Below are 55,883 nucleotides of genomic sequence, written 5' to 3'. Positions count from 1 at the left end.
GGCCGCTGCACCGAACTCGTGCTGTACGACACGGATCCCGAGCGACTGCGGGTCGTCGCCTCGGTGCTGGCCGCACAGGCCGAGGGCGTGCCCGGCGCGCCCGCCGTGCGGATCGCCGACGGGCTGGACGACGCGCTGCGCGGCGCGGACTTCGTCTTCTCCGCGATCCGGGTGGGCGGTACGGCGGGCCGCGTCCGGGACGAGCGGATCCCGCTCGGCGAGGGCCTGCTGGGGCAGGAGACGGTGGGCGCCGGAGGCGTGCTGTACGCGCTGCGGACGGTGCCCGTCGCGCTGCACATCGCCGAGCGGGTACGCGCGGTCGCGCCCGAGGCGTGGGTCATCAACTTCACCAATCCCGCGGGCATCGTCACCGAGGCCATGGCCCGGGTGCTGGGGGAGCGGGTCATCGGGATCTGCGACTCGCCCGTCGGGCTGGTGCGGCGGGCCGCGCGGGCCGCGGGCGCCGACCCGGACACCGTCCGCTTCGACTACACCGGGCTCAACCACCTGGGCTGGCTCAGCTCGTTGCGCGGGCCCGGCGGGGAGGAACTGCTGCCCGGGCTGCTGGCCGACACCGAGGCGCTCACCTCCTTCGAGGAGGGCAAGCTCTTCGGCGCCACCTGGCTGCGCGCGCTCGGTGTGCTGCCCAACGAGTATCTGCACTACTACTACTTCCGGCGCGAGACGCTCGCCGCCGTGCGGCAGGCCGACGAGACCCGGGGCGAGTTCCTCGACCGGCAGCAGGGCGGCTTCTTCGGCGCGGCGGCCGGCCGGGACGCGGGCGAGGCGTACGCGCTGTGGGAGCGCACGCGCCGCGAGCGCGAGGAGACGTACATGGCCGAGAGCCGCGAGGCGACCGGTGGTTGGCAGCGGGAGAGCTGCGACCTCGACGGCGGCGGCTACGACCAGGTGGCGCTCGCGCTGATGCGGGCCATCGCACGCGGTGAGCGCACCCGGCTGGTGCTCAACGTCCCGGGCCGGGGCACCGTCGCGGCGCTGCCCGGCGACGCGATCGTCGAGACGGTCTGCGAGGTGGACGGCTCGGGCCCGCGTCCGCTGCCCGTCGCCCAGCCGGGCCCGGCCGAACTCGGGCTGATGCTCCAGCTGAAGGCCGTCGAACAGGCGGCCGTGGACGCCGCCGTGAGCGGCTCGCGCCGGGCCGCCCTGCGGGCCCTGGGCCTGCACCCGCTCGTGGACTCCCCGGCGGTCGCCGAACGCGTCCTGGAGCGGGCCGGGGCCTGAGCGGCCGGTCGGCGCCGGCGCCGTGCGCCCCCGTGGTGCGCGCGGTGCCCGGCGCCGGGCGTGCACCCGGGCGGCCTCGCGCGCCCGGAACGCCCGGACGAGGCCCGCGCGCGGCGCCTTGTGCACGCCGTGCCTTCCGCACGCGCCACCCGGCGGGCGCGGCGGCGCCTCACCACCGCGGCACGCGCGGCGGCGTCCAGGACGGGTCCGCGGCCCGCATGCCCGCCGCGTCGTCCCGGTCGCGCAGGGCCGGATCCGCGGTGCGCCAGCGCTCGTGCAGGGCGCGCAGCCGCTCCCGGTCCAGCTCGACGCCGAGCCCGGGCCCGTCGGGGACGCGGACCCGCCCCTCGTGGAACGGGATCCGGGCGGTGAGCACGTCCTCGCTCTGCCAGGGGTAGTGGGTGTCGCAGGCGTGGTGCAGATCCGGGACGGTGGCCGCGACGTGTGTCATGGCGGCCAGGCTGATGCCCAGGTGGGTGTTGGAGTGCATGGACAGGCCGATGCCGAACGTCCGGCACAGCGTGGCGAGTTCACGGGTGGCGCGCAGCCCGCCCCAGTAGTGGTGGTCGCTCAGCAGCACCTGTACGGCGTCGAGCCGGACGGCCTCGGGCAGTTCGGCGCAGGTCGTCACGCACATGTTGGTCGCCAGCGGGAGACCGGCAGCGGCGGCGACCTCGGCCATGCCGGCGGTGCCGCTCGTCGGGTCCTCCAAGTACTCCAGGACGTCGCCCACCTCGCGCGCGACCTCCAGCGAAGTCGCCACCGTCCAGGCGCCGTTGGGGTCCAGCCGCAGCGGCCGGCCGGGGAAGGCGTCGGCGAGGGCGCGGACCGCGGCGACCTCGCGGTCCGGCGGCTGCACACCGCCCTTGAGCTTGAACGAGGAGAACCCGTGGTCGGCGGCGAACCGGCGTGCCTGCGCGACGATGCCGGGCGGGTCGAGCGCCTCGCCCCAGTCGTCGGCCTCTCCGGCGCCGTCCGGGTGCCCGGCCCAGCGGTAGAACAAGTAGGCGCTGTACTCGACCCGGTCGCGTATCCGGCCGCCGAGCAGGGCGTGCACGGGCAGCCCGGCCAAGCGGCCGAGCGCGTCCAGCGAGGCGACCTCGAAGCCGGACAGCACCGACAGCCGCAGCTTCTCGGCGTTCTGGGTGCCGCGCAGCCCGCCCGCGTCGACCCCGTCCGCCACCCGCTCAGCCGCCACGGGCAGTTGGCGGGCGCGGGCGTCCAGCGCGTTCAGATCGCTGACCCGGTGCCCGGGCAGCGCCTCGGCCAGCGGCCGGGCCAGCTCCAGATAGCGGGTGTCGCCGTAGGTCTCGCCGACGCCGGTGGCGCCGCCCGCCGTCTCGATCTCGATGATCAGCCGTGGCGTGTACGGCTGGTGCACGCCCTGCGTGTTGAGCAGCGGGGGATCCGCCACGAGGACGGGAGTGAGGCGGACGTCGGTGATGGTCAGATCCTTCGCGGACGTGCTCATGCTGCGGCTCCCGCCCTGGTCCGGCCCGGCGACTGCTCCGGCGATGTCCAGCAGATTTATGTATACGTACGGAGGTTAGGTAGGTGAATTCGAGGGGGTCAAGGGTCGTGCAGGGCGGTCCCGTCCGGGGTGTGCTCGGGGTCGGCGGGGCGTGCCCGGTGCCCGTCCGGGCGGTCCGGGAGGGGTCGGGGACCTGGGGGGAGGGGGAGGGCTGTCAGGCTCACTCGCACGTTTTACGAACTGTTGGGTCTCCGCGCGTAGATGGCCGTCCTCGCCGACTGCTACGTTCCGGCCGATCGCATCTTCCTGCCCCCGCGTGCGGCGCCGGCGTCCGGCCTGCCCGCCACCGATCAGCGAGGAGACGTATGCCCCGCCGTGCCGTGAAGTCCCTGCTCGCCCGAGCCTCCAGCCGCCGCAGCCGGCTCGCCGCCGTCACCGTCACCGCCGCGCTCGCCGGTACCGCGCTGTTCGGCGCCGGGCAGGCGACGGCCGAACGCTCCGTTCCCGGCAGCGACCGGGAGATCCCCAACCTCGACCAGGTCAAGGAGCGGATCGAGGCGTACTACGGGGACATCGAGACCGCCGACGGCGAGCACTACGCCTCCCCGCGCAGCAACTACGCGAAGCAGGTGCGGTCCATCGCCTCCGACGCACAGGACGCTCTCGCCCGCGATCTGAAGCGGCACGGCAAGGGCGGGCACAAGAACAAGAAGAAGCCCGCCATCGTCCTCGACGTGGACGACACGACGCTGCTCACCTACAACTTCGAGCTGCGCATCGGCTACGACTTCGACCAGAAGGCACAGGACGAGTACCTGCGCACCACCGACATGGACCCGGTCTTCGGTATGACCCGGCTCGTCAACTGGGCGCACAAGAAGGGCGTCACCGTCTTCTTCGTCACCGGGCGCAAGGAGTACCAGCGGGACTGGAGCGTGCGGAACCTCAAGAAGGCGGGGTACCGGGTGCCGGTCGACAAGGCGCACTTCTACCTCAAGGACGAGAAGAACCCGCCGCCCTATCTGGAGTGCGGGAACGACTGCAACACCGTCGAGTTCAAGTCCGGGACGCGGAAGCACATCGAGGAGCAGGGGTATCGGATCCTGGCCAACTTCGGGGATCAGTACAGCGATCTGAAGGGCGGGTATGCCGGGCGGAGGGTGAAGCTGCCCAATCCCATGTATTACCTGCCCTGAGGGGCCTGGCACGGGGGTGCGGCCTCGCCGGGGGCGGTCCTGCCGGGTGGGCGGTGCGGGTGCGTGGCCGCCTCGCCCCGGCGGGGGGCTGCGCTTGCCCTCCCCCGAGCTCTTCGAGCAGGGGGCGCCCCCGGCGCAGACTGCCCAAGCTTGGGTGGCGAGGGGCCGGGTGGAAATGTGGGGTTTCGCATAGTGATACGGGGGGTGGTGGGGGCGGGGGGCTCGGTTATGCTGCGGGCATCATGCGTTTCGGGCTGCTTCTTCTTAGCTGCCGCGGCGAGGGCCTGTAGCCGTAAGGCCGACCCCCTCCCCGCGGAGTTCGGTGCTGTTCCCGGTCGGTCACCAAGCCCTTTCGCCTTCCGCTCGCCCGGACGTCGCCCGTGAGCCTCATCACCTCACCGCCTCCGTGCGAGCCGTGCGATCCGTCACAGGAGCTCTGCGCGACATGACGTCCTCCGCTTCTTCCGCCGCGACCGACCCCGCCCGGCTGGGCCGGTCCACCCCGATCACCGCCGCCACCGTCCGGCAGCGTCCCTCCGGTATGCCGGTGCACAAGTACCGCGGCTACGAGGCCGTGGATCTGCCGGACCGCACCTGGCCGGGCAACCGGATCACCAAGGCGCCGCGCTGGCTGTCCACCGATCTGCGCGACGGCAACCAGGCGCTGATCGACCCGATGTCCCCCGCCCGCAAGCGGGAGATGTTCGACCTGCTCGTACGCATGGGCTACAAGGAGATCGAGGTCGGGTTCCCCTCCTCGGGGCAGACGGACTTCGGCTTCGTGCGCTCCATCATCGAGGAGGACGCGATCCCCGAGGACGTGACGATCTCCGTCCTCACCCAGGCCCGCGAGGAACTGATCGAGCGGACCGTCGAGTCCCTCAAGGGCGCGCGCCGCGCCACCGTGCACCTGTACAACGCCACCGCTCCGGTCTTCCGCGAGGTGGTCTTCCGCGGTACCCGTGACCAGGTCAAGCAGATCGCGGTGGACGGCACCCGCATGGTGCTGGAGTACGCCGAGAAGCTGCTGGACGACCGGACGCAGTTCGGCTACCAGTACAGCCCGGAGATCTTCACCGACACCGAGCTGGACTTCGCGCTGGAGGTCTGCGAGGGCGTCATGGACGTCTGGCAGCCCGAGGAGGGCCGCGAGATCATCCTCAATCTGCCCGCCACGGTGGAGCGTTCGACGCCGAGCACGCACGCCGACCGGTTCGAGTGGATGGGCCGCCATCTGTCCCGCCGCGAGCACGTGTGCCTGTCCGTACACCCGCACAACGACCGCGGTACCGCGGTCGCCGCCGCCGAGCTGGCGGTGATGGCCGGCGCCGACCGCGTCGAGGGCTGCCTGTTCGGCCAGGGCGAGCGCACCGGCAACGTCGACCTGGTCACGCTGGGCATGAATCTGTTCAGCCAGGGCGTGGACCCGATGATCGACTTCTCGCAGATCGACGAGGTCCGCCGCACCTACGAGTACTGCAACCAGATGGAGGTGCACCCGCGCCACCCCTACGCGGGCGACCTCGTCTACACCGCCTTCTCCGGCTCCCACCAGGACGCCATCAAGAAGGGCTTCGAGGCCATGGAGGTCCGGGCGGCCGAGCAGGGCAGCACGGTGGACCGGATGGAGTGGACGGTCCCGTACCTGCCGATCGACCCGAAGGACGTCGGCCGCTCCTACGAGGCGGTCATCCGCGTCAACTCGCAGTCCGGCAAGGGCGGTATCGCCTATGTGCTCAAGGGCGAGCACAGCCTGGACCTGCCGCGCCGGATGCAGGTGGAGTTCTCCCGGATCATCCAGGAGAAGACCGACGCCGAGGGCGGCGAGGTCACGCCCGCCGACATCTGGTCCGTCTTCCAGGACGAGTACCTGCCGGTCGAGGGCGCCCACTGGGGCCGGGTGGCGCTGCGCGGCGCCCAGACGTCCACGACCAGCGACGGCGCCGACGAACTGACCGTCGAGGCCGTCGTCGACGGCGAGCCCACGGTGCTCAAGGGCACCGCGAACGGCCCGCTGGCCGCGTTCGTCGACGCGCTGCGCGGCATCGGCACCGACGTGCGGGTGCTGGACTACGTGGAGCACACGATGAGCGAGGGCGAGGGCGCCCAGGCCGCCGCCTACGTCGAGTGCGCGATCGACGACAAGGTGCTGTGGGGCGTCGGCGTCGACGCCAACATCGTGCGGGCCTCGATGAAGGCCGTCGTCTCGGCCGTCAACCGCGCCGCGCGCTGAGCACCACCCGCCGCCCGGGCCCGGCCCGGGCGGCGGACCCGCGGCCGCTCAGCCCTTCGCGGCCGTGCCCGTTCCGCTCCCGCCGCCGGCGAACTCCGGCCACTCCGTGGCCCGGTCCAGGGAGAGCCCGGATTCGACGGAGCAGCCCATCGCGCCCACGGCGGCGAGCAGTTCGGTACGCACCCGCTCCTCCTCGGCGGGCGGATAGGTGATCCGTATCTGATGGCCGTAGGCCGTCTCGTAGGTGATCTCCCACAGCGAGGGCGTGGCGGCGAAGTGGTCCTGGCGGGCGCCGTCCGGGTTCGCCCAGCCGCCGCGCAGCTGCACCGGGGCCAGCCGCTCGCGCAGGAGGCGCAGCCGCTCCGCGTAGGGCAGCGGGCCCTCGGTGAGCCGCAGACAGACGTGCACCCGCTCACGCAGGGGCGTGAACCAGGGGCCGTCGAACTCCTCGCAGTTCTCGGCGGCCTCCGCCACCCGGCGCTCCAGCAGCCGGGCCAGCAGCTCCGGCGCCCCGCAGCCGGCGGGGGTGAACTCCCCGTCGCGCTGCTGCCAGTGGACGGTCTCCCAGTCGTCTGGCTCGCCCTCGGTGATCCAGCACAGGGCGCCCCCGGCGGAGTCGCCGCCCCAGACCACCAGCCCGCCGGGCTCGGGATGCAGCGGATACGGCACCTCCTCGGGCCACTGCTCGCGCATATCGCTCCAGCCGGCCAGCAGCCCCAGGTTGATCTCGGCCATGTGGTGCGGCGAGTACATGTACAGGTCGTCGCAGAAGACGCCGTCGCCGTAGCGCCGTACCGTCCGGGTGAAGTCGGTGGGCAGCGCGAGGCCTAGCTGCCGCTCCGTACGGCTCCAGTCGGCGTCGGCGCCGACGGGGGAGGCGGGCGGGGGCACCAGGGCGAGCAGCCGGTCGAGTCCCGTCATGCGCCGCACCCTACGGCCCCCCACCGACAACGCACGGCCGGGGAACGGCCGTTCGGCGGGGCCGGACGGGCCCGGTCGGGCGCGCACGGGGTGCTGACGGCACGGGGGCACTGTGGTTAACATCACGTCACCTCTTCCCGTACCGATTCCAGTACCGACGAGCAACTCCCGGCGCGCGAGCCGTGACTGCGCGTGTGCCGGGCGAGTCCGACGAGCCCCCCGAACCGGCCCGGTCACCTCCGGCAGCCGTTCGGTGACCCTTTCGGCGATGGAGCCGAATCCCAGGGAGGTGCGAGGTCATGCGCCAACGACCCGTCCGAGTACGCCTCGCAGGGGTCCGCACGAGCTGGCGCACCCTCGACGACGGCGACTTCTTCTGCCCGGACTGCGGCGGCGACCGCCGCTACCGCAGGCGCGCCGGACGACGCCGGTTCGTCCTGCTCGGGCTGCCGCTGCTGCCGCGCGGCGCGGCCGGCCCCATCGTCGAATGCGTCGGCTGCCGTGCGCACTTCGCTGCCGAGGTGCTCGACCAGCCGACGACGACGCGGCTGACGGCCATGCTGCGGGAAGCCGCGCACAGCGTGGTGCTGGCGGTGCTGGCCGCGGGCGGCACCGAGTCGCGCGCGGTGCGGGAGGCCGCCGTCGAGGCGGTGCGCGCCGCCGGGTTCCCGGCCTGCACCCAGGAGGAGCTCGTGACGATGGTGGCCGCGCTCACCTCCGAGGAGCAGGGCCGCATCCCGCTGGAGATCGAGCTGCACGAGGCCCTGGCGCCGCTCGCCCCGCATCTGGCGGTGTCCGGGCGCGAGAGCCTGCTGCTCCAGGGTGCACGGGTGGCGCTGGCGGACGCGGCGTACTGCGCGGCCGAGCGGGAGGTGCTGGCCGCCGTGGGCCGTGCGCTGCGGATCGAGGCGGACGAGGTGGACCGCCTCCTGGCAGAGGCCGGCACCGTCTCCTGAACGAGCGCCCGACCCGGCCTCTCTTGGGCGTGCGCCTGCGCGCCGCCTCCCGAACGCGCGCCGGACACGGCCTCTCCCGAACGCATACCGGGCGCGGCCTCTCGTGAGTGCGCGCCTGCACGGCCTCTCCTGAACGTGTGCCTGCGTGGCCTCTTCCCAACGCGCACCGGGCACGGCATCTCCCGGGCGCGCACCGGGTGCGGCTTTTCCTGGGCGCGCGCCTACGCGGCGCCCCCTGAGCGCGCACCGGGCACGGCGTCTCCCGAATGCACACCGGGCGCGGCGTCTCCCGGGCGTGCACCGGGCCCGCTCTCTGGGGCGCCCCCCTGCACGGCGTCTCCTGAACGAGCGCCGACACGGCCTCCCTTGAGTGTGCGCCTGCCCGGCGCCCCCTGAGCGCGTGCCCCGCACGGCATATCCCGAGCGCGCACCGGGTGCGGCCTCATGCGAACGCGCACCGGCACGGCCTGCCGCATCCGCGCCGGACCGTCGCTCCGCCCGCGCACGGCGGTGCCCTCTCCGGAACGACCGGCCCGCACCGTCTCCCTGGACACACGCCGTCACCGTCTCCCGGCGCACGCGCCTCCCGCCCGGCTCCCCGGCGGCCGGTGACTCCAACTCCACGCCTGTGCACAGGTATTGACACCGTGTTCAACCCGCTGGTGGGCTCCGCCCATGACGAGTCCGACAGCGTTGTCAGCTCTGCCGGGTCTGCCGCGGTTCCCCGCGGACTTCCTCTGGGGCGTCTCGACGTCCGCCTTCCAGATCGAGGGGGCGACCGATGCCGACGGACGCGGCCCCTGCGCCTGGGACGCGTTCACCGCCGAGCCGGGCCGTGTCAAGGACGGCTCCGACGCCGCGGTCGCGGCCGGCCACTACGACCGCTGGCGCGAGGACGTCGAACTGCTGCGCAGGCTGGGCGTCGGCGCCTACCGCTTCTCCGTGTCCTGGCCCCGCGTCCTGCCCACCGGTTCGGGCGCGGTGAACGGGCCCGGGCTCGACTTCTACGACCGGCTCGTGGACGCCCTGTGCGAGGCCGGCGTCGAGCCCGTGCCCACGCTCTTCCACTGGGACACCCCGCTCCCGCTGGAGGAGGCGGGCGGCTGGCTGGTGCGGGACACCGCCGAGCGGTTCGCCGACCACGCCGACGCGGTCGCCGCCCGGCTCGGCGACCGCGTCACCCACTGGATCACCCTCAACGAGCCCGCCGAACTCACCCTCCTCGGCTACGGGATCGGCGAGCACGCCCCCGGCCGGAGCCTGCTGTTCGACGCGCTGCCCGCGGCGCACCACCAGCTGCTCGGGCACGGCCTCGCCGTCCGCGCGCTGCGGGCACACGGCGCACGCTCGATCGGGATCGCCAACTCGCACGGCCCCACCTGGCCGGCCTCCGAGCGGCCGGAGGACGTCGCGGCGGCCGAGCTGTACGACACGCTCACCAACCGGATGTTCGCCGAGCCGCTGCTGCTGGGCCGCTACCCGGACGAGGGACTGGCCGCCGCGCTGCCCGGGCCCGTCGCCGACGATCTGGAGACCATCGCGCAGCCGCTGGACTGGTACGGCGTCAACTACTACCAGCCCACCCTCGTCGGCGCGCCCGGACCGCGGGGTGCGCCCGGGGAGTTCGCCGGTGTCGGGCTGCCGGGCGAACTGCCCTTCGCGCCGCGGGAGATACCCGGCCGGCCGCGCACCGGCTTCGGCTGGGCCGTCGTCCCCGAGGGGCTCTCCGAGACGCTGCGCACGCTCCGCGACCGGTACGGGGACCGGCTGCCGCCCCTCGTCGTCACGGAGAACGGCTGCGCCTACCCGGAGCCCGTCCGCGACGCCGAGCGCATCGCCTTCCACGACGCCCATCTGCGCGAGCTGCACGCCGCGCTCCGTGACGGCGTCGACGTACGCGGCTACTTCGTCTGGTCGCTGCTGGACAACTTCGAGTGGGCCGAGGGGTACCGGCAGCGTTTCGGCCTCGTCCACGTCGACTTCGCGACGCTGCGGCGCACCCCGAAGGACTCCTTCCGGTGGCTGGCCGGGGTCCTGCGGCAGCAGCGCGGCGGCACCCGTTGACCGACCGGGGCACGGGCACGCCCGGCCCCGGCGTGGCCGGCGACCCGTTCGCCGAGCCCGTCGTGCCGGTCGCCCGCCGCTGGACGGCCGCGCTGTCCCTGGCCAACGGCGCGGTGTGGGTGGGCTGGTACGGCCCGCTCCAGGTGCTGCTCGCGCTCCAGGCGGCCGAGCTGGCACCGGACGGCTGGGCCAAGGAGTCGGTGCTGGCGTGGGTGACCGGCATCGGCGCGGCCGTCTCGCTCGTCGCCAACCCGCTGTTCGGCGCCGTCTCGGACCGCACCACCTCCCGGTACGGGCGCCGTGTGCCGTGGGTGGTGGCCGGTGTGCTGGGCGGCGCGGCCGGGCTGCTCGTGCTGGCGCTGGCACGCGGGGTGACGGGCATGATCCTCGGCTGGTGCCTGGTGCAGCTCGCCCTCAACGCCACCTATGCCGCCGTGGTCGCCGCCGTACCCGACCGGGTGCCCAGCGCCCAGCGCGGCACCGTCGGCGGCTGGCTCGGTGTCTCGCAGACGCTCGGCGTCGTCCTGGGCACCGGGCTGGCCATGGCGGCGGGCGGCACCCGCGCCGGATACGCGGCCTGCGCCGTGTTCACCGTGCTCGCCGCCGTCCCCTACGTCCTCCTGCGCCAGGACACCCCGCTGCCCGCCGCGCTCCGTCCGCCGTTCACCTGGCGGGAGTTCACCCGCGGCTTCTGGCTCGACCCGCGTGTGCACCGGGACTTCGGCTGGGCCTGGCTGACCCGCTTCCTGATCAACCTCGGCAACGCGCTCGCCCTGCTGTACCTCCTGTACTACCTGCGGGACGAGCTGCACGTGCCGCGGCCCGCGGACGGGGTGCTCGTGCTGACGGCCCTCAACGCGGCGCTGCTGCTGGCGACCGTGCTCGTCGGCGGCGTCTGGTCCGACCGTGCGGGCCGCCGCAAGCCCTTCGTCGTCGGAGCCGGGGTGATCATGGCCGTGGCCTCGGCGCTGCTGGCCTGCTGGCAGAGCTGGACGGGCGCGCTGGTGGCCGCGGCCCTGCTCGGCGTCGGCTTCGGCGTGTTCACCTCCGTGGACTTCGCACTCATGGCCGACGTCCTGCCGGCGGCGGCCCACCGGGGCAAGGACCTCGGCGTCATCAACATCGCCAACTCCCTTCCCCAGGTGGCCGCTCCGGCGCTGGCGGCCCCGCTGGTCGCCCACCTCGGCGGCTACCCGGTGCTGTATCTGGTCTCCGCCGCCGTGGGGCTGGCCGGGGCGCTGCTGGTGGTGCGGATCCGGGGCGTGGCGTGAGGCGGTCCGGGTCCGCCCCGTGCGGCGGGCCCCCGGGCCGGGCATGAGACCATCGGGCCGACCAGGGGTGCCGTGGGCGTACCCGCGCGGACGGCCGTGTGCCGCGGACGCGCGGCCCGGGCACCCGGCAGCGCAGGCCGAGGACCCCGTGATGGATGTGACACCCCGCTCCGCCGTGCCGGCGCTGCTGTCGCTGAGGGCGACCCGCTGGTTCACCCAGGACCCGGTCACGGAGGACGAGCTGCACCCGGTGCTGGAGGCCGGACGCTGGACGGGCTCGGCCCGCAACCGGCAGCCCTGGCGGTTCGTCGTGGTGCGCGACCGCACCGTGCGCCGGCAGCTCGCGGAACTGGGCTCCTACGCCGGGCACCTCGCCACGGCCCCGCTGGTGATCGCGCTCGGTGTCGACGAGGAAGCAGGCGGTGAGGACGCCCAGTTCGACGCGGGCCGGGCCGCGCAGAACATGATGCTCGCCGCCCATTTCCAGGGGCTGGGCAGCTGCCCCGCGTCGTTCTTCCCCGCCGCGAACGCCGACCGGGCGGGCCGGCTGTGCGCGCTGACGCCTCCGTGGCGGGTGCGCACCGCGCTCTCCCTCGGCCACCCGGCCCCGGCGCCGCCCGGCAGATCCGCGATCCCCACCGGCCGCCTGCCGCTGGCCGAACTCGTCACGGAGATCCCGGACGGCGCCCGCACCGCGCACCCGGCGACGGACCCGGAGCCGGACGGGCCGGACGGGCGGGGCGTGCGCGAGAAGCGGAACGAGGCGGACGGGCTGTCGCGCTGACGGGCGCCCCGGCGGTGCGCGGACCCGGCGGCCCGCATCCCCGGTATCCCCGGCACCCCCGCACCACCCCCGTCCGTCCCGTCCCCGCCGTACGCGACAATCGACGGCATGACCCGCTGCCGACGCCCCCGCCGCGCCGACGGTCCCGCCCCGCGGCCGTCCGTCCCGCGGCTGTTCCCGCCCGGAGGGTGCGCCGTGTGCGCCTGGCCGCGGTGCCCGGCGGTGGTCGTGTGACCCTCTTCCGTGACGACGGCATCGTGCTGCGCACCCAGAAGCTGGGCGAGGCGGACCGGATCGTCAGCCTGCTCACGCGCGGTCACGGGCGGGTGCGTGCGGTGGCGCGCGGGGTGCGGCGGACGAAGTCGAAGTTCGGGGCGCGGCTGGAGCCGTTCAGCCATGTCGACGTGCAATTCTTCGCCCGTGGAAGCGAGTTGGTGGGCCGCGGCCTGCCGCTGTGCACCCAGACGGAGACGATCGCCGCGTACGGCCGCACGATCGTCACCGACTACGACCGGTACACGGCCGGTACGGCGATGCTGGAGACGGCGGAACGGTTCACCGACCACGAGGGCGAGCCGAACGTGCAGCAGTATCTGCTGCTGGTGGGCGGGCTGCGGACCCTCGCCGCGGGGGAGCACGCACCGGGCCTGGTGCTGGACGCCTTTCTGCTGCGGTCCCTGGCGATGGGCGGCTACGCGCCCAGCTTCGCCGACTGCGCCAAGTGCGGGCTGCCGGGCCCCAACCGCTTCTTCTCGGTGGCCTCCGGCGGGGTGGTCTGCGGCGACTGCCGGGTGCCGGGCAGCGTCGTGCCGTCCCCGGAAGCCCTGCGCCTGCTGGGCGCGCTGCTGACGGGGGACTGGCCGACGGCGGACGCCGCCGAGCCCCGGCACTGCCGGGAGGGCTCCGGCCTGGTCTCGGCGTATCTGCACTGGCATCTGGAGCGGGGGCTGCGCTCCCTGCGGTACGTGCGGCAGACGCCGAGCGGTTAGGCTCGGCCGGGTCGTCGAGTCCCTGTACGCCCGTGGAGATGAGAAGCGAATGGCCCGCCGCGGAATGCTGTCCTGGTCGCAGCAGCGCGAGTACGTGACGCCCGAGCCGCACCCCTCGGGGGCCCGGCCGCCGAAGATCCCCGGCGAACTGGTGCCGGACCATGTGGCGGTCGTCATGGACGGCAACGGCCGCTGGGCCAAGCAGCGCGGGCTGCCCCGCACCGAGGGGCACAAGGTCGGCGAGGGCGTCGTCCTGGACGTCCTCAAGGGCTGCCTGGAGATGGGGATCAAGAACCTGTCGCTGTACGCGTTCTCCACCGAGAACTGGAAGCGCTCCCCTGAGGAGGTCCGCTTCCTGATGAACTTCAACCGGGACGTGATCCGGCGCCGCCGTGACGAGATGGACGCGCTCGGTATCCGGATCCGGTGGGTGGGCCGGATGCCGAAGCTGTGGAAGTCGGTCGTCCAGGAGCTCCAGGTCGCCCAGGAGCAGACGAAGAACAACGACGCGATGACGCTGTACTTCTGCGTCAACTACGGGGGCCGGGCCGAGATCGCGGACGCGGCGCGGTCCGTCGCCGAGGCGGTGGCCGCCGGCCGGCTGGACCCGTCGAAGGTGACGGAGAAGACGCTGGCCAAGCACCTCTACTACCCGGACATGCCGGATGTGGACCTGTTCCTGCGCCCGTCCGGCGAGCAGCGCACCTCCAACTACCTGATCTGGCAGAGCGCCTACGCCGAGATGGTCTACCAGGACGTCCTGTGGCCGGACTTCGACCGCCGCGACCTGTGGGCGGCCTGCCTGGAGTACGCCCGCCGCGACCGCCGCTTCGGCGGTGCGCAGGATCCCCAGCAGGCGGACGGGCAGCAGACGGGCGCCCCGTAGGCGGATGCCCGGCGGACGGGCGCCCAGCAGAGGGGTGCCCGGCGGGCGGGGTGGGCCGGACCGGCCGCGGGTGCCGGCCGGTCCGGGGCGCGGCGCCGCCTCAGTCCTGCCACCGCGTGCAGGTCACGGTGCCTTCCAGCGTCGCGTTGCCGAGCTTCGTGTCCGCGAAGGTGATGCCGTCCTTCTCGACGCTCACCCCGGTCGGGGCGGACGACTTGTACGGACGGCCATGGCCGAGCTCGACCATCGCGAACTCGCCGGGAACGACCTTGACGAGGGGCGTCCGGTGGTTCGTCTTGCCGAGGAGATGCCGCAGTTCGCCGGGCTCTCCGGAGCAGTACACATCGGTGGGCGCGATCGCCGTCGAGAGCGGCCGGGGTCTTCGTATCGGCCCGTTTCCCGCACCGAAAGGGCCGAAGTGAACCGCGCGGGCCGTTGAGCACGGCCTTCGTGCTCAACGGCGGTCGGGAATCCGTCTCCCGGGAGAAAAGCGGTGTGGCCGCGCGGTACGCCCGGTGTGCAGGCGTGAGTACGTGTTTCCGGCCCTTCCGTGCCAACGGGTCGCGTGCGCCGAAGTATTGCGCGGCGCGTTTCCCTTTCTCTCCGGGAAATCGGCTCGTGCCCCGGCCGGTGAACCTCGTTTCATCCGGCACGCATCGACGGAGTGCTGTTCTTCCCCTCATTTCCGGGGAGTTGACAGGCCGACAGGTATGCACGCGGCGCAATCGTCGGCGGGAGGCACCGCGCCGCGGATGCCCCTAGCCGATGTTCCACACGACGCTGCCGTCGGCCGTCAGGACCGTCGCCAGGACGACCAGGTCGGCGGCGCCCAGCGCGGTGCCGAGCAGGGCCCTGCCGCGCCGCCCGGTGCGCCTCGCCAGTGCGAGCCCGCCGAGGACCAGTGCGCAGGGCCCGAGTACGAGATTGAAGACGAGCAGCCCCACGAGTCCCAGGACGAACGAGGCGACCGCCATGTCGTCGGCGGTGCGCGTGGCGGGCGCGGCCGTGGCCCGGGGGCCGTCCGCTGTGCGGGGAGCCTCCGCGGCGGTGGGCCCGTCCGCCGAGGCGGAAGCGGATGCGCCGACGGCGGGTCCGGCGGGCCGGGGTGCGGACTCGGGGGCGGTTCCGGCCTCCGGTGCGGGGGCCGTGCGGTCATGGGTGGGTGTCGCGGTACGCACGCTCAACTCCTCTGCCGGTGACGGCGGGTGTACTCGCGGACGGTGAAGATCAGCAGCCAGGCGGCGATGACGGCCCCGGCCGCGGCGGTCGCGGCCGGCGGCAGATGGGCCGCGGGGCCGACGAGGACGCCCAGCAGCAGGAACGCGGCGACAAGGAAGAGCATCGGGTACCCCCCTTTCCTTCTCTCGCTCGACTCAGTGAACAACTGTGGTGACAACTGTTCACTGAGTTCAGCGTACCCCTTGCACGGCTGAGCACACAACTGTTAACTGAGTCCCATGAGTACGACCCCCGCCCCCGGGTCCGGCAGCGCCGCCGCACCCCCGGCCGCCTCCCAGCGCGAGGCGCAGAAGGCCAGGACCCGCCGCGCCCTGCTGGACGCCGCGCTGGACCTGCTGGAACACCAGAGCCTCAGCAGCCTCGGGCTGCGCGAGATCACCCGCGCGGTCGGCGTCTCCCCGGCGGCCTTCTACCGGCACTTCCGGGACGTCGCCGATCTCGGTGTCGCACTGGTCGACGAGGCCCTCGACGGCCTGCGGATCGTGATCCGTGCGGGGCTGGCCGAGCGGTCGACGGACGAGGAGCGGATCGACCACGCGGTCGAGGCCATAGCGGACCACGTCCGCGCACACCCCGGACACGTCCGCTTCCTCGTCCGGGAGCGGCACGGCGGCGTCGCCCCGGTACGCCGCGCGATCGGCGCCCAGCTCGACCGGTTCGCCGAGGAGGTCGCCCATGTCCTCGCGCAGGACGCGGAGTCCGAGGGCTGGAGCCCGGAGGATCTGCGGATGCTCGCGGAGATCTATGTCGACCACATGGTCATGACGGCCTCGTCCTTTCTCCAGGCCGCCCAGGGCGAGGGGCCCGAGGAGGCGGCCGTGGCCCGCACCGCGCGCCGCCAGCTGCGCCTCGTCAGCCTCGGCCGCCGCCACTGGACGACGGCCGGGGAGCGCGACGGCTGACACCCGCGGGCGGGCCGCCCCGGCGCCGGCTCAGGCCACCCGGCGCCGGAAGAGCCAGGCGCACAGCGGCAGCGCCACCGCCAGCACCCCCAGGCACCACAGCAGGGCCGTCCAGGGGGCGTCGCCGTACGGCCGGTCGAGCAGCAGTGCGCGGACGGACTCGATCACCGGGGTGACGGGCTGGTTCCGTGCGAAGCCGTGCAGCCAGTCCGGCATCGTCTCCACGGGGACGAACGCGCTGCTGGGGTAGGGCAGGAAGAGCACGAAGAAGGTGAACCCGCCTGCCGCCTCGGGGGACTTGGCCAGCAGCCCGGCCGCCGCGCCCAGCCAGGAGAGCGCGCACAGATACAGCAGCAGGATGCCGCCGGCGGCGAGCCAGCCGCCCGCTCCGGCGCCGGGCCGGAACCCGATCGCGAGGGCGACGGCCAGCACGATCACGGTGGAGACGAGGTTGCGCACCACGCTGGCCAGCACGTGCCCGGTCAGCACGGCGGTGCCGGGGGTGTTCATCGAGCGGAAGCGGTCGATGATGCCGCCGGTCATGTCGTCGCAGACCGTCGTCGCCGTCATCGAGGCGCCGTAGCCCGCGCACAGGATGAGCACACCCGGCGCGACATAGGTGACATAGGCGTCCGACGTGCCCTGGATCGCCCCGCCGAAGAAGTAGACGAACACGAGCATCAGCAGCACCGGCAGCACCAGCGCCATGAGCAGCGCGTCCGGGCTCCGCCGGGTCAGCCGGATCGCCCGGCCGGTCAGCACCGCGTACTCACCCATGGGTCAGCTCCAGGAAGACGTCGTCGAGGGTGGCTCCGTGCACCGCGAAGCGGGCGATCAGCTCGCCTGCCGGGTCCAGCTCGTCCAGCAGCGCACGGGCATGGCCGGCGCTGCCGTCCGTGGGGATGCCGAGCACCAGCTCAGCGGGCGCCCGGTGCACCGCGCGGGCGCCCAGCAGGACGTCCACCGCCTCGTACGCCGCCCGGGAGGCCAGCGTCAGATCCAGCCGCTCGACGGCGACCTTCCGCTTCAGCTCCGCCGGGCTGCCCTCGGCGATGATCCGGCCCCGGTCCAGCACCGCGACCGTGTCCGCCAGCCGGTCGGCCTCCTCCAGGTACTGGGTGGTGAGGAAGACGGTCGTGCCCGCGCCGGCGAGCGCGCCGACGGTCTCCCACATCGTGCGGCGGCTGCGCGGATCGAGCCCGGTCGTGGGCTCGTCCAGGAAGACCACCTCGGGATCCGTGGTGAGTCCGGCGGCGATGTCCAGCCGGCGCCGCATCCCGCCCGAGTAGGTGCCGACCCGGCGCCCGGCGGCGTCCGTCAGCGCGAACCGCTCCAGCAGCTCGTGTGCCCGCCGCCGTGCGGCCCGCGCGGGCAGCCCGCGCAGCCGGGCCATCATCCGCAGGTTCTCCTCGCCGGTCTGCTCCTCGTCGAGCGCCGCGTACTGCCCGGTGAGGCTGATGGCGCCGCGCACCGCCGCCCTGTCGCGGACCACATCACCGCCGGCGACGCGCGCCCGCCCCCCGTCCGGGCGCGTGAGCGTCGTCAGGATCCGCACGGTCGTCGTCTTGCCCGCCCCGTTCGGGCCGAGCAGGGCGAGGACCGCGCCGCGCCGTACCCGCAGATCGATCCCGCGGAGCACCCGGGTGCCGCCGTACGCCTTGGTCAGCCCGTGTGCCTCGATGGCCCAGCCGGTGGCCCGATCCGCTTGTCCAGGTGGAGACATGACGCGCCCACCCCCCTTTCCGTGTATGCCGTACGCACATCTGTGTATACCGTACACGTTACTGTCTATGCTATACACAGATCCCGTGGCGAAGGGAAGCCGTCCGCTTTCCGGGGGCCGGGGGAGCGGGCCGCCGGGGGCGTGAGACGGTGCGGTGGCGGCCGGGGCGCGGCGCGGGCACGGCGGGGGAAGCGGGAGCGGCCCGCGGCGGGACGGGCCGGGGCCCGGCAGGGCCCGGTGGGACGCGGCAGGCAGCGGTGGCAGCAGAGGAAAGGTGGCCGGATGGCGACGGAGGAACGGCCGGAAACCGGCCTCTCGGTGGGGATCGAGGCCGCCTGGGGCCTGCGGGAGCGGCCCGGCAGGGGGCCCGCACGCGGTCTGGACGTGCACCGGATCGTCGCGGCGGCGGTCGACGTCGCCGACCGGGAGGGGCTGCCCGCCGTCTCCATGAGCCGCGTCGCCTCCGAGGTCGGCGTGACCACCATGGCGCTCTACCGCTACATCTCCGGCAAGGACGACCTGCTGATCCTCATGCAGGACGCCGCCGTGGGCACCCCGCCGCCCGCGCCCGCGGCCGAGGAGCGCCGCGCGGGGCTCGAACGCTGGGCCCGCGCCTACTACGCCGCCCTGTGCGCACACCCCTGGTACGTCCGTATCCCGATCAGCTCCCCGCCGCTGTCACCCAACGACGTGGCCTGGATGGAACAGGGCCTCGCGCTGCTGCGCGACAGCGGCCTGGACGCCCAGGAGAAGCTGGCCGTGCTCGTCACCCTGAGCGGCTATGTGCGCAGCCGGCTCCAGCTCGGCGCGGACATCGAGGAGGCGACACGCGCCGGCGGCACCTGGCAGGACGTGGAGCGGCGCTACTGGCGTCTGCTGCGGTCCCTCACCGCGAACGGCCGGTTCCCCGCGCTGGAGGAACTGCTGGCCTCCGCCGGGCCCGAGCTGTACGCGGAGTCGTCCTCCCCGCCGGGCGAGGACCTCGATTTCGACATCGGCCTCGCGCTCCAACTGGACGGCGTCGAGGCCCTGGTGGCCCGCAAGGCCGCCGCGCGGGGCTGAGCCCACCCGTGCGAAAGCCCCGCCGGCCGCGGCGGGAACCGCGGGCGACGGGGCAGGGGACCGGGGCGGCCCGGGGCGTCAGCGGGCCGAGGCGCACTCCTGGCAGGTGCCGAAGATCTCGACGGTGTGGCCGACATCGACGAAGCCGTGCTCGGCGGCCACCGAGGCCGCCCACTTCTCGACGGCGGGGCCCTCGACCTCGACGGCCTTGCCGCACTTGCGGCACACCAGATGGTGGTGGTGGTCGTCGCTGCGGCAGCGCCGGTAGACGGCCTCGCCCTCGTCGGTGCGCAGGACGTCGACCTCCCCGGCGTCCGCCAGGGACTGAAGAGTGCGGTAGACGGTGGTCAGCCCGACCGAGTCGCCCCGGTGCTTGAGCATGTCGTGCAGTTCCTGTGCGCTGCGGAACTCCTCGACCTCGGCGAGAGCCGCCGAGACGGCGGCGCGCTGCCGGGTCGACCGGCCGCGTACCGGGGGACCTGCGGTGGTCACGCTCTGGCTCCTTACGTTCGTCGGCTCCGGGGAGTTGAAGCGTCTCCGTCGCCCCATTGTGCCAGGCGCAACCCCGGAGCGGTCATTACACCCTGGTGGGCCGGCCCTCCCTCTCCCGCCCCTCGTCGGCTCCCAGGGTGCCGTCTTCCCCCTGCGCCGCGACAGCCCTCGCCCTGCGCCGGGCCAGCGGCGCGGCGAGCGCCGTGACGACGATGAACAGCGCGATGGCCAGGATGACGATGCTGGCTCCGGGCGGCACATCCACGTAGTACGAGGTCGCCGTACCCGAAAGCGTGACGGCGACACCGAAGAGCACCGACAGCCCGAGCGTGGCCGCGAACCCCCGGGTGGCCTGCTGCGCGGCGGCCACCGGGATCACCATCAGCGCGCTGACCAGCAGCAGCCCCACCACCCGCATCGCGACGGTGACGGTGACCGCCGCCGTCACGGCCAGCAGCAGGTTCAGCAGCCGCACCGGCAGCCCCGTCACCCGTGCGAACTCCTCGTCCTGGCAGACCGCGAACAACTGCCGCCGCAGCCCCAGCGAGACGGCCAGCGCGAACACCGACAGTCCCACGATCGCCACGATGTCCGAGGACGAGACGGTCGTGATGGAGCCGAACAAGTAGGTGGTGAGGTTCGCGTTGGAGCCGTTGTTCGAGAGGTTGATGAGCATGACGCCGCCGGCCATGCCGCCGTAGAACAGCATCGCCAGCGCGATGTCGCCGCGCGCCTTGCCGTACCAGCGGATCAGCTCCATGGCGATCGCGCCCACCGAGGAGACGAGCACGGCCATCCACACCGGGTTGGTGCTCAGCAGGAAGCCGAGCGCGACGCCGGTCAGCGCCACATGGCCGATGCCGTCGCCCATGATCGCCTGACGGCGCTGGACGAGGTAGATGCCCACGGCGGGCGCGGCGATGCCCACCAGCAGCGCGGCGAGCAACGCCCGCTGCATGAACGCGAATTCCAGCATCTCGGTCATATGCGTGCCTTCGTCTCCGTGCCGCCGACCGAGAGTCCCTGCTCGATCGTCGGACCCGTGTGTTCCACCGGGACGCTGCCGTGCGGATGGCAGGCCAGGTCGTGCAGCCGGTCCGGGTTCTCCACGCGCTCCACCAGGCCGTCCCTGAGCACCACCGCCCGGTCGATCAGCGGGGCGAGCGGCCCGAGTTCGTGCAGCACCAGCAGCACCGAGGTGCCCTGCGCCACCTGGTCGCGCAGCGTCTGCGCCAGCACCTCCTGGCTGGCCACGTCCACCCCCGCCAACGGCTCGTCCATGATCAGCAGTTCGGGCGCTGCGGCCAGCGCCCGGGCGATGAGCACCCGCTGGTGCTGCCCGCCGGAGAGCGCCTCGACCGGGTCGCGGGCGCGGTCCGCCATGCCGACCAGCTCCAAGGCCTCGCGCACGGCGGTCTTGTCGGCGCTGCCGAGCGGACGGAACCGGCGCCGGGCCAGCCGGCCGGCGGAGACCACCTCGCGCACCGTCGCCGGCACCCCCGCGGCGGCGGTCGAGCGCTGCGGCACGTAGCCGATGCGCCGCCAGTCGCGGAACCGGGCCAGCGGGGTGCCGAACAGCTCCAGGGAGCCGCCGGTCAGCGGTACCTGGCCGAGCACGGCGCGGATCGTCGTCGACTTGCCGGAGCCGTTGGCGCCCAGCAGCGCCACCGTCTCACCGCGCTCCACGGTCAGATCGATACCGCGCAGTACCGGCCGGCCACCGAGCGCCGCCGTCGCCCCGCGCAGCGTGACGGGGGCCGCTGCCGTACCGTCGCCGTGCGGGAGGCCGCCGTCGGGGCCGGGGCCGTCGGTCTGTGCGCCCATGGGGGTCTCCGCCTTCCTCATCCGGCCGCTCGCGCCGCGGCCGCCTCGTCGCTCCCGGTGCTCACCGGGCTTCTCGTCGTCACCGCGCCACGCGGGGGCACTGCTCTTCCCGGTCTCACGCGCCGAGGGCGTTCTTGAGGGCCGTCAGGTTCTGGTGCATCACCGAGAAGTAGTCCTGCGTCTTGGGGTCCTTCACCGTCTCCAGCGGGCTGAGCACGCCGGTCTTCAGCCGGAGGTCCTTCGCGAGCGTCTTGGCCGTCTTGTCGCTCGCGTTGTCCTCGAAGAAGACGGTGTCGACGTCGTCCTGCTTCGCGATCCGGTGCAGATCCTTCATCCGCGCCGCGCTGGGCTCGGACTCGGGGTTGAGGCCGGCGACCGCCTCCTCGTGCAGGCCGTAGCGCTCCGCGAGGTAGCCGAACGCCGCGTGTGTGGTGATGAAGGTGTCCGACTCCTTCTTCGCCAGGCCCTTCTTGAACTCCTTGTCCAGCGAGGTCAGTCGCGAGACGAGCTTGGCGGTGTTCTTCTCGTAGTCGGCCCTGTGGTCGGGGTCGGTCTTCGCCAGTTCCTTGCCGACGCCCTTGGCGATCTGTGCGTACCGCACGGGATCCAGCCAAACGTGCGGATCCTTTCCGCCCATGTCGCCGTGATCGTGGCCTTCATGGCCGTGGTCGTGGTCGTGACCCTCGTCCCCGTGCTCGTGGCCCTCGTCCCCGTGCTCGTGCTCGTGGCCGCCGTGCTCCTCGCCGTGCACGTCGTTGCCGTGCTCCTCCAGCGAGGTGTAGGAGGTGGCCTCCGCGACGTGTTCGACGCCGGACTGGTCGACGGCCTCGTCGACGGCCGGCTGGAGTCCCTTGAGGTAGACCACCAGGTCGGACTCGCCCAGCTGCCCGGTCTGCTTGGGGCTCAGCTCCAGGTCGTGCGGCTCGACGCCCGGCTTGGTCAGGTTCTGCACCTCCACGTGCTCCCCGCCGATCTGCTCGGCGAGGTAGGCCAGGGGATAGAAGGAGGCGGACACGGAAACCTTTCCGCCCTCCGCCCCGGAGTCGTTGCCGCAGGCGGCGAGGGAGAGGGCGCCGAGCCCGAGTGCGGTGAGGGCGGCGCTGGTGCGTATGAGCCGGCGTGGGCGGAGACCGTTGTTCATGACACTCATTTTCACCGTAGATGGAAACGATTGTCAACTAAAGCATTGCGCAGTGTGATCGTCGCTCTCCGTAAGGGAGTTGGGGCATCCGGCCCACTCCGGACGCGCTCCGGGGACGGCCCGCCGACCCCCGGCCGATAGTCTCTGTGCGGGGCCCGAACCAATTTGCTCCAGGGCCCTGGACCCCAAGTAATCTGGGGTATTCCGTCGTCGTTAATGAAGAGAGCACCGTGGCCGCCGACAAGATCGACACCATCGTCAGCCTGAGCAAGCGCCGTGGCTTCGTCTATCCGTGCAGCGAGATCTACGGCGGTCAGCGGGCCGCCTGGGACTACGGTCCGCTGGGCGTGGAGCTCAAGGAGAACATCAAGCGTCAGTGGTGGCGCTCCATGGTCACCTCGCGCGACGACGTGGTCGGGATCGACTCGTCGGTGATCCTGGCCCCCGAGGTCTGGGAGGCATCCGGCCATGTCTCCACCTTCACCGATCCGCTCACCGAGTGCACCTCGTGCCACAAGCGGTTCCGCGCCGACCACCTGGTCGAGGCGTACGAGGCCAAGCACGGCCGCGAGCCCGAGGGCGGCCTGGCCGACATCAACTGCCCGCACTGCGGCAACAAGGGCGCGTTCACCGAGCCCAAGCAGTTCTCCGGGCTGCTGGCCACCCACCTCGGCCCGACCCAGGACTCCGGCTCCGTCGCCTACCTGCGTCCCGAGACGGCCCAGGGCATCTTCACCAACTTCGCCGCCGTCCAGCAGACCGCGCGCAAGAAGCCCCCGTTCGGCATCGCGCAGACGGGCAAGTCCTTCCGCAACGAGATCACGCCGGGCAACTTCATCTTCCGTACCCGTGAGTTCGAGCAGATGGAGATGGAGTTCTTCGTCAAGCCGGGCGAGGACGAGGAGTGGCACCAGTACTGGATGGACCAGCGCTGGGCCTGGTACCGGGACCTCGGTATCCGCGAGGAGAACATCCGCTGGTACGAGCACCCGAAGGAGAAGCTCTCCCACTACTCGAAGCGCACCGCCGACATCGAGTACCGCTTCAACTTCGGCGGCACCGAGTTCTCCGAGCTGGAGGGCGTCGCCAACCGCACCGACTTCGACCTCACCGCGCACTCCAAGGCGTCCGGCCAGGACCTCTCCTACTTCGACCAGGAGGCCGGGGAGCGCTGGGTGCCCTACGTCATCGAGCCGGCGGCCGGTGTGAACCGCGCGATGCTCGCCTTCATGCTCGACGCCTACATCGAGGACGAGGCGCCCAACGCCAAGGGCAAGATGGAGAAGCGGGTCGTCATGCGGCTCGACCCGCGGCTGTCCCCGGTCAAGGTCGCCGTGCTGCCGCTGTCCCGCAACGAGCGGCTCTCGCCCAAGGCCCGCGGCCTCGCCGAGACGCTGCGCCGGCACTGGAACATCGAGTTCGACGACGCGGGCGCCATCGGCCGCCGCTACCGCCGCCAGGACGAGATCGGCACGCCGTACTGCGTCACCGTCGACTTCGACACCCTCGACGACAACGCGGTGACCGTGCGTGAGCGCGACACGATGAAGCAGGAGCGCGTCTCCCTCGACCAGATCGAGGGGTACCTCGCGAGCCGCCTCATCGGCTGCTGAGCGGCCCGAGCAGCAGTTCCGAGCCCGCGGAGGGCCCGGTCCCGGATCCCGGGGCCGGGCCCTCCGTCTGTCCGGGCCCGTTCACCGCACTGACCGTGCCCGTCGCAGCCGCGGTGTCCGCCGTGCCCGACTCACTCCGCCGTGCGGCGCAGCACGAAGCAGGCGAAGCCGAAGCTGTCCCGGTACTCGCGCAGCCAGCCCTCCCGGTGTGCGGCCGCGGCACGCAGCGCCTCGGGGCTGTCGGGGTGCGCGGGGTGGTCCAGGGCCCAGCGGGTGAGGGAGCCCGTCCAGCACCACTCGTAGTCGTCCAGTTCGTGCCGGGTGCTCAGATGGGCGTGGACCGGGGCCCAGCCCTGCCCGGTGATCCGCTCGACGGTGCCGGCCAGATCCTCGTACGCGCCGAGCAACTCCCGTGCGGCCGCGCTCGGTTCACGCTCCCAGTAGGCGTCGCCCACCAGCACCGTGCCGCCCGGCGCCAGGACGCGGCGGCACGCGTCGAGCACGGGCAGCAGTCCGCCGAACGCGTGCGAGGCCGCCACGCACAGCACCGTGTCGTAGCCCGGCCCGTCCCCGGCGTCGGCGAGCGCGGCGGCCTCGGTGTCCGCGGCGCCGCGGCGCAGTGTCAGCCGGTGTGCCGTCCCGGCCGCCTCGGCGGCGGCCCGGGCCCGCTCCAGCGCCTCCTCGGACACGTCGACGCCCTCGGCGACGAGCCCCGGCACCAGCTCCAACGCCCGCAGCAGCCAGGTCCCTTGGCCGCAGCCCAGGTCGAGCACGCGCCCGCCCGTGGCCGGCAGGGCGTGCCGCAGCAGTCGTTCGACGGAGTCGTCGCCCAGCGGTGCGGCGACGGGATGATCGGCGTGGGCGAGCAGCGAGCGGGTGCGGGGATCCATCCGCCCAGCATCACAGCCAGGACGGGCCCGTGCACCCGGGTTCCGCCCCGCCGGAGCCCCGGTTCAGCCGGAGCGTTCCGTGCGCTCCTCGTCGGCGGGGCGCCGTTCGACGGCCGTCAGCACGGCGTCGAGAAGGCCGGGGAAGAGGGCGTCCAGGTCGGCCCGGCGCAGGCAGTTGCGCTTGGCGGTGCCGCGGTAGCACTGGTTGATCACGCCGGCCTCGCGCAGCACCCGGAAGTGGTGGGTGGCGGTCGACGGGGAGACCGGGAGCGGCACCTGGGAGCAGGTGGCGCCGGCGAGCGCTCCGTCCCCGCCCTCCGGGGCGTCCAGCTCGCCGTAGGCGCTCAGGGTGTGCACGATGCGCAGCCGCATGGGGTCGGCGAGGGCGTGCAGCACCGTCTCCAGGCGGATCTCCGCCCGTGCGGGATGCGGGAGTTCACGGACAGTGGTCGTCGTCGGCACGCAGCCATACTACGGCAGTCATCGAAATTTGACAGCCTTCGTAGTACGACGGTTACCGTAATGGCCGGACTTCCTGCCCGGCCCGTCGTGAGCCCCCGCACGGGCGGCCCCGCGCCCCGGCCGGCACGGACGACGGACGGCGGAGCCGCGACCCGGCCCGCACCCCCACGGATTGGAGAGCGCCGTGAGCGCACTGTTCGAGCCCCTCGCCCTGCGGTCGGTGACCGTGCCCAACCGGGTCTGGATGGCCCCGATGTGCCAGTACTCCGCCGCGCCCGACGGGCCCGACCAGGGCGTCCCCACCGACTGGCACCTCACCCACCTCGGCTCCCGCGCCGCCGGCGGCACCGGGCTCGTCCTGACCGAGGCGACCGCCGTACGCCCCGACGGCCGCATCAGCCCGTGGGACCTGGGCCTGTGGAACGACCGCCAGCAGGAGGCGTTCGCGCGCATCAACCGCTTCCTGACCGAGCAGGGCACCGTTCCCGGCATCCAGATCGCCCACGCCGGGCGCAAGGCGTCGACGGAGCGCACGTGGGTGGACCGCGGCGCCCCCATCGCGCCGGGTGAGGGCCACGGCTGGCAGCCGGTCGGCCCGAGCCCGCTCGCCTTCGACGCCGCGCACGCGGCGCCGCAGGAGCTGACCAAGGACGAGATCCGCACCCTCGTCGGCCAGTTCGCCGAAACGGCGCGCCGCGCCCACGAGGCCGGCTTCCGCGTCGTCGAGGTGCACGGCGCGCACGGCTACCTGATCAACGAGTTCCTCTCGCCGTTCACCAACCGCCGCACCGACGAGTACGGCGGCGACCACGAGGGCCGCACCCGCTTCGCCCTGGAGGTCGTCGACGCGGTCCGCGCCGTCTGGCCCGAGGAACTCCCCCTGTTCTTCCGTATCTCCGCCACCGACTGGCTCTCGGAGAACCCCGAGGACGAGCGGGAGGGCTGGACCGGCGACGACACCGTCCGGTTCGCCAAGGAGCTGCACGCCCGCGGCGTCGACCTGCTCGACACCTCCACCGGCGGCAACGCGCCCGACGCCCGTATCGAGGCCGGGCCGAACTACCAGGTGCCGTTCGCCGAGCGGGTGCGCAGCGAGACGGGCATGCCCGTCGGCGCCGTCGGCCTCATCACCGAGCCGCAGCAGGCCGAGGAGATCGTCGCCTCCGGCCGGGCCGACGCCGTCCTCCTCGGCCGGGAACTCCTGCGCCGCCCGTACTGGGCCAACGAGGCGGCCCAGGCCCTGTCCGCCGCACCGCGCACGCCCATCCAGTACCACCGGGCCTGACGCGGGTCCGCGCCCGCGGGTCCGCTCGCGGGCGCGGCCGACGGCGGCCGGAGCGGTAGGCATATATCGCACGCCGATATATGCTCGCTCCATGACGCGAAAGAATCCGTCCCTGACGGAGCCGCAGTACTTCATCCTCGCCGCGCTCCTGGACGGACCGCTGCACGGCTACGGCATCATCAAGGCCGCCGAACAGGCCACCGAAGGGCGGCTGCGGATCGCCGTCGGCACGCTCTACGGCGCGCTGGAGCGGCTGGAGCGGGCCGGGCTGGTGGCCGCCGGACACGAGGAGATCGTGGCCGGGCGGGCGCGGCGCTACTACCGGCTCACCGAGGACGGCGGCGCGGCCCTCCACCGGGAGGCGCAGCGCATGCAGCAGGCGGCGGCCGTCGTCATCGGCCCCGCGCGGAACGCCGGGGCGGCCCCCGCATGAACCGTCTGCTGCTCGCGGCCTACCCCGAGCCCTACCGCTCCCGGCACGGCGACGAACTGCTGGCCTGCCTGGCCGAGGCGTACCCCGGCCGCTCCTGGCCCCCGCCCCGGGAGATCGCCGCCCTGGTACGCGCCGGGGTGCAGGCCCGCGCCCGCGCCGTCGTCGACGACACCTCCCGGCCGTGGTGGCTGGACGGCATCCAGCTGACCGCCCTCGTCCTGGCCGCGCTGGCGCTGATGCCGTATCTCCAGGACGTCTGGCACTGGGCCCTGCACATCGACCCCGGCCGGGAGGCGATCGCCTTCCGCTTCTCCGGCTGGTTCCCGTGGGCGGAGGGTGCGAACACCCGCACGCGGCTCCTGCCCTACGGGCTGCTCCCGCTGATCTGCCTGACGGCCCTGCTGCGCGGCAGGCCGTGGATCGCGCTGCCCGCCGCCGCGGCGATGGTCTGGGCCGGTGCCACGTACACCAGCACGACGCTCTTCGGCGACGAGGGGATGGCCGGCCTGGGCTACTACGGGCTGGGCGCCCCGCTGACGGCCCGCGATCCGGCGCTGTCGGGGACGCTGTGCGCCGCCTGCGCCGTGCTCGCGGTCCGCGGGCGGGGGCGGCTGCGGCGCCACTCGTACCGCTGGCTGCTCCCCGTCGTGCTCGCCCTGTTCGTGGCCGGGGCCCTGCACACCACCGCCATCAGCCCGGTCTTCCAGCGCGGTCTGTTCGTCGTCGAGGTCGCCGCGCTGCTCGCCGCCTGGGTGGCGACGGCCGCCACCGGCGACCACCGCTGGCTGCTTCCCGTCGCGGCGTTCGCGGCCATCCGCACCCGCGCGATCGTCGCCCGGCCGGAGGGGTTCATCCAGTCGCTGCCGGACCTGGTCGTCCTCCTCCTGCTGATCGCCCCCCTCCCGGCCCTGGCGATCGCAGCCCGGCACCGACGGAGCCGGACCCTCCTCGAATAGCGGCGCTCCCGGTCGGCTCCGGCGCGCTCGGGAGCGAGTCGGGAGGGGCGGGAGCGAGGACCCCGGGCCGGGGTCGCCCCGGCGCGCTCGGGAGCGAGGAGCCGGCCGGGGCGGTATGCCTCCGTGCGGCGCGCCGGCCCGGCGCCGCTCCACGGAGGACCGCCACGGCGACGGGCGACCCCGCCGTCCGCCGTCCGGCATCCGCCGGCCTCACCCCTGGCGCTGCCACCGCTCCCGCACGAACGGGAACGCCACCCCGTACCCGAGCAGCACGACCCCGCCGGCGACCCCCGCCCACAGCGCACGGTCGCCGTACCCGGCCCCCCAGGTGCGCGCGGCCGCGTAGGCGGCGATCGCCGCCACCGCGGCGAGCAGCACCGCGGCCCACACGAAGCGCCGGAGACTCCGCACCCGACTGGGCAGCAACTCCAGCAGCAACTCCGCCAGCATCATCATGCGTTGCACCCTACGGAGTCCGGAGGCCGCTGTCCGGGCTACCGGCGTGCCTCGGCTATCGCGGCCAGTGCACCGGCCCTGTCACCGGCGTCGGTGACGCGCTGGGCGAGGTGTTCGGCGTACTCGGTGTCCGCGGGGGCCAGGGCCATGACCACATCGCGTAGCGCGACCGACTTCAGCTGCTCGTCCGTGATGCTCTCGGCTGTCCGTCTGGCGCGGTCGGCCCAGCCCGGACTGTGTCGGACGAGTGCGGGCTGGAGGCTCCCCACGTAGAACAGCCCGTGGTCACGCAGCTCGTCCCCGGCCGGGATCCGGCATACGAGGCGCTCGGCTTCGCGGGCGTAGCCGCGCGCCCGGTCGGGGTCGCTCCCGATCAGCGCTTTCCCGGCGACGACCAGGGCGTGCGCCATGGCTGTCCGGGGAAAGCTCCGCTCCTCCTCCGGAATGCTCCTCAGCAGGTGTTCGAGCCCGGGGACGTATCTGTCGACCCGGGCGGGGTCCTCTGCCGCAACGGCCTCTCCCGCAGCGGTCAGTGCGCGCGCGACGTCTCGGAGCGCGAACACCCGCCGCTGCTCCGGGAGGTGGTGAGCCACGGCCTCGGCCTCGGCGAAGAGTTCGTCCGCCCGGCCCGGGGAGGCGACGGCGAGGTGTGTGCCGGCCAGGGCCAGCACGCTCAGCGCCGACGCCAGTTCCAGGGACAGGTCGCCCTCCGGCGTTCGGGCGATGGATATCGCCTCGTGGGCCAGCTCCGCCGCCTGCTCGGCGTCCACCGGAGCAAGGTACTTCCCGACGTGGGCGATGTCGCGCGCGATGGAGCGGTCCAAGCGGCGCTGCTGCGGGACGTCGAGCTGCGGCTTGACGGCCTGGGCCACGCGGAGGAGGCCCACGGCCCGACGGGGATCCCTCTCCGCCAACTGGTACGCGGCGCCGGCCTGCGTCCGCGCGACGCCGATCAACCGGTCGCCCAGCGCCTGGTCGGCGCAGCCCCAGACGACGCTGCGCAGCCTCCCCGCGAGATCGACGACACGGTCGGGGAGGGTCGCGGCCGCCGCCGTGATGAAGGGCAGCGCTCCGGTGAGTGCGCTGAGAGCCTCCGCCTTCTCGTCCAGGGCGATACCAGGAAGTGCCTGCTCCGCCTCTTCCAGCAGCTCCAACGCCTGGTGGTAGTGGCGGTCAAGGGCCATGTCCTTTGCTGTGGCGGACAGTTCCACCACCCGCCGCCCCCACTCCGGGCCGGTGGCGGCTCTGACCTCCCGGGCCCGATGTGTGCCTTCCGGTGAACGGCGCGCGTCCTCCTCGAACCGCTCCCTTTCGTGGACGACCCGGTAGAGGTGTGCGGAGTGTTCCCGCAGACGCTGACGCCACGCCGGCTCGACCTCGCCGACGACGACCGACAGCCTCCAGAACCTCGCGGCCTTGTGCCGCGTATCCGGGAGACCGTGCAACGCCTCCTCCGCCTTCTCCAGGAGCCAGGTCGCCCGGTCGCGGTCCGCGTCGACCACCGCGTACGCCAGGTCGATCAGCCCGGCAGCCCTCGCATCGGGGTCCGCCGTCCCCAGCACGGCCTTCTCGCCCTCTTCGTCGAGACTCCGCGCCCGCGGCGGATCCAGTGCGGCCAGGCAGGTGGCCGCACCGGTGAGAAGGCGAGCTCTCTGGGAGGGGTCGGTGAGGGCGTGGGCGGCCTGCACGACCTCGTCGACCAACTGCCGCGCCTTGCCGGGGTCGACCGCGACCGTCGCGGAGGCGATCCTGGCCAGCAGATCCGACTTGGTGAAGCGGTCCGGGACGGTGCGGGCGGCGTGCTCGGCGGCATCCCGAGCCGCGACGTGGGCGGCCGAGGGCCCGGGTTCCGGATCAGGTGCGGCTTCCTGCTCCCCGTGTTCGTGGGGTGAGCGGTTGCGGAAGTGGATGTGGCGCGTGACGTCGTTCTGCGCGAACAGCTGTGGTTCGGGGCTGTCGCGACCGCGCATACGGCCGCGTACCCGGAGCCAGATGTGCTCCAGACTGATCTCGGGTCCGGCTCCGCTGATGCCCGCCTCCAGCGTGGCGATCAGTTCCCCCGTGAACTCGGGGAACGCGGCGCCGGGCCGCACGAACGAGCGGCTGTGCGGTGGTGCCGACGTCAGGACGCAGTCACCGTAGCCGCTCTCGTCCCACCCGTGAGCCGCTCCGCCGTGTGCACCGGCCTGCCCCTCGGAGTCTTCGTCGAGCGCGGTGGCCAGGTCGTCCCGGGTCGGGGCCCCGGGGGACATGCCACCGGCGATCCCGCTGTAACAGCAGTCCAGGATGGTGACCCTGTGCTTGGCCCGGTGGCCGGCCTGCCTGATCAGGTCGCGGAGCAGGCGGTAGGGCAGGGTGCCGATCTGCGGATAGTCGGGATCGGCGTCGGCCAGCGCCAGGTGAAGGCGCTCGGCCCGGTCCCGTAGTCCGTGCCCGGCGAAGTACACCACCAGCGTGTCCTCCGTGGCCAGGGCGGCGTCCCTGGCAGCCGTCAGGATCTGCTCCTGTGTGCTGTCGGAGGCGAGGACGGTGACGTGTTCGCGCGGGAGTCCCCAGATCGCGGGTTCGCGGAGCAGCCGGGCCGTGTGGGCCGCGCCCGTCGCCGCCGCCGGCATGGCGGCCAGCCCGGCGTGCGTGTAGTCGCCGATCCCGACCAGCACCGCACGGCTCCTGTGCGGGTCAGGAAGCACCGCTCGCCGCCCCGTCGTCCCCGGCGGACGGCCGGGCGCCGTCCTCGCCGTCCTCGCCGTCCGGGCCCGAGCGGCGAGGCGGTGTGTCGCTCCCGCTGTCCTCGGTGTCGCTCAGGAGCCGGGCGAGGCGGGCCGCGTCCTCCGGGCTGCCCTCCTCGATCACCATCCGCAGACCGTTGTGCTCGATCACCAGCCGCGCGCCCGGCCGCCGGCGCGGTGGAAGGGAGGCGCGGAAGTTCAGATGGGAGTAGATCAACCCGGCAGTGGAGAAGCCGGCGCTCAGGCCCAGGCTGATCCACTCCAGCAGCCCGCCGGACATCCCGCCGTCGGCCGGTCCCGGACGTTCGCGAGTGAGCGTGACATACCGGCCCACCGACCGGTCCTCGGCCAGCCAGTCCGCGAACAGCCCGGTGAGGTCACCACCGTCGTCGGCCGTGCCTGTGGTGGCCGTGCCGTCGTCTCCGATGCGTAGCCGCACATGTCCCCCTCGACCTCAGTGCCCATGAGACGGAACCCCCTCGGACCGTGGCCCGCGGTGGGTTGCATTGTGACCCGACCGCGACGGGAGCGGGCGTTCCTGCGCCCGACCGGCTCGACCACCCGTTCCCGCCGACGGGTTGACGGCACGTCGGGGGAACGTCGAAGGAACGTCGAAGGGCCGTCGAAGGAACGCAGCACCGGCGCGCGGCGGTGAAAGGGACGCGGCACCGGTGCGGAGGTGCTCACAGGTGGCGGAGGGCCGCCTCGGCCGTGTCCCCGGGGTGGGTGTTGAACGCGACCTTTGCCCCGGGCGCGAACCGCCTTACGCACTCCACCACTTCCTCGAACAGCCCGACCAGTTCGTCCGGCCTCCGGATCCCGGCACCGACGACCACGACATCCCAGTCCCGCTGCGACAGCGCGTCCCGCATGACGCCCTCGGCCGACCCGTCGGCGACGACGAGCGCCAGGGAGGCGTGAACCCCCTGCTCGCGGAGGCGCTCCAGCTCCGCTTCGACCCCGGAGTGGATCGCCTCGGCGTCGAGGCCGGGAACAGTGCGCGCGTCATAACCGATCACGAGTATGGAAGACATGCATCCAAGCTACGCCCTGCCGAGGCGAGTTGGGGCGGGGTGAGGGCAGGGCCGCCGGGGGGCGGGCGTCGGCCGTCGGCTCACGGCGTGCGCCGTCCGCCGGCGTCGCCTCCGGTCCGCCGCGCCCCGAACAGGGCGTGTGCGGCCAGCGCGACGAGCCCGGCGATCTGCACCAGCAGGGCGACGGCCAGGGCGCCGGACATGCCCAGGTGCGGGACGAGCGCGAGGAAGAGGGAGCCGAGCGTGGCCACACCGAGGGCGAGGCAGGACTGCTGGATCGTCGCGGCGAGCCCGGTGCCGGCGCCGGCCCGCGCGGTGGGGACGGCGGACAGCACGATGCGCAGATAGGTGGGCACCTGGAGACCCTGCCCGGCCCCGCACAGCAGCAGCGCGGGCGCCAGCACGAGCGGCGGCAGCCCGGCCGGCCGCGTGTGCACGAGCGCGATGACGGCGAGCAGCCCGGCCGCCTGGACGAGCGCGCTGAGCGTCAGCACCCGCCCGGTGCCGAGCCGTTCGGTCAGCCGGGACGCGGCGACGGACGAGGCGAACTGGGCGACGCCCATCGGTACCAGGGTGAGCCCGGCCGTCAATGCGCCGAAGCGCAGCCCCTGTTGGAGGACAAAGGCGATCTCGAACATCCAGCTGCTGAACCCGAGGAAGATCGGCAGCCCGGCCAGGGCGCCGCGCCGTACGCCGGGTTGGCGCAGCAGCGAGGGCGGCAGCAGCGGCGTCCCGCCGGAGCGCTCGACGCGCTGTTCGACGGCGTAGCAGGCCCAGCCCAGGAAGGGCGCGGCCACCAGCAGCAGGACGGACCACAGCGGCCACCCGGCGGCGCGCCCCTCGGTGAGCGGCAGCAGCAGCGCCGAGAGGGTGAGGGCGAGCAGCACGGTGCCCGCCAGGTCGCCCTTGGCGGGGTGCGCGGAGCGGCTGTCGGGGACGTGGCGGGCCCCGAGCAGCAGGGTGAGCGCGACGACGGGCACGTTCACGAGGAAGATCGCCCGCCAGCCGGTGCCGCCCAGGTCGGCGGCGACCAGCACCCCGCCGAGGATCTGCCCGAGCACGATGGACAGCCCGCTGACGGAGCCGAACAGCCCGACGGCGCGGGCGCGTCGGGCGCCCTCGGTGGTGGCCTGGATGCTTGCGAGGATCTGCGGGAACAGCAGCGCGGAGGCGGCGCCCTGGGCGAGGCGTGCGGCGATCAGCCACCACACGCCGGGCGCGAGCCCGCAGGCGAGCGAGGTGACGCCGAAGGCGGCAGCGCCCCACAGGAAGAGCCGCTTGCGGCCGTGGCTGTCGCCGAGCCGGCCGCCGAGGACCAGCAGCGCGGCGTAGGCGACGGCGTAGCCGGCGACGACCATCTCCAGGGCGGCGGAGGAGGCGTGCAGATCGGCTTCGATGCTGGGGAAGGCGACGTTGACGATGAAGAAGTCGATGACGGGCAGCGCGGCGCCGAGCAGCAGCGTGCCCAGCCCGAGGGGCCGCAGGGTGTCCTGCGCGGCGCCGGGCCCGCCGCCCTCCGGCGGGGTCGCCGCCGGGCCGGGCGTCGCGTCGCCGCCGAGGGGGGTACCGCCGACGCTGCCCGGTGTGCTGCCGGGCGCGCTGCCGGCGGCGCCACCGGGGGCGTCACCGGGGATGAGGGAGGAGTTCTTGGTCACGGGTCGAGCCTGGGCGCCCCGTGAGCCTGGTACCAGACGGTCGTTGTCCTGGTACCCGCACTACCTGGCAACGGTCCCGCCGGAGGCTGCATCCTGGGGAGCATGAGCGAGGGCGCAGGCCGGAGCACGGCGACGGCGACACCACGGTCCGGCGGGCACGGGCACCCGGCGGCGCGACCCCGCGCGGGCGGGGAGCCCGGGGCCGCGCTCCCCGTGCGGCGGACTCCCGGCCCGGCCGAGGAGCCGGCGGACGGGGCGGACGGGGCGCACGGGGCCCGCCGCCGGGCGCTGGCGGCGTTCCTGCGCAGCCGCCGCGAGCGGGTCTCCCCGGAGCAGGTGGGCCTGCCGCGCGGCCGGCGCCGCCGTACGCCGGGGCTGCGCCGCGAGGAGGTCGCGCACCTCTCCGCGGTGGGCGTCACCTGGTACACGTGGATCGAGCAGGCCCGGGACATCACGGTCTCGGCGCAGGTGCTGGACTCCTGGCACGCGCCCTGCTGCTGGACTCCAGCGAGCGCGCCCATCTGTTCGCGCTGGCCGGGACGCCCGATCCGATGCCGACGGACGCGGTGGACACGCTGCCCTGCGGCGTCCGGCAGATGCTGCGCCAGCTCGAACCGTTCCCGGCGCTCGTGCAGAACGCGCGGTACGACATCCTCGCCTACAACACCGTCTACGGCGGCCTGCTGACCGACCTGGACGCCGTGGCACCGTGCGACCGCAACTGCATGTGGCTGTCGTTCACCCACCCCGGCTGGCAGGCGGCGATGCCGGACCGGCAGGAGACGGTCCGGCAGATGACGGCCCGGTTCCGGGCCCGGATGGCCGAGCATCTGGCCGAGCCCGCGTGGAAGGCGCTGCTGTGCCGGATGCAGCGCGAATCGCCCGAGTTCCGCGAGCTGTGGGAGCGGCACGAGGTGGCGCGCGCCGTCGACCACCGCAAGAGCTTCGACAACCCGCACGTGGGCCGCCTCCACTTCACCTTCCAGGGCCTGTGGCTCAACCCGGCCGAGGGCGCCCGGCTGGGCGTCTACGTCCCGGCGGACGACGGGACCCACGCCGGAGTGACGAAGCTCCACACCCTGCTCACGGAACGCACCACCGCCTCCGCCGCCACCACCGGCTGAACCGGACCTGTCGGTCGAGCCGCGTGGCCGCCCCTGGTTGAGCAGCACCGCTGTCGGCCGGGCCGCACCGCCACACCGGTCGAACCGCGTCCCCGCCCCTGGTCGCGCCGCACCGCCAGTACCGGTCGAACGGCGTCCCCCTGGTCGAGCTGCCCCGCTACTGGTCGAACCGCGTCCCCGCCCCCGGCCGAACCCCACCGCCGGTACCGGCTCAACCGCGCGCCGCCCACCCCGGCCGAACCGCGCCGCGACCGGCGGACGGCGTCCCCACGGCACCCGGCGGCAGGCCGCTCACCGGCCCGGGCCCGCCCCGGCGCACCGCCCGCCCGGCTCGTCACCCCACCGGCCCGGTGACCACCGCACCGGTGTCCGCCTTCCCGGCGGCCTCCGCGGAGGCTCCCCCGGCGGCCTCACCGGCTGTCTCCTCGGCGGCTCCCCCGGCGACCGCTTCCCGCTCCTCCTCCGTCACCGCCGTCCGCGGCAGCCACAGACACAGCAGCGCGCAGGCGACGGCCGCGGCGAGCGCCCAGGGCGCGGCGTGCAGGAAGGCGTCGGTGAGGCCGTCCCGGGTGCGGTCGAAGAAGGCGGCGCCGATGGCGGCGACCCCCACGGCCCCGCCGAACTGCTGCCCGGTGGTGAAGATCCCGGAGGCGGCGCCCGCGATCCCGGCGGGCACGGCGGACAGCACGACGTCCACGAGCGGCACCACCAGGAAGCCCAGCCCGGCGCCGGCCAGCAGCAGCCCGGGCACCAGCGGCCAGGCCCCGGTGTGCACGGCGGCTGAGCCGTCCACGGCGAGCCACACCAGCCCGTAGCCGACGGCCATCAGGGCCGCGCCCGCCACCAGGACGAGCCGCCCGAAGCGCACGGCCAGGGCCCCGGCGACCGGCGCGGTGAGGAACCCGCCGACCGCGAAGGCCACGGTCACCACCCCGGCCTGGAGCGGGGTGTAGCCCTGCCCGGCCTGGAGCCACAGGGTGAGGACGAGGAAGAAGCCCTGCATACCGACGGCGAACAGCAGTTGGACGACGAGGCCCGTGCTGAAGGCCCCGTTGCGGAAGGCCCTGGCGGGCAGCAGCGGCGCGGTGCGTCCCTGCCGGGCGGAGCGGCGGCGCGGTTCCAGCACGGCGAGGCCGAGTACGGCGAGCACACCGGCGGCCATGCACAGCCAGCCCCACACCGGCCAGCCCCAGGACTCGCCCTGCACCAGCGGCAGGACGACGGCGACGAGCCCGCCGGCGAGCAGCAGGCTGCCGGGCAGATCGGGCCGCCGGGCGGAGCGTTCGCCGACGGACGGCACGAGCAGCACTCCGGCGACGAGGGTGACGGCGGCGACGGGCACATTGATCAGGAAGATGCTGCGCCAGCCCCAGCCGAACAGGTCGGCGTCGGTCAGCACCCCGCCGAGCAGCAGCCCGATCGCGGACGCGAACCCGGCGACGCCCCCGTACATGCCGAACGCGGCGCCGCGCTCCCTGCCGTGGAAGAGGGTGCGGAACGCGCCGAGCACCTGCGGCATGACGAGCGCGGCGGCCACGCCCTGCACGGCGCGTGCGGCCACGAGCTGCCCGGGGGTCTGAGCGATGCCGCAGGTCAGGCTGGCGAGGCCGAACAGTGCCGTGCCGGTGAGGAAGAGCGGTTTGCGGCCGTAGCGGTCGCCCAGGTGTCCGGAGACGATCAGCGTCCCGGCGAATCCGAGCATGTACGCCGACATCAGCCACTGGAGGGCGCTCTCGGGGGCGGCCAGATCGCGTCCGATGGAGGGCAGGGCGACGTTGACGATCGTCACATCCACCATGTCCATCAGCGCGGCGACCATCAGTACGACGGCGGCGGCCCAGCGCAGCGGGTGGGCGCCGGGCGGGGCGGAGCCCGGGGCGGGCGGGGGAGCGGTGGACATGGAGGTCTCCGTTTCTGCCGGTTGCTGCCGAGATTTATTTCGTTCGGACTAACGAAAGAGTTGCACGGAGTCGGCACAGGGGCAACTCTTTCGTTCAGGCGAACGAAATATGGCTGCTAGCCTGTGCCCATGGGCAGCGAGCCGGAGGAGACACCGGGGCGGGAGGGGCGGCGCGAGCGGGTGATCGCCGAACTCATCGACGCCGAGCGCGAGATGAGCACCGTCGCCGTGATGTTCCACAGCCTGATCGCCGCCAAGCGCGGCCTGAACGCGACCGAGACCAAGGCGCTCGACTGGCTCCAGCGCGAGGGCCCGCTCACCGCGAAGGAGCTGGTCCAGCGCTCGGGCCTGGCCCCCGCCTCGGTCACCGGTCTCGTCGACCGCCTGGAGCGCAAGGGCTATGTGCGCCGTGTGCCGCACCCCACCGACCAGCGCCGCGTCCTCGTCGAGATGCGGCCCGAGGGCCAACGGGATCTGGAGCCCCTGTTCGTGGACTTCCTCGCCGAGATCGAGCAGCTGCACGAGGGCTTCAGCACCGAGGAGCTGGAGCTGATCGGCCGCTATGTCACCGAGGCCACCCGCCGCCAGCGCCGCGCCGCCGCCCGCCTCGCCGGCCGCGACCCGGATGCCCCGGAGAGCGGCACGGACTGACGGCGTGCCGACGGCTCGGCGTATCCGCCGCGAGGGGCTCCCGGAGGCTCACCGGCGGGCGGCGCGCGGCATGGGGGACAATGGAGGGCCGCCCGGCCCCGTCACGGGACACCGCGAGACACCGCGAGATACGAGGACAAGCGAGGACCGCCCCCCATGCCCCAGCCGTTGCAGATCGGACCGCACACCGTCACCACACCCGTGGTGCTGGCGCCGATGGCCGGGATCACCAACGCACCGTTCCGGACGCTGTGCCGGGAGTTCTCCGGTGGTGAGGGGCTGTTCGTCAGCGAGATGATCACCTCGCGGGCGCTGGTCGAGCGGAACGAGAAGACGATGAAGCTCGTCCACTTCGACGCGGGCGAGAAGCCGCGCTCCATCCAGCTGTACGGGGTGGACCCGGTCACCGTCGGCAAGGCCGTCCGCATGATCGCGGAGGAGGGGCTGGCCGACCACATCGACCTCAACTTCGGCTGCCCCGTGCCCAAGGTCACCCGCAAGGGCGGCGGCTCGGCCCTCCCGTACAAGCGCCCGCTGCTGCGCGCCATCCTGCACGAGGCCGTCACCGGCGCGGGCGGCCTGCCGGTGACGATGAAGATGCGCAAGGGTATCGACGACGACCATCTGACGTTCCTGGACGCCGGCCGGATCGCCGTCGAGGAGGGCGTCACCGCGATCGCGCTGCACGGCCGCACCGCCGCACAGCACTACGGCGGTACCGCCGACTGGGAGGCCATCGCCCGGCTGAAGGAGGCGGTCCCCGAGATCCCGGTGCTGGGCAACGGCGACATCTGGTCGGCCGACGACGCGGCCCGGATGATGCGGGAGACCGGCTGCGACGGCGTCGTCGTCGGCCGCGGCTGTCTGGGCCGCCCCTGGCTCTTCGCCGATCTGGTCGCCGCGCTCTCGCCCGGGGGCGCGGGCCCGGACGGCTTTGCGCGCCCCACGCTGCGCGAGGTCGCCGACGTGATGGTCCGGCACGCACGGCTGCTGGGGGAGTGGCTGGGCGACGAGAACCGCGGCGTGATCGACTTCCGTAAGCACGTCGCCTGGTACACCAAGGGCTTCTCCGTCGGCTCGGAGTTCCGCAAGCGTCTCGCCGTCGCCGGCTCGCTGGCCGAACTGCGCTCCCTGCTGGACGAGTTGGACCTCGACCAGGAGTGGCCGCCCGGGGCGGACGGCCCGCGCGGTCGCACCCACTCCCGCAACAAGGTCGTCCTCCCGGACGGCTGGCTGGCCGACCCGTACTCCTGCGACGCCGTCACCGCCGAGGCCGAACTGGACACCTCCGGCGGCTGATCCGGCGGCCGGTCCGGTGGCGCGGCACCGCGCTCAGCCCAGACCGCAGGCGGCCAGCAGCTCCGCCTCCCGTTCGGCCGTGATCCCCACGGGCCGGCGGTCCGCCCGCTGCGGCGCCGTCCCGCCGAGCCGGCGCAGCCACTCCCAGGTGTCGGCGACGGTCTCCCCGACGGGCCGGCAGCGCAGGCCCTCGGCGAGCGCGCGCGAGGGGTCCGTGTGGTGCAGGGCGTCGTGGATCCGGCCCGGCGGCGTCCACACCGGCAGCTCCTCCCACGGCTCGGCGCCCGCGGCGACGAGCGCCTCCGCGTCCGCCCAGCGCGGCTCGGCCACCGAGCCGGTGACCCGGACGACGGTCTCCAGCAGTTCGCCCATGGTGGTGTGCCCGGGCCGCGACACCAGGCTCCACGGGCCGCTCAGCCCCTTGTCCGCCGCGTCCAGCAGCCACCGGACGAGATCGCGGACGTCGATGTACTGCACGGGCAGCCCCGCGGGCCCCGGCGCGAGCATCGGCCCGCCGCGCGCCGCCCGGTTCAGCCACCAGGGCAGCCGCCCGAGGTTCTCGCCCGGGCCGAGCACGAGGCCCGGCCGTGGCAGCAGCGCACGCCCCCCGGATCCGGGCCCGCCGACGTCGCCGAAGACGCTCAGCACGGCCAGCTCCCCGCCCCGCTTGGCCCGCGCGTAATCCTCGGCGGCCCCCTCGGAGTCGTCGCCGGGGTCGCCCTCCACCACCGGGCTCTCCTCGGTGAGGCCGGGCGGGCTCGGGAAGGGGTGCACCGAGAGGCTGGAGACGTAGGCGTAGCGGCCGGTGCGGCCCTCCAGTTCGCGGGCGGAGCGCAGTACGGCGGCCGCCGCCCCGGTCCAGGTGTCCACGACGAGGTCCCAGGGGCCGTGGCCGTGCAGCGCGTCCAGCCCGTCGGGTGCGGTGCGGTCCCCGAAGAGCGCCGTCACCCCGGGCGGTGCCGGGTGTCTGCCGCGGTGCAGCACGGTCACCTCCGCTCCCCGCCGGAGCGCCTCCTCGACGAGGGCGCGTCCCACGAACTCCGTTCCGCCCAGCACCAGTAGCTTCATGCGTCCACTGTGCGCCCGGGGCACGGGGCGGCTCCGGCGTTCAGCCGTGGGCGGATTCCGCGCCCGGGTGCGCCCGGCCGTCCGGATGCTGAGACGGTCCCTCGTTCGTGCCGCGTGATTCGCGCCACCTTGATAAGGGTCTCGCTCATATGAGCGCTCAGATGTGAGCTGTAGTTCTCCAAGGAGCAGCCCGCGCTTTTACTGAGCCTTGGTTCATTTCCTGTTCTCAATTCTCGCTCTCCGTGCTGGATTTGAGCCCTCGGATTGCGGAACGCGAGATTCGGTTCGAGGAGTGAATGGGCCCACCATTCACGGTCGGAACGGCGTTACTTTCGATCTCTCGGCAGATGGGTGGTTACGGCCGTGTGACGTGCCGCTGGGCGTACCTCAAAGCCTTTGATCTGGGTACGCTCCCGGCCGTCAGGGCAACCGACCACGAGGAGCCGAGTCCGGTGCCGGTTCACACACAAAACGCTGAGAACGCGAAGGCCGCTGAGAGCGCGCAACAGCGGAAGTTCGTCTACGACTTCAGCGAGGGCAACAAGGACCTCAAGGATCTCCTCGGCGGGAAAGGGGCCAACCTCGCCGAGATGACCAACCTCGGCCTTCCCGTCCCTCCCGGCTTCACCATCACCACCGAGGCGTGCAAGGCGTACCTCGCCTCGGGCGAGGCACCTTCGGCCCTCCGCGACGAGGTCGGCTCCCATCTGGCCGCGCTGGAGGGGAAGATGGGCAAGAAGCTCGGCCAGGCCGACGATCCGCTGCTCGTCTCCGTCCGCTCCGGTGCGAAGTTCTCGATGCCGGGCATGATGGACACCGTCCTCAACATCGGCCTGTCCGACGCCTCCGTCGAGGGCCTGGCCGCGCAGGCCGGCGACGAGCGGTTCGCCTGGGACTCCTACCGCCGCCTCATCCAGATGTTCGGCGACACCGTGCTCGGCATCGACGGCGAACTGTTCGCCGACGCGCTGGAGACGGCCAAGAACAGCCGCGGCGTCACCACCGACGTGGACCTCACGGCGGACGATCTGCGCGGGCTCGTCGAGGAGTTCAAGGGCATCGTCGTCCGCGAGACCGGCCGCGAGTTCCCGCAGGAGCCGCGCGAGCAGATGGACCTGGCCATCCGCGCGGTCTTCGACTCGTGGAACGGCGACCGCGCCAAGCTCTACCGCCGCCAGGAACGCATCCCGCACGACCTGGGCACGGCCGTCAACGTGTGCTCGATGGTCTTCGGCAACCTCGGCCCCGACTCGGGCACCGGCGTCGCCTTCACCCGGGACCCGGCCAGCGGCCAGCAGGGCGTCTACGGCGACTACCTCCAGAACGCGCAGGGCGAGGACGTCGTCGCCGGGATCCGCAACACGGTGCCGCTCGCCGAACTGGAACAGCTCGACAAGAAGTCCTACGACGAGCTGATGCAGATCATGGAGACCCTGGAGACCCACTACCGGGACCTGTGCGACATCGAGTTCACGATCGAGCGCGGCAAGCTGTGGATGCTCCAGACCCGCGTCGGCAAGCGCACGGCCGCCGCCGCGTTCCGTATCGCCACCCAACTCGTCGACCAGGGGCTCATCGACGAGCCCGAGGCCCTCAAGCGGGTCACCGGCGGCCAGCTCGCGCAGCTGATGTTCCCCCGCTTCGACAACGGCGCCAAGGGCGAGCAGATCGGCTGGGGCATCGCCGCCTCGCCGGGAGCCGCCGTCGGCAAGGCCGTCTTCGACTCCTACACCGCGATCAAGTGGTCGCGCTCCGGCGAGAAGGTCATCCTCATCCGCCGCGAGACCAACCCCGACGACCTGGACGGCATGATCGCCGCCGAGGGCATCCTCACCTCGCGCGGCGGCAAGACCTCGCACGCGGCCGTCGTCGCCCGCGGCATGGGCAAGACCTGTGTGTGCGGGGCCGAGGAGCTGGAGGTCGACACCAAGCGGCGGCGGCTGACCGCGCCCGGCGGTGCCGTGATCGACGAGGGCGACACCGTCTCCATCGACGGCTCCACCGGCAAGGTCTACGCCGGTGAGGTGCCGGTCGTACCGTCCCCCGTCGTCGAGTACTTCGAGGGCCGGATGCACGCCGGCGCCGACGACGCCGACGAGCTGGTCAAGGCCGTGCACCGGATCATGGCCTACGCCGACCGGGTCCGCCGGCTGCGGGTGCGGGCCAACGCCGACAACGCCGAGGACGCCTCCCGGGCCCGCCGGTTCGGCGCCCAGGGCATCGGTCTGTGCCGCACCGAGCACATGTTCCTCGGTGAGCGCCGGGAGCTGGTCGAGCGGCTCATCCTCGCCGACACCGAGGTGGAGCGGAAGGAGGCGCTGGGCGCCCTCCTCCCGTTGCAGAAGGACGACTTCGTCGAGCTGTTCGAGGCCATGGACGGGCTGCCCGTCACGGTCCGGCTCCTCGACCCGCCGCTGCACGAGTTCCTGCCGGACATCACCGAGCTGTCCGTCCGGGTCGCCCTGGCCGAATCGCGCCGCGAGCCGCACGAGAACGAACTGCGGCTGCTCCAGGCCGTGCACCGGCTGCACGAACAGAACCCGATGCTCGGGCTGCGCGGGGTGCGCCTCGGGCTCGTCATCCCCGGCCTGTTCACCATGCAGGTGCGGGCCATCGCCGAGGCCGCGGCCGAGCGGATCGGGGCCAAGGGCGATCCGCGCGCGGAGATCATGATTCCGCTCGTGGGCACCGTCCAGGAGCTGGAGATCGTCCGCGAGGAGGCCGAGCAGGTCATCGCTGCGGTCGAGCGGGAGCACGGCGTCGAGTTGACGCTGGCGCTCGGCACCATGATCGAACTGCCGCGTGCCGCGCTGACGGCCGGCCAGATCGCCGAGTGCGCCGACTTCTTCTCCTTCGGCACCAACGACCTCACCCAGACCGTGTGGGGCTTCTCCCGCGACGACGTCGAGGCCAGCTTCTTCACCGCCTACCTGGAGAAGGGCATCTTCGGCGTCTCCCCGTTCGAGACGATCGACAAGGACGGCGTCGGCAAGCTCGTCCGCGACGCGGCCGCGGCCGGGCGCGCTTCCCGGCCCGGTCTGAAGCTCGGCGTGTGCGGCGAACACGGCGGCGACCCCGACTCGGTGCACTTCTTCCACGAGGCCGGGCTCGACTACGTCTCCTGCTCGCCGTTCCGCATCCCGGTCGCCCGGCTGGAGGCCGGGCGCGCGGCAGCCGCCGGTGACGGCTGACCCACGGCCACCGGGCCTCCACGTCCGCGCCTGAACCCTCACCCGCGGACCGGGGCCCGGCACCGAGGGGGCGGCATCCGTGCGGGGGTGCCGCCCCCCTCCTCTTTTCTCCGACGGAATCCCGGCCGGAATCCCGGCCGGAATCTCCGCCGGAATTCCGGACCGCATGGCGCCGGGGATCGATTCCCGCCGCTCCCGAGGGTGTTGCGGGAGCCGGAACAACTGGTAGATACCACTGAGCACGTGGGTTTCCGTTCGTTCCTGTTCCCTACCGGAGGCAGTGGTGACAGAAAACGAGACCTTCCACCGCACCGGGCCCAGCAGACGCGCCCTCACGGCGGGGTTCGCCGCGCTCGCCGCCGGCGGCCTCGGGGGGCCGCTCGCCGGACGGGCCACGGCCGCCACCCCGCCGGGCCCGGCCGGGGCGCCCACGGTCGTCCCCGCCCTGCGCGAATGGACCGGCGCCCAGGGCACGTTCGAGGTCACCCCCGCCACCCGCGTCGTCGTCCCGCACGGCGACGCCCGGTTGCTGGCCCTCGCCCGCGCCTTCACCACCGAACTGGAGGAGACGACCGGACTGCGGCTGCGCCGGCCCGGCAGCGCCGGACACCGGCCCCGCGCCGGGGAGATCACGCTCGCCGTCGACCCCTCCGACCACCACCCGCGCGGCGGGGAACGCTACCGGGACGAGGGCAGCCGCCTCACCGTCACCCCGCGCCATGTGAGCGTCACGGGGCCCGCCTACGCCGGCGTCGTCTGGGCCACCCGGAGCCTGTTGCAGATCCTCACCGGCTCGCCGCGCGGCGACGCGCTGCCCGCCGGCACCGCCGTCGACTGGCCCGCCTACGCGCGCCGCGGCTTCATGCTGGACGTCGGACGCCGCTGGTTTTCCCCCGCGTTCCTCCGCGACTACATACGGGTGCTCAGCTGGTACAAGTTCAACGACTTCCAGATCCACCTCAACGACAACGAGATCGAGCCGCCCGACGGCGACTGGAGCCGCGCACAGTGCGCCTTCCGGCTCGCCTCCGACGACCCCGCCTGGGCCGGACTGGCCGCCGCCGACGGCTCCTTCGACCGCGCCACCTGGGACGGCTTCGAGGATCTCGCCGCCCTGCACGCCGTCCGCCTCACCCCGGAGATCGACGCGCCCGCGCACTCTCTGGCTTTCGTCCGGTTCCGCCCGGACATCGGCCTGGACGGCGGCGCCTCGGACCACCTCGACCTGGCCAACCCGGCCGCGACCGCCTTCATGAAGGACCTGTTCACCCACTTCACGCCCTGGTTCCGCAGCCCCGTCGTGCACTACGGGGCCGACGAGTACGGCGGACCCGTCGAGCAGTACCGCGGCTACTTCAACGCCATGGCCGCCCATCTGCGCGGCCTCGGCAAGCAGCCGGCGGCCTGGGGCAGCCTCGGCCGGATCGGCGGCACCGCCGACGGCTACGACAAGAGCGTGCGCATGTACAGCTGGAGCAACGGCTGGTACGGCCCCCGGGCCATCCGCAAGGACGGCTTCGAGTACCTCAACATCAACGACGCCACGCTCTACATCGTCCCGTTCGCCGACTACTACCACGGCGACGGACTCGACGGACGGTACCTCTACGACGAGTGGGCCCCGCACGTCTTCCCCGACGGGCAGAGCGTGCCGCCCGGCGACCCCGCGCTGCACGGCGCGCTCTTCGCCGTCTGGAACGACCTGGTGCACGAGGACTACGACGAACTCGACGTGCACGGGCTCGTCGAGGGGACCCTCGGCGTCCTCGCGCAGAAGATGTGGGCCGCCGCGCCCGCCCCCGGCACCGGCTACGACGCCTTCCAGGAGCGCGTGGCGGCACTCGGCCTCGGCCCCGGTCTGGAGCGGGTGCGCAACACCTCCGGCTGAGGCCCCTCAGCCGTCGGCGGCGGGCGGCCCGGCGACCCGGTGGTAGCGGCGCTCCGGGCGGCCCGCCGTGCCGTACCGCAGGGTCACGGTGGCCGTCCCGGTGGCCACGAAGTGCTCCAGATAGCGCCGGGCGCTCACCCGGGACAGCCCGCTGCGCTCGGCGCACTCGGACGCCGACACCCCCGCACCGTCCGCACCCTCCTCCAGGGCGCGGCGCACCAGCGCCGAGGTCTGCTCCGTCAGCCCCTTCGGCAGCGCCGTGCCGGTGCGGGTGGCCAGCGCGGTGCTCCCCGGCGCGCGCGACCCGTCCGCCGGGGAGGTGCCGAACACCCGGTCCAGCTCGTCCTGGCCGGGCGCCGACAGCTGCTCGAACTCCCGCCGCTCGCGGGCGTACCGCTCCAGCCGCTCGCTCAACAGCCGGCCCTCGAACGGCTTGACGATGTACTGCACCGCACCGCCGTGCCGCGCCGCCCGCACGCTCGCCGCGTCCCGCGCCGCGGTGATCACCAGCACGTCGGGGCCGCCGCCCGGCACCCCGTCCCCGCGCAGCCTGCGCAGCACCTCCAGGCCGTTCAGATCCGGCAGATACAGATCCAGCAGCACCAGATCGGGCACCAGCTCCCGCACCCGGGCGAGCGCCGCCGCACCGGTGTGCGCGACCCCCGCCACCTCGAACCCGGGCATCCGCGCGACCAGCGTGCCGTGCAGCCGGGCCACCATCGGATCGTCGTCGACGACGAGCACCCGGATCACGCGGCCACCTCCAGCGCGCCGTACTCGCCCGCACCGACCCCGGTCAGCCGCTCCGAGGCCGCCCACAGCAGCGCGGCGGCACGGTCGTCCCGCGTCCACGGGGCGCGCGGCGAGGACACCGGGGCGCCCCGCGCCAGCAGCCGGGGCCCGATGAACGCGTCCGGCGCGACCTCCGGGGCCGTCGCGGCGTACAGCAGCGGCAGCGCGCCCCCGCGGGCCGGCTGGGCCGCGAGCCGGTTGCCCAGCCGCATGAACCGCTCGACCGCGCGTCTGCCCTCCAGCCGGGCACCCGCCGTCTGGAGACCGGTGTCCGCGTAGCCGGGATGCGCCGCGGCGGCGATCAGCGCGGTGTGCCGCGCCCGGCGTGCCAGCTCGTGCGTGAACAGCAGATTCGCCGTCTTGGCGCGTGCGTAGGCCGTCCAACGGCCGTACCGCGCACGGGAGTCGAGGTCCCGCAGATCGATGTTCGCCAGCGCGTGCAGACCGCTGGAGACCGTCACCACGCGCGGTGCCGGCGCCGCGAGCAGCCGCTCCAGCAGCAGGCCGGTCAGCGCGAAGTGGCCCAGATGGTTCACCCCGAACTGCGTCTCGAAGCCGTCCGCCGTGGTGCCGTACGGCAGCGCCATCACACCCGCGTTGTTGATCAGCAGATCCACCCGCGCGTCCGGCAGTTCCTTGGCGAACGCGCGCACGGAGGACAGATCCCCCAGATCCAGCGGGCGCAGCAGTGTGCGCTCCGCCGCCTCCGGCAGCTCCCGCACCAGCCGCTCGCGCGCCGCGGCACCCCGCTCCTCGCTGCGGCAGGCCAGCACCACTCTGGCGCCCCGCCGGGCCAGCTCCCTGGCCGTCACATATCCGAGCCCGCCGTTCGCGCCGGTCACGACCGCCGTACGGCCGCTCTGGTCCGGCATGTTCCGTGCTGTCCAGCCCATCGCCGTCGTGCTCCTCGCCCCGCGCTCGATGGCCCTGCCGCGCCCCGCCGGACGGGTACGCTCCGTGGCCCCGTGCGTCAGGAGGCTAGCCGCCCGTCCGGTGCCGGTCGAGGTCGGCGGTGCGCACCTCACGGCCCCGCCGCCGCCCCGCCACCGGCACGCCACCGGGTCCTCACCGGGCCCCCACCGATCGGCCACCGCACACCCACCGGCCGGGGGAGGGGCCGACGGCACGGCCTAGGCTGCCGCCATGAACGCGAACCCCGCACCGTCCCCGGCGTCCCCGGTGTCCTCGGCGTCCTCGGCCTCCCCGGCCCGCATCCTCCTGCTGCACGGGCCCAATCTGAACCTCCTGGGCGAACGCGACCGCGCCACCTACGGCAGCACCACACTGCGCGACATCGAGGAGCGCACCACCGCGCTCGGCGCCGAACTGGGCGCCGAGGTGCGGTGTGCGCAGAGCAACAGCGAGGGCGCGCTCATCGACCTGGTGCACTCCACCCGGACCGGTGACGACGGCATCGTCTTCAACCCCGGCGCCTACGCGCACTACAGCTACGCGCTGCGGGACGCCCTGGAGGCCGTCGCCGGACTCGGGGTGCCCTGCGTCGAGGTGCACATCTCCAACGTCCACGCGCGCGAGACCTTCCGGCACACCTCCGTGACGGCGCCGGTCTGCCAGGGCATGGTCTCCGGCCACGGCGACTTCGGATACGAACTGGCGCTGCGCTCCGTGCTGCACCGCGTCGCGGAGTGGCGCGCGGCCGGGACGGCGCGGTCGGCCCGCGGCTGACGCCCGCGCCGGCCCGCCCGCCGGGGCAGCGCCGGCTCACGCCGGCTCCGTCTCGGTGACGGCGGTCAGCAGGAAGACGGCGTCCTCCAGCGCGAGGATCCCGTGCCGCAGCGGCGGCACACGCTGGATCTGGCCGGCGCCGATGTCCTGGTCGGCGGAGCCCTCGGTGAGCCGGATGCGGCCCTGGAGCACATGGATGCTCGCGGCGGGCGGGGTGTTGTGCTCGTTCAGCTCCGAGCCCTCCGTGAGCGCGATCACCGACTGCCGCAGCGGACCGTCGTGCAGGAACAGGTGTGCGCTGCGCCCGTGCGGATCGTTCCTCGCCAGCGCCATGTGCTCGGCCGCCAGTGCGGTGACGTCATCCATTCCCCCATCGTGCCGCCCACACCGCACACCGCAACCGGGGAGCCCGCCCCGCGCCCGCGCTGCCGCTCACCCCGCGAGCCGGGAGCGCAGCAGCTGCTTGTCCGGCTTGCCCGCGGGCGTCAGGGGCAGGGAGGGCAGCAGCCGCACCGTGGCCGGGGTGTACAACCGTCCCTTGCGCGCGGTGACGAAAGCGCTCAGCTCCTGCGGCGTCGGGCGGGCTCCGGCAGCGGGCACCACGGCGATGTGCACCCGCTCCACCGCGTCCTCGTCCCTGCTGCCGAACACCGCGCACTGGGCGACGTCGGCACGGCTCAGCAGCAGCTCCTCCAGCTCCGCCGGGTGAACATGGCCGCCGACGACCACGATGGTGTCCTTGAGCCGGTCCACGAGGTAGAGACGGCCGTCCTCGTCCAGGTGGCCGATGTCGCCCGTGCGGACCCAGCCGTCCTCGGACAGCACCTCGGCGGTCAGCTCGGGCTGGTTCCAGTAGCCCCGCATCACAGTGGGCGAGCGCACCAGGATCTCCCCCTGCTCACCGGGCGGCAGGGCCGTGCCGTCGGCGTCCCGGACGAGCAGCTCCACATCCGGCAGGGCCCGGCCGACGGTGAGCTGTCCGTCGGGGCCCGGCCTGGACAGCTCCTCCGGGCCCGCCTCGGCGATGAGCTGCGTCTCGGTCTGCCCGTACAGCGCGTACAGCACGGGCCCCAGCACCTCGGCCGCGCGCCGCAGCCGGGACGGTGAGGCGGCGGTGCCGCCGTAGCTGATCCGGCGCAGGCTGGACAGATCGGTGCGGGGCAGGTCCGGGTGGTCGAGCAACCGGTGGAGCAGCGGCGGCAGCAGCCAGGTGTCGGTGACGCGTTCGCGGGCGATCGCGGCCAGCGTGTCCCCCGGCTCGAAACCGGGCCGCAGCACGACCGAACCGCCGTGCAGGAGCGCCGTGTCGGCGAAGACCCCCGCGAGGTGGGCGAGCGAGGTACAGGCCAGATAGCGGAGCGGGACGCCGGCGCCGGGGAGCGGGCGCTCCAGGCTCCGCCGGTAGGAACCGTGGGACATCCGGACGCCCTTGGGGATTCCGGTGGTTCCGCCGGTGTGCCGGATGCACCAGTCGTCGTCCGGACCCACCCGGGCTCTCGTCGGCAGCGCCGGACGCCGGGCAGCGGCGGCCAGCACGTCCTCGGCGAAGCCGCCCGGGCCCAGCGAGAGCACACGCGGCGCTGCGGACGGCTCCGGGGCGTCGCCGTGCGCGTGCGGGGCGTCGAACAGCCCGAGCAGTTCGCTGACGACGGGCCCGTTCGCCTCGTCCGCCAGCAGCAGGGAGCAGTCCACGCTCGCCATCAGCCGGGCCATGACGGCCGCGCTCGTGCCCTCGTAGAGGACGACCACCCGGGCACCGGCCAGATTGACGGCGTAGCGCGCGACGAGGGCCTCGGCGGTGTTGCCGGCGAGCAGGGACACCGTGGTCCCCCGGGCCACCCCGCGCTCCGCCAGCTCCCCGGCGAGCCGCAGGACGCGGCCGTGCAACCGCCCCGCGGTGATCTCCGTACCGTCGGCGGCCGTGACGACCGCACGGGACGGCCGCGCGGCCAGCACCCGCAGGACGGCCTCCACATAGCTCTCGAACACCCCCGTCCCGGCGGCTGTTTCCGCTGCCCCGGCGGTGGTGTCCTCGGCGGCGGTGCGTCGGTTCGTCATCGGCAGCTCCCTCGTCCGGACCGGCGGCTGGCCAGCGGCTGCCCGGCAGCGGTGGACGCCGACGACGCTAGGGCCGGGCCCGGCCCCGCTTCCACGACCGGTTCCGTCATGTGCTCATGGCCCGTCGGGCATGAGCAGCTCACCGGCCAGCCGGCGGAACTCCCGTGCGGCGGGCGAGAGATAGGCGTCCCGGCGCCACACCAGGGTCAGTGTCCGGTGGCAGTCGGCGGCATCGAGCCGCAGCCAGGACACCGGGCCGTGCTCGCCCAGGGAGCGGCGGGCGACGGCCGGCATCAGGCCGATCCCCACCCCGGCACCGATGAGTTCGGGCGTCGCCGCGGCCTCGTCCCCCTCGCACACCACCTGCGGGGCGAGTCCCTCCCGGGCGAACAGACGCTCCAGCAGGACGCGTTGCCAGTGGCCGGGGCGGGTGCTGACGAAGCCCTCGCCGGCCAGTTCGGCCACCGTCACGCGGTCGCGGGCCGCCAGCGGATGTGTCCACGGCACGGCGAGCAGCACCTCTTCCCGCGCCAGCCGACTGGTGCACAGCTCGGGCCCGGCCAGCGGCTGGGAGGCCAGTGCGAAGTCCACCTCGGCCGTGCGCAGGTGCTGCCGCATCGAGTCCACCGGTGCCTGGAACAGGCGTACCGTCGCGCCGGGGCGGCGTGCCCGGAAGGCGGACAGCACCCCGGCGAGCTGGAGCAGCGTCTCGGCGGCGACGGCGACCCGGCCCGGTGCTCCGCCCGCGGCGTCGGTCATCTCCCGCCGGGCGTCGTCGAGTTCGGCCAGCGCACGGTCCACCCGGCGCAGAAGGGCAGCGCCGTGCGCGTTGAGCCGGACGCTGCGCCCCCGCCGGTCGAACAGCGGGACGCCCAGCTCGGCTTCGAGCCGGATGACGGTCCGGCTCACCGACGGCTGGGCCACCCGGAGTTCCTCCGCGGCACGGCTGATGTGCTGGTGGCGGGCCACGGCCTGGAAGTAGCGCAGAGACAGCAGGTCCATGCCGGTAGTGTCACCGGCCCCGCACACGTCCGGCCGGCGCCCCGGACCCGGGCACCGCCCGTAGGCTGCCGTCCAGCGGGCGGCCGGCGGCCGGGCCGGTCGGGTGGTCGGGCCGCCGACGGCCCGGGGGAGGGGAGGACCGTGCGGCAGCGGAAGCGGGAGCAGCGCGAGCGGCGGGCGTACCGGGAACAGCAGGGGCACCAGGAGTACCAGGAGCACCAGGGGCATCCGGAGCAGCCGCAACACCGGAAACAGCAGCAGCAACAGCGGGAAGGGAAGCGGCCGGAGGAGCGGGCGCAGTCGGAGGATCCGCTCACCGAGGCGCTGACCGGTGTGCTGGAGGACGCCCGGGCCAGGGGCGGGGCCTTCCACCGTGCGCTGTTCGCGCCGCCCTGGGCGGTACGGGTGCAGGACGGTGCGCCGCTGTCGCTGGCCGCCCTGGTGCGCGGGTCCGGCTGGGTGCTGCCCGGGCCGGAGCCGGAGCCGGTCCGGATGGAGCCCGGGGACGTGGCGGTGCTGCGCGGGCCCCTGCCCTATGTGCTGGCGGACGCGCCGGACACCGAGCCGGACCTCGTCGTCCAGCCCGGGGACTGCTGCACCACCCCCGACGGTGTCGACATGTGCGAGCAGCTCGAACTGGGCGTGCGCACCTGGGGCCGCAGCCCGGACGCCCCCACCCTGGTGCTCACCGGCAACTACCAGCTCCGGGGCGATCTGGGCAGCCGGCTGCCGGCCACCCTGCCGCCCGTGCTGGTGCTGCGCGCGGCCGAGTGGGACGCGGATCTGCTGGCCGTCGTCGCCGATCAGGTCGTCAAGGACGCGCCCGGCCAGCAACTGGTGCTGGACCGGCTGCTGGACCTGCTGTTGATCTCCGTGCTGCGTGCCTGGTTCGCACGCCCCGAGGCGGACGCGCCCGCCTGGTACCGCGCCCAGGCCGACCCGGTCGTCGGCACCGCGCTGCGGCTGCTGCACGAACAGCCCGCGCACGGCTGGACGGTGGCCTCGCTCGCCGCCGGGGCCGGGGTCTCCCGGGCGGGACTGGCGCGGCGGTTCACCGGGCTGGTGGGCGAGCCCCCGATGACCTATCTCGCGCGCCGGCGCATCGACATGGCCGCGCGCCTGCTGCGTGAGCCGGACGCGACGCTCGGCACGGTCGCCCGCAAGGTCGGCTACGCCGACGGCTTCGCGCTCAGCGCCGCCTTCAAACGGCTGCGCGGGGTGAGCCCCGCCGAACACCGGGCCGCCGCCGGGGCCGGGTGAGCCCGCCCTTGCCAACCGCCGCCCGGCGCGGGCCCGTCGGGATCGCCGCCGGGCCGTTGTCGGTCGGTCGCGGCATGCTGGAAGCCATGTACGAGGAACGCGGCGCACGGCTGCCCGGCGCCACGCTGTGGACGAGCACGCCGGACGGGCCCGGCGCCACCGGGCGCGTGCTGCCCGACGGCTGCATGGACCTGCTGGTGTGGCAGGGCACCCTCACCGTCGCCGGGCCGGACAGCCGCGCCTACCTGACCACCGACGCGGGCGGCGCACCCGTCACCGGGCTGCGGCTGCCGCCCGGCACCGGTCCCCGCGTGTTCGGCGTCCCCGCCCGTGAACTGCGCGACCGGCGGGTGCCGCTCGACGCGCTGTGGCCGGCCGCCGAGGTGCGCCGGCTGCACGGCCGTCTCGCGGCCGGGGCCGATCCGGGCCGCCTGCTGGAGGCGGTGGCCGCCGGCCGGCTGGCCGCCGGGCGCGGGCCGGATGCCGAGCCGCGGCGGCGGGCGCTCGTCGACGCCGTCGTGGCGGCGGCGCGCCGGGGCGAGAGCGTCGGCGGGACGGCGTGGCAGGCCGGGCTGAGCGAGCGCCAGCTGCACCGCCGCTGCCTGGACGCCTTCGGCTACGGAGCCAAGACCCTCGCCCGGATCCTGCGCATGCACCGCGCACTCGACCTCGCCCGTGCGGGCCTGCCGCTGGCGGGGACGGCCCTGCGCGCCGGCTACGCCGACCAGGCCCATCTGTCCCGCGAGATACGGGCGTTGGCCGGCGTACCCGTCACCGTGCTGCTGCGCCCGGCGTCGCCGACGGCCGCCGCGCCGGGCCCGGGCGGCGGCCGGTCCCGGGAGCGTCCGGGGCCCGGCGGTGGCTGAGCGCGGCCCCCGGCGGTGTTCCGGCCCGACAGCGCCGGGCGGTGCGGAACCGCCGTCAGGACAGCGGTGCGAACAGGTCGACGGTGTTGCCGTCCGGATCGAGCACGGTCGCGTACCGCTGGCCCCAATCGGCGTCCCACGGCGCGTGGTGTCCCCGGTATCCGGCGTCGGTCAGCTCGGTCCAGCACGCGTCGACGTCCGCAGGGGAGTCGCACCGGAAGGCCAGGCCGATCCGGCTCTGCCCCCGGGGCGGAGCCGTCCATTCCGGGTCGAAGGAGCGGACCACGCCCTCGGTGTCCCAGGCGAGGCGCAGCCCGCCCGGCAACTGTGCCTCCACATGCGGGGCCCCGTCCGCCTCCGGGGGCAGTGCGAGGCCGAGCCGCCGGTAGAAGGCGAGGGAGGCCGCCATGTCGGCGGTGACGATACCGATGAGGTCGAAGCGTGGTGTCATGCCCGCACGCTAAGTGCCCGCCGGCGGACCGGTCTTGAACGAATCGGACGCACCGGCCCCAGCAGCCGTCGTGCGTCACCGCGCGTGCCGCTCCGCTCCGGCCGCCCGCTTCCCGATCCCGCTCCGGCGTCCCGCACACCCCCGGCCCGCGGCTACCGTGGCCGCATGGCCGAGATCCTCACCGTGCTGACGACCACCGACTCCGAGGAGAGCGCCCGTACGCTCGCCGCCGGCGCCATCGAGCGGAGAGTGGCCGCCTGTGCCCAGATCAACGGGCCCGTCACCTCCGTCTACCGCTGGGAGGGGCAGGTGCAGACGGACCCGGAGTGGCAGGTGTTCTTCAAGACCGCCGCCGCCCGCTACGACGCGCTGGAGCAGTACCTCCGCGCGGCGCACGACTACGACGTCCCCGAGATCATCGCCACCCCGGTGGTGCGCGGCGGCGCCGACTACCTGGAGTGGGTCGCGGAGGAGACGAAGGAGACGGACCGGTAGGGGAGACGGAGCGGCAGCGGCGGAGAACGGCGGAAAACGGCGGAAAGCAGCGGAAGAGGGGCAGAGGCGGGAGGGCGGCGGGAGCCCGGCGGTCTGCTCGCCCGGTCCGGCCGCCCGGGGGGAGGATCCCGGGCCGCCGCCCGGCGCCCGGTGCGGTTACCGTCGGCGTATGCGCACGTACGGAACACCCGTACCCGAGAGCACGGACGGGCCCGCGGGCCCCTGCTACGCCCCCTCCGATGTCGAACGCTGGGTGCCCGAACCCGACAAGCGGCCGGGCCGCACGGCGTTCCAGCGCGACCGTGCCCGAGTGCTGCACTCGGCCGCGCTGCGCCGGCTGGCGGGCAAGACCCAGGTGGTCGCGCCCGGCACCGGGAGCCCCGCCTGGGACGCGGCACCGCGCACCCGGCTCACCCACACCCTGGAGTGCGCCCAGGTCGGACGCGAGCTGGGCGCCGCGCTGGGCTGCGACCCCGACGTCGTCGAGGTGGCCTGCCTCGCCCACGACCTGGGGCATCCGCCCTTCGGGCACAACGGCGAGAAGGCGCTGGCCGAGATCGCCGAGCCGATCGGCGGCTTCGAGGGCAACGCGCAGTCGCTGCGGCTGCTGACCCGGCTGGAGCCCAAGCGGTTCGCGCCCGGGCAGGGCGGCACGCCCGGCCGGCTCGCCGTCGGGCTCAACCTCACCCGCGCGGCCCTGGACGCCGCCACCAAGTACCCGTGGCGCCGCGGCGGCCGTCCCGGCGCCCCCGCCTCACCGAAGTTCGGCGTCTACGACGAGGACCTGCCCGTCTTCCGCTGGCTGCGCTCCGGCGCCCCCGAGACCCGGCGCTGCTTCGAGGCGCAGGTCATGGACTGGTCGGACGACGTGGCCTACTCCGTGCACGACGTCGAGGACGGTATGCGGGCCGGCCATCTCGACCCGCGGCTGCTGCTGTCCGGCCCGGAGCGGCGCGACATCTTCACCGTCGCCCTCGCCCGGTACGCGCCCGGCACCGACGCCGGCGCGCTCTCCGCCGCCCTGGACCGGCTGCTCGCGCAGGACTGGTGGCCGCACCGGTTCGACGGGACGGCCCTCGCCCAGGCCCGGCTCAAGGACGCGACCAGCCAGCTCATCGGCCGGTTCTGTCTGGCCGCCGAGTCCGCCACCCGGGACGGGTACGGCACCGGCCGGCTCACCCGCTACGCCGCCGAACTGGTCGTCCCGGAGGGCATCCGGCTGGAGGTCGCCGTCCTCAAGGCCGTCGCCGACCGCTATGTGATGCAGCGGCCCGACCTGGAGCGGCTCCGCGCCGAGCAGCGCGTCGTGCTCGCCGAGCTGGCCGAGGCGCTGCGCGAGCGCGCCCCCGAGGGGCTCGACCCGCAGTTCGCCGCGCTGCACGCGGAGGCGGCCGGCGAGCAGGAGCGGCTGCGCGTCGTCGTCGACCAGATCGCCTCCCTCACCGACGCCTCGGCCCGCTCCCTGCACCGCGCCATGACGACCCCGTGATCGCACGCTGACGGACGGTGTGGGAGCGTTCCCCGCGAAGCTCCCGGCCCGCGTCCTTCCCGCCCTGCCGCCCCGCCGTCCCGCCGCCGCGTCGCCCGGAACTCCACGCGCCGTGCACACGTCCCACTTCCGCCCGCCTCTTCCCGCACCCGGGGCGATGCGGGAGGCTCGCCTGTGGACGGACGGGGGCGGCGTGCTCCGGGCAGCCGGACGACCGGGCACGAAGGCGACCGGGAAACCGTGGTGACGGCACGGGCGGCGGACCGGAGGAGGGCACCGGGGAGCGAGCCGGGGGACGGGGGACGACGGGGAGGCAGGCCCGCAGCGGGCAGCGTCAGCGAGGAGGCTTCAAGTGGTCGACGCACACCGTACGTTCGTCATCGTCGGAGGAGGGCTCGCCGGGGCGAAAGCCGCCGAGACCCTGCGCGCGGAAGGGTTCACCGGCCGCGTCATCCTCATCGGGGACGAGCGCGACCATCCCTATGAGCGCCCCCCGCTCTCCAAGGGCTATCTGGCCGGCTCCGACGAGCGCGGCAGCGTCTTCGTGCACGAGCCCGCCTGGTACGCGAGCGCCGACATCGAACTGCACCTGGGGCAGCCCGCCGTCCACCTCGACCGCGAGAAGAAATCCGTACGCCTCGGCGACGGCACCCGCGTCCACTACGACAAGCTGCTGCTGGCCACCGGGGCCGAACCGCGCCGGCTGGAGATCCCCGGCACGGACCTCGTCGGCGTCCACCATCTGCGCCGGCTC

At 73.8% G+C, this 55,883-nt stretch carries 51 protein-coding genes and 1 pseudogene (2 of these 52 cut by a window edge); 26 read left to right on the top strand and 26 right to left on the bottom strand.

Annotated elements, in window-relative coordinates; translation table 11 throughout:
- Positions 1-1,242 carry the 3' portion of a family 4 glycosyl hydrolase gene (locus SCA03_RS18220; protein WP_086817343.1) on the top strand. Its footprint begins 87 nt before the window's first position, so only the last 1,242 of its 1,329 coding nucleotides appear in the window; its start codon lies beyond the left edge, outside the window; the stop codon is at positions 1,240-1,242.
- Positions 1,243-1,411: 169 nt separating this feature from the next.
- On the opposite strand, the gene SCA03_RS18215 is transcribed toward SCA03_RS18220, so the two are convergent.
- Positions 1,412-2,713, bottom strand: coding sequence for an enolase C-terminal domain-like protein (locus SCA03_RS18215; RefSeq protein WP_030892698.1), 1,302 nt, complete (start codon positions 2,711-2,713; stop codon positions 1,412-1,414).
- Positions 2,714-3,078: 365 nt separating this feature from the next.
- Here SCA03_RS18215 and SCA03_RS18210 point away from each other — a divergent pair, with 365 nt between their 5' ends.
- On the top strand, positions 3,079-3,909 hold the full coding sequence (locus tag SCA03_RS18210; protein WP_086818493.1) for an HAD family acid phosphatase: 831 nt from the start codon (positions 3,079-3,081) through the stop codon (positions 3,907-3,909).
- A gap of 445 nt (positions 3,910-4,354) precedes the next feature.
- Positions 4,355-6,142 carry a 2-isopropylmalate synthase gene (gene leuA / locus SCA03_RS18205; RefSeq protein ID WP_141275497.1) on the top strand — a complete coding sequence of 596 codons (1,788 nt, stop codon included), beginning with the start codon at positions 4,355-4,357 and terminating at the stop codon, positions 6,140-6,142.
- A 48-nt stretch (positions 6,143-6,190) separates the two neighbouring features.
- On the opposite strand, the gene SCA03_RS18200 is transcribed toward leuA, so the two are convergent.
- Positions 6,191-7,063: an SMI1/KNR4 family protein gene (locus SCA03_RS18200; RefSeq protein ID WP_158102241.1), complete on the bottom strand. Its 873-nt coding sequence runs from the start codon at positions 7,061-7,063 to the stop codon at positions 6,191-6,193.
- A 299-nt stretch (positions 7,064-7,362) separates the two neighbouring features.
- Between SCA03_RS18200 and SCA03_RS18195 the strand changes: the two genes are divergently transcribed.
- The 6 genes from SCA03_RS18195 (at position 7,363) to SCA03_RS18170 (ending at position 14,013) form a co-directional block, all read left to right on the top strand.
- On the top strand, positions 7,363-8,019 hold the full coding sequence (locus tag SCA03_RS18195) for a TerB family tellurite resistance protein (protein WP_086814240.1): 657 nt from the start codon (positions 7,363-7,365) through the stop codon (positions 8,017-8,019).
- A 675-nt stretch (positions 8,020-8,694) separates the two neighbouring features.
- Positions 8,695-10,083, top strand: coding sequence for a GH1 family beta-glucosidase (locus SCA03_RS18190; RefSeq protein ID WP_086814241.1), 1,389 nt, complete (start codon positions 8,695-8,697; stop codon positions 10,081-10,083).
- Complete coding sequence (locus SCA03_RS18185) at positions 10,080-11,354, top strand: MFS transporter (protein ID WP_212767157.1); 1,275 nt, start codon at positions 10,080-10,082, stop codon at positions 11,352-11,354. The genes SCA03_RS18190 and SCA03_RS18185 overlap by 4 nt, the downstream gene beginning before the upstream one ends.
- Positions 11,355-11,505: 151 nt before the next feature.
- Positions 11,506-12,138, top strand: a complete 633-nt coding sequence (locus SCA03_RS18180; RefSeq protein WP_078873277.1) for a nitroreductase family protein — start codon at positions 11,506-11,508, stop codon at positions 12,136-12,138.
- Positions 12,139-12,368: 230 nt separating this feature from the next.
- Entirely contained in the window at positions 12,369-13,127 is a 759-nt protein-coding gene (gene recO, locus SCA03_RS18175; RefSeq protein WP_030882242.1) for a DNA repair protein RecO, read from the top strand.
- A gap of 49 nt (positions 13,128-13,176) precedes the next feature.
- Positions 13,177-14,013 carry an isoprenyl transferase gene (locus SCA03_RS18170; protein WP_030882245.1) on the top strand — a complete coding sequence of 279 codons (837 nt, stop codon included), beginning with the start codon at positions 13,177-13,179 and terminating at the stop codon, positions 14,011-14,013.
- Positions 14,014-14,113: 100 nt separating this feature from the next.
- On the opposite strand, the gene SCA03_RS18165 is transcribed toward SCA03_RS18170, so the two are convergent.
- The 3 genes from SCA03_RS18165 to SCA03_RS35140 form a co-directional block, all read right to left on the bottom strand.
- Entirely contained in the window at positions 14,114-14,356 is a 243-nt protein-coding gene (locus SCA03_RS18165) for a hypothetical protein (RefSeq protein WP_086818078.1), read from the bottom strand.
- Between the two features lie 415 nt (positions 14,357-14,771).
- On the bottom strand, positions 14,772-15,191 hold the full coding sequence (locus SCA03_RS18160; RefSeq protein WP_086818077.1) for a hypothetical protein: 420 nt from the start codon (positions 15,189-15,191) through the stop codon (positions 14,772-14,774).
- Between the two features lie 2 nt (positions 15,192-15,193).
- The gene (locus SCA03_RS35140; RefSeq protein ID WP_030882253.1) at positions 15,194-15,355 is read right to left on the bottom strand and encodes a hypothetical protein; all 162 of its coding nucleotides are present in this window, start codon (positions 15,353-15,355) and stop codon (positions 15,194-15,196) included.
- Between the two features lie 115 nt (positions 15,356-15,470).
- On the opposite strand from SCA03_RS35140, the gene SCA03_RS18155 reads away from it, so the two are divergent.
- Entirely contained in the window at positions 15,471-16,154 is a 684-nt protein-coding gene (locus SCA03_RS18155; RefSeq protein ID WP_051846699.1) for a TetR family transcriptional regulator, read from the top strand.
- Positions 16,155-16,184: 30 nt separating this feature from the next.
- On the opposite strand, the gene SCA03_RS18150 is transcribed toward SCA03_RS18155, so the two are convergent.
- The gene (locus SCA03_RS18150) at positions 16,185-16,931 is read right to left on the bottom strand and encodes an ABC transporter permease (protein WP_030892712.1); all 747 of its coding nucleotides are present in this window, start codon (positions 16,929-16,931) and stop codon (positions 16,185-16,187) included.
- Positions 16,924-17,877 (bottom strand): ATP-binding cassette domain-containing protein, encoded by a 954-nt coding sequence (locus tag SCA03_RS18145; RefSeq protein ID WP_086816545.1) that lies wholly within the window; start codon positions 17,875-17,877, stop codon positions 16,924-16,926. The genes SCA03_RS18150 and SCA03_RS18145 overlap by 8 nt, the downstream gene beginning before the upstream one ends.
- 282 nt (positions 17,878-18,159) lie before the next feature.
- Between SCA03_RS18145 and SCA03_RS18140 the strand changes: the two genes are divergently transcribed.
- A complete protein-coding gene (locus SCA03_RS18140; protein WP_030882265.1) occupies positions 18,160-18,939 on the top strand; it encodes a TetR/AcrR family transcriptional regulator in 780 nt (259 codons plus the stop codon).
- Positions 18,940-19,017: 78 nt separating this feature from the next.
- Here the strand turns inward: SCA03_RS18140 and SCA03_RS18135 are convergent, their stop codons facing one another.
- From SCA03_RS18135 to SCA03_RS18120, 4 genes are all read right to left on the bottom strand, one after another.
- Positions 19,018-19,431, bottom strand: a complete 414-nt coding sequence (locus tag SCA03_RS18135) for a Fur family transcriptional regulator (protein ID WP_030882267.1) — start codon at positions 19,429-19,431, stop codon at positions 19,018-19,020.
- Between the two features lie 85 nt (positions 19,432-19,516).
- Positions 19,517-20,416: a metal ABC transporter permease gene (locus SCA03_RS18130; RefSeq protein WP_086816547.1), complete on the bottom strand. Its 900-nt coding sequence runs from the start codon at positions 20,414-20,416 to the stop codon at positions 19,517-19,519.
- Positions 20,413-21,255: a metal ABC transporter ATP-binding protein gene (locus SCA03_RS18125; RefSeq protein WP_051846700.1), complete on the bottom strand. Its 843-nt coding sequence runs from the start codon at positions 21,253-21,255 to the stop codon at positions 20,413-20,415. Before SCA03_RS18125 ends, SCA03_RS18130 begins: the two co-directional genes overlap by 4 nt.
- Before the next feature lie 115 nt (positions 21,256-21,370).
- Positions 21,371-22,396, bottom strand: a complete 1,026-nt coding sequence (locus tag SCA03_RS18120) for a metal ABC transporter substrate-binding protein (protein WP_086816549.1) — start codon at positions 22,394-22,396, stop codon at positions 21,371-21,373.
- A gap of 230 nt (positions 22,397-22,626) precedes the next feature.
- On the opposite strand from SCA03_RS18120, the gene SCA03_RS18115 reads away from it, so the two are divergent.
- Complete coding sequence (locus SCA03_RS18115; RefSeq protein ID WP_030882277.1) at positions 22,627-24,009, top strand: glycine--tRNA ligase; 1,383 nt, start codon at positions 22,627-22,629, stop codon at positions 24,007-24,009.
- A 131-nt stretch (positions 24,010-24,140) separates the two neighbouring features.
- On the opposite strand, the gene SCA03_RS18110 is transcribed toward SCA03_RS18115, so the two are convergent.
- A complete protein-coding gene (locus tag SCA03_RS18110; protein WP_086816551.1) occupies positions 24,141-24,899 on the bottom strand; it encodes an SAM-dependent methyltransferase in 759 nt (252 codons plus the stop codon).
- A gap of 63 nt (positions 24,900-24,962) precedes the next feature.
- Positions 24,963-25,361, bottom strand: coding sequence for an ArsR/SmtB family transcription factor (locus tag SCA03_RS18105; protein ID WP_086816552.1), 399 nt, complete (start codon positions 25,359-25,361; stop codon positions 24,963-24,965).
- 184 nt (positions 25,362-25,545) lie between these two features.
- On the opposite strand from SCA03_RS18105, the gene SCA03_RS18100 reads away from it, so the two are divergent.
- The 3 genes from SCA03_RS18100 (at position 25,546) to SCA03_RS18090 (ending at position 28,035) form a co-directional block, all read left to right on the top strand.
- Entirely contained in the window at positions 25,546-26,646 is a 1,101-nt protein-coding gene (locus SCA03_RS18100) for an NADH:flavin oxidoreductase/NADH oxidase (protein ID WP_086816554.1), read from the top strand.
- Positions 26,647-26,737: 91 nt separating this feature from the next.
- Entirely contained in the window at positions 26,738-27,079 is a 342-nt protein-coding gene (locus tag SCA03_RS18095; RefSeq protein WP_030882288.1) for a PadR family transcriptional regulator, read from the top strand.
- Positions 27,076-28,035 (top strand): hypothetical protein, encoded by a 960-nt coding sequence (locus tag SCA03_RS18090; protein WP_030882291.1) that lies wholly within the window; start codon positions 27,076-27,078, stop codon positions 28,033-28,035. Before SCA03_RS18095 ends, SCA03_RS18090 begins: the two co-directional genes overlap by 4 nt.
- Before the next feature lie 210 nt (positions 28,036-28,245).
- On the opposite strand, the gene SCA03_RS18085 is transcribed toward SCA03_RS18090, so the two are convergent.
- From SCA03_RS18085 to SCA03_RS18065, 5 genes are all read right to left on the bottom strand, one after another.
- Positions 28,246-28,491 carry a hypothetical protein gene (locus SCA03_RS18085; protein WP_030892736.1) on the bottom strand — a complete coding sequence of 82 codons (246 nt, stop codon included), beginning with the start codon at positions 28,489-28,491 and terminating at the stop codon, positions 28,246-28,248.
- Between the two features lie 38 nt (positions 28,492-28,529).
- Positions 28,530-31,151 (bottom strand): caspase, EACC1-associated type, encoded by a 2,622-nt coding sequence (locus SCA03_RS18080; RefSeq protein ID WP_158102322.1) that lies wholly within the window; start codon positions 31,149-31,151, stop codon positions 28,530-28,532.
- A gap of 19 nt (positions 31,152-31,170) precedes the next feature.
- Positions 31,171-31,659: an effector-associated constant component EACC1 gene (locus tag SCA03_RS18075; RefSeq protein WP_086816558.1), complete on the bottom strand. Its 489-nt coding sequence runs from the start codon at positions 31,657-31,659 to the stop codon at positions 31,171-31,173.
- A gap of 244 nt (positions 31,660-31,903) precedes the next feature.
- Entirely contained in the window at positions 31,904-32,254 is a 351-nt protein-coding gene (locus SCA03_RS18070) for a hypothetical protein (RefSeq protein ID WP_030892743.1), read from the bottom strand.
- Positions 32,255-32,334: 80 nt separating this feature from the next.
- Positions 32,335-33,909 carry an MFS transporter gene (locus tag SCA03_RS18065; RefSeq protein WP_371863955.1) on the bottom strand — a complete coding sequence of 525 codons (1,575 nt, stop codon included), beginning with the start codon at positions 33,907-33,909 and terminating at the stop codon, positions 32,335-32,337.
- 102 nt (positions 33,910-34,011) lie between these two features.
- Between SCA03_RS18065 and SCA03_RS18060 the strand changes: the two are divergent.
- Positions 34,012-35,033 (top strand): annotated as a pseudogene (locus SCA03_RS18060) (MmyB family transcriptional regulator).
- 334 nt (positions 35,034-35,367) lie between these two features.
- On the opposite strand, the gene SCA03_RS18055 reads toward SCA03_RS18060, so the two are convergent.
- Entirely contained in the window at positions 35,368-36,933 is a 1,566-nt protein-coding gene (locus SCA03_RS18055) for an MFS transporter (protein ID WP_141275496.1), read from the bottom strand.
- A gap of 129 nt (positions 36,934-37,062) precedes the next feature.
- On the opposite strand from SCA03_RS18055, the gene SCA03_RS18050 reads away from it, so the two are divergent.
- Positions 37,063-37,584 (top strand): MarR family winged helix-turn-helix transcriptional regulator, encoded by a 522-nt coding sequence (locus SCA03_RS18050; RefSeq protein WP_030882313.1) that lies wholly within the window; start codon positions 37,063-37,065, stop codon positions 37,582-37,584.
- Positions 37,585-37,740: 156 nt separating this feature from the next.
- The gene (gene dusB / locus SCA03_RS18045; protein ID WP_030892751.1) at positions 37,741-38,883 is read left to right on the top strand and encodes a tRNA dihydrouridine synthase DusB; all 1,143 of its coding nucleotides are present in this window, start codon (positions 37,741-37,743) and stop codon (positions 38,881-38,883) included.
- Between the two features lie 33 nt (positions 38,884-38,916).
- Here dusB and SCA03_RS18040 read toward each other — a convergent pair whose 3' ends face one another.
- Positions 38,917-39,951, bottom strand: coding sequence for an NAD-dependent epimerase/dehydratase family protein (locus SCA03_RS18040; protein ID WP_086815550.1), 1,035 nt, complete (start codon positions 39,949-39,951; stop codon positions 38,917-38,919).
- Between the two features lie 452 nt (positions 39,952-40,403).
- On the opposite strand from SCA03_RS18040, the gene ppdK reads away from it, so the two are divergent.
- Both ppdK and SCA03_RS18030 read left to right on the top strand, forming a co-directional pair.
- Positions 40,404-43,142: a pyruvate, phosphate dikinase gene (ppdK, locus tag SCA03_RS18035; protein WP_230988790.1), complete on the top strand. Its 2,739-nt coding sequence runs from the start codon at positions 40,404-40,406 to the stop codon at positions 43,140-43,142.
- A 283-nt stretch (positions 43,143-43,425) separates the two neighbouring features.
- On the top strand, positions 43,426-45,030 hold the full coding sequence (locus SCA03_RS18030; protein ID WP_086815552.1) for a beta-N-acetylhexosaminidase: 1,605 nt from the start codon (positions 43,426-43,428) through the stop codon (positions 45,028-45,030).
- 6 nt (positions 45,031-45,036) lie between these two features.
- On the opposite strand, the gene SCA03_RS18025 is transcribed toward SCA03_RS18030, so the two are convergent.
- Complete coding sequence (locus tag SCA03_RS18025) at positions 45,037-45,783, bottom strand: response regulator (RefSeq protein ID WP_030882327.1); 747 nt, start codon at positions 45,781-45,783, stop codon at positions 45,037-45,039.
- On the bottom strand, positions 45,780-46,715 hold the full coding sequence (locus tag SCA03_RS18020) for an oxidoreductase (protein ID WP_086815553.1): 936 nt from the start codon (positions 46,713-46,715) through the stop codon (positions 45,780-45,782). The genes SCA03_RS18025 and SCA03_RS18020 overlap by 4 nt, the downstream gene beginning before the upstream one ends.
- Before the next feature lie 250 nt (positions 46,716-46,965).
- Here SCA03_RS18020 and aroQ point away from each other — a divergent pair, with 250 nt between their 5' ends.
- Positions 46,966-47,508 (top strand): type II 3-dehydroquinate dehydratase, encoded by a 543-nt coding sequence (gene aroQ, locus SCA03_RS18015; RefSeq protein WP_230988789.1) that lies wholly within the window; start codon positions 46,966-46,968, stop codon positions 47,506-47,508.
- A 36-nt stretch (positions 47,509-47,544) separates the two neighbouring features.
- On the opposite strand, the gene SCA03_RS18010 is transcribed toward aroQ, so the two are convergent.
- The 3 genes from SCA03_RS18010 to SCA03_RS18000 form a co-directional block, all read right to left on the bottom strand.
- Positions 47,545-47,874 carry a cupin domain-containing protein gene (locus SCA03_RS18010; protein WP_030882334.1) on the bottom strand — a complete coding sequence of 110 codons (330 nt, stop codon included), beginning with the start codon at positions 47,872-47,874 and terminating at the stop codon, positions 47,545-47,547.
- Positions 47,875-47,940: 66 nt separating this feature from the next.
- Entirely contained in the window at positions 47,941-49,566 is a 1,626-nt protein-coding gene (locus tag SCA03_RS18005; RefSeq protein WP_086815554.1) for a class I adenylate-forming enzyme family protein, read from the bottom strand.
- A gap of 114 nt (positions 49,567-49,680) precedes the next feature.
- The gene (locus SCA03_RS18000) at positions 49,681-50,568 is read right to left on the bottom strand and encodes a LysR family transcriptional regulator (protein WP_086815555.1); all 888 of its coding nucleotides are present in this window, start codon (positions 50,566-50,568) and stop codon (positions 49,681-49,683) included.
- A 324-nt stretch (positions 50,569-50,892) separates the two neighbouring features.
- On the opposite strand from SCA03_RS18000, the gene SCA03_RS17995 reads away from it, so the two are divergent.
- Together SCA03_RS17995 and SCA03_RS17990 are read left to right on the top strand one after the other, a co-directional pair.
- Positions 50,893-51,828, top strand: coding sequence for an AraC family transcriptional regulator (locus SCA03_RS17995; protein WP_030882341.1), 936 nt, complete (start codon positions 50,893-50,895; stop codon positions 51,826-51,828).
- 74 nt (positions 51,829-51,902) lie between these two features.
- Positions 51,903-52,694 (top strand): helix-turn-helix transcriptional regulator, encoded by a 792-nt coding sequence (locus SCA03_RS17990; RefSeq protein WP_230988788.1) that lies wholly within the window; start codon positions 51,903-51,905, stop codon positions 52,692-52,694.
- Between the two features lie 55 nt (positions 52,695-52,749).
- Here SCA03_RS17990 and SCA03_RS17985 read toward each other — a convergent pair whose 3' ends face one another.
- Positions 52,750-53,145: a VOC family protein gene (locus tag SCA03_RS17985; RefSeq protein ID WP_086815556.1), complete on the bottom strand. Its 396-nt coding sequence runs from the start codon at positions 53,143-53,145 to the stop codon at positions 52,750-52,752.
- A 165-nt stretch (positions 53,146-53,310) separates the two neighbouring features.
- Here SCA03_RS17985 and cutA point away from each other — a divergent pair, with 165 nt between their 5' ends.
- From cutA to SCA03_RS17970, 3 genes are all read left to right on the top strand, one after another.
- The gene (gene cutA, locus SCA03_RS17980; RefSeq protein WP_086815557.1) at positions 53,311-53,640 is read left to right on the top strand and encodes a divalent-cation tolerance protein CutA; all 330 of its coding nucleotides are present in this window, start codon (positions 53,311-53,313) and stop codon (positions 53,638-53,640) included.
- Positions 53,641-53,809: 169 nt separating this feature from the next.
- Entirely contained in the window at positions 53,810-55,129 is a 1,320-nt protein-coding gene (locus tag SCA03_RS17975) for a deoxyguanosinetriphosphate triphosphohydrolase (RefSeq protein WP_086815558.1), read from the top strand.
- A 352-nt stretch (positions 55,130-55,481) separates the two neighbouring features.
- A protein-coding gene (locus SCA03_RS17970) for an NAD(P)/FAD-dependent oxidoreductase (RefSeq protein WP_086815559.1) crosses the window boundary here: on the top strand, positions 55,482-55,883 show its start. The gene runs 927 nt beyond the window's last position; the window shows 402 of its 1,329 coding nt (coding positions 1-402); the start codon lies at positions 55,482-55,484; its stop codon lies beyond the right edge, outside the window.

The sequence above is a fragment of the Streptomyces cacaoi genome (assembly GCF_006539165.1).
GTDB lineage: Bacteria > Actinomycetota > Actinomycetes > Streptomycetales > Streptomycetaceae > Streptomyces > Streptomyces cacaoi.
Note: the sequence above shows the minus strand (reverse complement) of the source record. Positions and strands in the feature narration are given on the sequence as shown.

Coding starts and splice junctions, on each gene's coding strand:
- SCA03_RS18215 (WP_030892698.1), bottom strand. CDS start 2,713: ATGAGCACGTCCGCGAAGGATCTGACCATCACCGACGTCCGCCTCACT.
- SCA03_RS18210 (WP_086818493.1), top strand. CDS start 3,079: ATGCCCCGCCGTGCCGTGAAGTCCCTGCTCGCCCGAGCCTCCAGCCGC.
- leuA (WP_141275497.1), top strand. CDS start 4,355: ATGACGTCCTCCGCTTCTTCCGCCGCGACCGACCCCGCCCGGCTGGGC.
- SCA03_RS18200 (WP_158102241.1), bottom strand. CDS start 7,063: ATGACGGGACTCGACCGGCTGCTCGCCCTGGTGCCCCCGCCCGCCTCC.
- SCA03_RS18195 (WP_086814240.1), top strand. CDS start 7,363: ATGCGCCAACGACCCGTCCGAGTACGCCTCGCAGGGGTCCGCACGAGC.
- SCA03_RS18190 (WP_086814241.1), top strand. CDS start 8,695: ATGACGAGTCCGACAGCGTTGTCAGCTCTGCCGGGTCTGCCGCGGTTC.
- SCA03_RS18180 (WP_078873277.1), top strand. CDS start 11,506: ATGGATGTGACACCCCGCTCCGCCGTGCCGGCGCTGCTGTCGCTGAGG.
- SCA03_RS18170 (WP_030882245.1), top strand. CDS start 13,177: ATGGCCCGCCGCGGAATGCTGTCCTGGTCGCAGCAGCGCGAGTACGTG.
- SCA03_RS35140 (WP_030882253.1), bottom strand. CDS start 15,355: ATGCTCTTCCTTGTCGCCGCGTTCCTGCTGCTGGGCGTCCTCGTCGGC.
- SCA03_RS18155 (WP_051846699.1), top strand. CDS start 15,471: ATGAGTACGACCCCCGCCCCCGGGTCCGGCAGCGCCGCCGCACCCCCG.
- SCA03_RS18150 (WP_030892712.1), bottom strand. CDS start 16,931: ATGGGTGAGTACGCGGTGCTGACCGGCCGGGCGATCCGGCTGACCCGG.
- SCA03_RS18145 (WP_086816545.1), bottom strand. CDS start 17,877: ATGTCTCCACCTGGACAAGCGGATCGGGCCACCGGCTGGGCCATCGAG.
- SCA03_RS18140 (WP_030882265.1), top strand. CDS start 18,160: ATGGCGACGGAGGAACGGCCGGAAACCGGCCTCTCGGTGGGGATCGAG.
- SCA03_RS18130 (WP_086816547.1), bottom strand. CDS start 20,416: ATGACCGAGATGCTGGAATTCGCGTTCATGCAGCGGGCGTTGCTCGCC.
- SCA03_RS18125 (WP_051846700.1), bottom strand. CDS start 21,255: ATGGGCGCACAGACCGACGGCCCCGGCCCCGACGGCGGCCTCCCGCAC.
- SCA03_RS18120 (WP_086816549.1), bottom strand. CDS start 22,396: ATGAACAACGGTCTCCGCCCACGCCGGCTCATACGCACCAGCGCCGCC.
- SCA03_RS18110 (WP_086816551.1), bottom strand. CDS start 24,899: ATGGATCCCCGCACCCGCTCGCTGCTCGCCCACGCCGATCATCCCGTC.
- SCA03_RS18095 (WP_030882288.1), top strand. CDS start 26,738: ATGACGCGAAAGAATCCGTCCCTGACGGAGCCGCAGTACTTCATCCTC.
- SCA03_RS18090 (WP_030882291.1), top strand. CDS start 27,076: ATGAACCGTCTGCTGCTCGCGGCCTACCCCGAGCCCTACCGCTCCCGG.
- SCA03_RS18085 (WP_030892736.1), bottom strand. CDS start 28,491: ATGATGATGCTGGCGGAGTTGCTGCTGGAGTTGCTGCCCAGTCGGGTG.
- SCA03_RS18070 (WP_030892743.1), bottom strand. CDS start 32,254: ATGTCTTCCATACTCGTGATCGGTTATGACGCGCGCACTGTTCCCGGC.
- SCA03_RS18055 (WP_141275496.1), bottom strand. CDS start 36,933: ATGTCCACCGCTCCCCCGCCCGCCCCGGGCTCCGCCCCGCCCGGCGCC.
- SCA03_RS18050 (WP_030882313.1), top strand. CDS start 37,063: ATGGGCAGCGAGCCGGAGGAGACACCGGGGCGGGAGGGGCGGCGCGAG.
- dusB (WP_030892751.1), top strand. CDS start 37,741: ATGCCCCAGCCGTTGCAGATCGGACCGCACACCGTCACCACACCCGTG.
- SCA03_RS18040 (WP_086815550.1), bottom strand. CDS start 39,951: ATGAAGCTACTGGTGCTGGGCGGAACGGAGTTCGTGGGACGCGCCCTC.
- SCA03_RS18020 (WP_086815553.1), bottom strand. CDS start 46,715: ATGGGCTGGACAGCACGGAACATGCCGGACCAGAGCGGCCGTACGGCG.
- aroQ (WP_230988789.1), top strand. CDS start 46,966: ATGAACGCGAACCCCGCACCGTCCCCGGCGTCCCCGGTGTCCTCGGCG.
- SCA03_RS18010 (WP_030882334.1), bottom strand. CDS start 47,874: ATGGATGACGTCACCGCACTGGCGGCCGAGCACATGGCGCTGGCGAGG.
- SCA03_RS18005 (WP_086815554.1), bottom strand. CDS start 49,566: ATGACGAACCGACGCACCGCCGCCGAGGACACCACCGCCGGGGCAGCG.
- SCA03_RS18000 (WP_086815555.1), bottom strand. CDS start 50,568: ATGGACCTGCTGTCTCTGCGCTACTTCCAGGCCGTGGCCCGCCACCAG.
- SCA03_RS17990 (WP_230988788.1), top strand. CDS start 51,903: ATGCTGGAAGCCATGTACGAGGAACGCGGCGCACGGCTGCCCGGCGCC.
- SCA03_RS17985 (WP_086815556.1), bottom strand. CDS start 53,145: ATGACACCACGCTTCGACCTCATCGGTATCGTCACCGCCGACATGGCG.
- cutA (WP_086815557.1), top strand. CDS start 53,311: ATGGCCGAGATCCTCACCGTGCTGACGACCACCGACTCCGAGGAGAGC.
- SCA03_RS17975 (WP_086815558.1), top strand. CDS start 53,810: ATGCGCACGTACGGAACACCCGTACCCGAGAGCACGGACGGGCCCGCG.